The 57,671-nt window shown below is 71.2% G+C and carries 50 protein-coding genes (2 of these 50 cut by a window edge); 35 read left to right on the forward strand and 15 right to left on the reverse strand.

Annotated features, from left to right (window positions below):
* The 3 genes in view from HNR40_RS12235 to HNR40_RS12245 are tightly spaced (at most 57 nt apart) and all read left to right on the forward strand, a layout consistent with a single transcriptional unit that may run on beyond the window.
* A protein-coding gene (locus HNR40_RS12235) for a right-handed parallel beta-helix repeat-containing protein (protein ID WP_184960611.1) crosses the window boundary here: on the forward strand, positions 1–844 show its 3' portion. Its footprint begins 725 nt before the window's first position; 844 of the gene's 1,569 nt are visible here — the last part of the coding sequence; its start codon lies off the left edge, out of view; its stop codon occupies positions 842–844.
* A gap of 57 nt (positions 845–901) precedes the next feature.
* Positions 902–1,288: a VOC family protein gene (locus HNR40_RS12240; protein WP_184960612.1), complete on the forward strand. Its 387-nt coding sequence runs from the start codon at positions 902–904 to the stop codon at positions 1,286–1,288.
* Positions 1,288–1,659: a VOC family protein gene (locus HNR40_RS12245; RefSeq protein WP_184960613.1), complete on the forward strand. Its 372-nt coding sequence runs from the start codon at positions 1,288–1,290 to the stop codon at positions 1,657–1,659. The genes HNR40_RS12240 and HNR40_RS12245 overlap by 1 nt, the downstream gene beginning before the upstream one ends.
* Here HNR40_RS12245 and HNR40_RS12250 read toward each other — a convergent pair.
* Together HNR40_RS12250 and HNR40_RS12255 are read right to left on the reverse strand one after the other, a co-directional pair.
* A complete protein-coding gene (locus HNR40_RS12250) occupies positions 1,646–3,433 on the reverse strand; it encodes a glycoside hydrolase family 36 protein (RefSeq protein ID WP_312896304.1) in 1,788 nt (595 codons plus the stop codon). The genes HNR40_RS12245 and HNR40_RS12250 overlap by 14 nt on opposite strands.
* The gene (locus HNR40_RS12255) at positions 3,434–4,618 is read right to left on the reverse strand and encodes an ROK family protein (protein WP_184960614.1); all 1,185 of its coding nucleotides are present in this window, start codon (positions 4,616–4,618) and stop codon (positions 3,434–3,436) included.
* 71 nt (positions 4,619–4,689) lie between these two features.
* On the opposite strand from HNR40_RS12255, the gene HNR40_RS12260 reads away from it, so the two are divergent.
* From HNR40_RS12260 to HNR40_RS12270, 3 genes are read left to right on the forward strand one after another with little or no spacing between them, the layout of a single operon-like run.
* Entirely contained in the window at positions 4,690–6,735 is a 2,046-nt protein-coding gene (locus tag HNR40_RS12260; RefSeq protein WP_184960615.1) for an alpha-galactosidase, read from the forward strand.
* Positions 6,732–7,964, forward strand: coding sequence for a Gfo/Idh/MocA family oxidoreductase (locus tag HNR40_RS12265; RefSeq protein ID WP_184960616.1), 1,233 nt, complete (start codon positions 6,732–6,734; stop codon positions 7,962–7,964). Before HNR40_RS12260 ends, HNR40_RS12265 begins: the two co-directional genes overlap by 4 nt.
* Before the next feature lie 3 nt (positions 7,965–7,967).
* Positions 7,968–9,101, forward strand: a complete 1,134-nt coding sequence (locus HNR40_RS12270) for an ROK family protein (protein WP_184960617.1) — start codon at positions 7,968–7,970, stop codon at positions 9,099–9,101.
* Here HNR40_RS12270 and HNR40_RS12275 read toward each other — a convergent pair.
* Entirely contained in the window at positions 9,098–9,691 is a 594-nt protein-coding gene (locus HNR40_RS12275) for a TetR/AcrR family transcriptional regulator (RefSeq protein ID WP_184960618.1), read from the reverse strand. The genes HNR40_RS12270 and HNR40_RS12275 overlap by 4 nt on opposite strands.
* A gap of 70 nt (positions 9,692–9,761) precedes the next feature.
* Here HNR40_RS12275 and HNR40_RS12280 point away from each other — a divergent pair, with 70 nt between their 5' ends.
* Together HNR40_RS12280 and HNR40_RS12285 are read left to right on the forward strand one after the other, a co-directional pair.
* Complete coding sequence (locus tag HNR40_RS12280; protein ID WP_184960619.1) at positions 9,762–10,943, forward strand: cytochrome P450; 1,182 nt, start codon at positions 9,762–9,764, stop codon at positions 10,941–10,943.
* 10 nt (positions 10,944–10,953) lie between these two features.
* Positions 10,954–11,142: a ferredoxin gene (locus tag HNR40_RS12285; protein WP_184960620.1), complete on the forward strand. Its 189-nt coding sequence runs from the start codon at positions 10,954–10,956 to the stop codon at positions 11,140–11,142.
* 7 nt (positions 11,143–11,149) lie between these two features.
* Here the strand turns inward: HNR40_RS12285 and HNR40_RS12290 are convergent, their stop codons facing one another.
* A complete protein-coding gene (locus HNR40_RS12290; protein ID WP_184960621.1) occupies positions 11,150–12,925 on the reverse strand; it encodes a bifunctional metallophosphatase/5'-nucleotidase in 1,776 nt (591 codons plus the stop codon).
* A gap of 128 nt (positions 12,926–13,053) precedes the next feature.
* On the reverse strand, positions 13,054–13,779 hold the full coding sequence (locus HNR40_RS12295; protein ID WP_184960622.1) for a hypothetical protein: 726 nt from the start codon (positions 13,777–13,779) through the stop codon (positions 13,054–13,056).
* Positions 13,780–14,507: 728 nt separating this feature from the next.
* On the opposite strand from HNR40_RS12295, the gene HNR40_RS12300 reads away from it, so the two are divergent.
* Complete coding sequence (locus tag HNR40_RS12300) at positions 14,508–14,954, forward strand: SAV_6107 family HEPN domain-containing protein (RefSeq protein WP_184960623.1); 447 nt, start codon at positions 14,508–14,510, stop codon at positions 14,952–14,954.
* A gap of 657 nt (positions 14,955–15,611) precedes the next feature.
* A complete protein-coding gene (locus tag HNR40_RS12305) occupies positions 15,612–16,061 on the forward strand; it encodes a protein-tyrosine phosphatase family protein (RefSeq protein WP_184960624.1) in 450 nt (149 codons plus the stop codon).
* Between the two features lie 461 nt (positions 16,062–16,522).
* Here the strand turns inward: HNR40_RS12305 and bldD are convergent, their stop codons facing one another.
* From bldD to HNR40_RS12350, 9 genes are all read right to left on the reverse strand, one after another.
* Positions 16,523–17,017 carry a transcriptional regulator BldD gene (gene bldD, locus HNR40_RS12310; RefSeq protein ID WP_026214021.1) on the reverse strand — a complete coding sequence of 165 codons (495 nt, stop codon included), beginning with the start codon at positions 17,015–17,017 and terminating at the stop codon, positions 16,523–16,525.
* A gap of 300 nt (positions 17,018–17,317) precedes the next feature.
* Positions 17,318–18,184 (reverse strand): universal stress protein, encoded by an 867-nt coding sequence (locus tag HNR40_RS12315; RefSeq protein ID WP_184960625.1) that lies wholly within the window; start codon positions 18,182–18,184, stop codon positions 17,318–17,320.
* Positions 18,181–19,602, reverse strand: a complete 1,422-nt coding sequence (locus HNR40_RS12320; RefSeq protein ID WP_312896305.1) for an amino acid permease — start codon at positions 19,600–19,602, stop codon at positions 18,181–18,183. Before HNR40_RS12320 ends, HNR40_RS12315 begins: the two co-directional genes overlap by 4 nt.
* Before the next feature lie 39 nt (positions 19,603–19,641).
* Positions 19,642–20,577 carry a carbamate kinase gene (arcC, locus tag HNR40_RS12325; RefSeq protein ID WP_184960626.1) on the reverse strand — a complete coding sequence of 312 codons (936 nt, stop codon included), beginning with the start codon at positions 20,575–20,577 and terminating at the stop codon, positions 19,642–19,644.
* A gap of 5 nt (positions 20,578–20,582) precedes the next feature.
* Positions 20,583–21,587, reverse strand: a complete 1,005-nt coding sequence (gene argF, locus HNR40_RS12330) for an ornithine carbamoyltransferase (protein WP_184960627.1) — start codon at positions 21,585–21,587, stop codon at positions 20,583–20,585.
* 28 nt (positions 21,588–21,615) lie between these two features.
* Complete coding sequence (locus HNR40_RS12335) at positions 21,616–22,860, reverse strand: arginine deiminase (protein WP_184960628.1); 1,245 nt, start codon at positions 22,858–22,860, stop codon at positions 21,616–21,618.
* Positions 22,861–22,875: 15 nt separating this feature from the next.
* Entirely contained in the window at positions 22,876–24,273 is a 1,398-nt protein-coding gene (locus HNR40_RS12340; protein ID WP_184960629.1) for an amino acid permease, read from the reverse strand.
* Positions 24,274–24,381: 108 nt separating this feature from the next.
* Positions 24,382–24,624: a DUF3040 domain-containing protein gene (locus HNR40_RS12345; RefSeq protein WP_184960630.1), complete on the reverse strand. Its 243-nt coding sequence runs from the start codon at positions 24,622–24,624 to the stop codon at positions 24,382–24,384.
* 66 nt (positions 24,625–24,690) lie between these two features.
* On the reverse strand, positions 24,691–25,596 hold the full coding sequence (locus HNR40_RS12350; RefSeq protein WP_184960631.1) for a F0F1 ATP synthase subunit gamma: 906 nt from the start codon (positions 25,594–25,596) through the stop codon (positions 24,691–24,693).
* Between the two features lie 149 nt (positions 25,597–25,745).
* Here HNR40_RS12350 and pyrR point away from each other — a divergent pair, with 149 nt between their 5' ends.
* The 9 genes from pyrR to HNR40_RS12395 all read left to right on the forward strand — a co-directional run bounded on the left by pyrR (position 25,746) and on the right by HNR40_RS12395 (position 36,421).
* Positions 25,746–26,279: a bifunctional pyr operon transcriptional regulator/uracil phosphoribosyltransferase PyrR gene (pyrR, locus tag HNR40_RS12355; RefSeq protein WP_184960632.1), complete on the forward strand. Its 534-nt coding sequence runs from the start codon at positions 25,746–25,748 to the stop codon at positions 26,277–26,279.
* Complete coding sequence (locus HNR40_RS12360; protein ID WP_184960633.1) at positions 26,276–27,196, forward strand: aspartate carbamoyltransferase catalytic subunit; 921 nt, start codon at positions 26,276–26,278, stop codon at positions 27,194–27,196. Before pyrR ends, HNR40_RS12360 begins: the two co-directional genes overlap by 4 nt.
* Positions 27,197–27,263: 67 nt before the next feature.
* A complete protein-coding gene (locus HNR40_RS12365) occupies positions 27,264–28,553 on the forward strand; it encodes a dihydroorotase (protein WP_184960634.1) in 1,290 nt (429 codons plus the stop codon).
* Between the two features lie 130 nt (positions 28,554–28,683).
* Positions 28,684–29,781, forward strand: a complete 1,098-nt coding sequence (gene carA / locus HNR40_RS12370) for a glutamine-hydrolyzing carbamoyl-phosphate synthase small subunit (RefSeq protein ID WP_184960635.1) — start codon at positions 28,684–28,686, stop codon at positions 29,779–29,781.
* The gene (gene carB, locus HNR40_RS12375; RefSeq protein WP_184960636.1) at positions 29,774–33,061 is read left to right on the forward strand and encodes a carbamoyl-phosphate synthase large subunit; all 3,288 of its coding nucleotides are present in this window, start codon (positions 29,774–29,776) and stop codon (positions 33,059–33,061) included. The genes carA and carB overlap by 8 nt, the downstream gene beginning before the upstream one ends.
* A gap of 23 nt (positions 33,062–33,084) precedes the next feature.
* Positions 33,085–33,957, forward strand: coding sequence for a dihydroorotate dehydrogenase electron transfer subunit (locus HNR40_RS12380; RefSeq protein ID WP_221340338.1), 873 nt, complete (start codon positions 33,085–33,087; stop codon positions 33,955–33,957).
* Positions 33,947–34,915, forward strand: a complete 969-nt coding sequence (locus HNR40_RS12385; RefSeq protein ID WP_184960638.1) for a dihydroorotate dehydrogenase — start codon at positions 33,947–33,949, stop codon at positions 34,913–34,915. The genes HNR40_RS12380 and HNR40_RS12385 overlap by 11 nt, the downstream gene beginning before the upstream one ends.
* Before the next feature lie 29 nt (positions 34,916–34,944).
* Positions 34,945–35,634, forward strand: a complete 690-nt coding sequence (pyrF, locus tag HNR40_RS12390; RefSeq protein WP_184960639.1) for an orotidine-5'-phosphate decarboxylase — start codon at positions 34,945–34,947, stop codon at positions 35,632–35,634.
* A 232-nt stretch (positions 35,635–35,866) separates the two neighbouring features.
* Positions 35,867–36,421, forward strand: a complete 555-nt coding sequence (locus HNR40_RS12395; protein ID WP_184960640.1) for a DoxX family protein — start codon at positions 35,867–35,869, stop codon at positions 36,419–36,421.
* A gap of 473 nt (positions 36,422–36,894) precedes the next feature.
* On the opposite strand, the gene HNR40_RS12400 is transcribed toward HNR40_RS12395, so the two are convergent.
* The gene (locus HNR40_RS12400) at positions 36,895–37,278 is read right to left on the reverse strand and encodes a VOC family protein (RefSeq protein WP_184960641.1); all 384 of its coding nucleotides are present in this window, start codon (positions 37,276–37,278) and stop codon (positions 36,895–36,897) included.
* Positions 37,279–38,196: 918 nt separating this feature from the next.
* Here HNR40_RS12400 and mihF point away from each other — a divergent pair.
* From mihF to HNR40_RS12485, 16 genes are all read left to right on the forward strand, one after another.
* Positions 38,197–38,520: an integration host factor, actinobacterial type gene (mihF, locus tag HNR40_RS12405; RefSeq protein WP_157244637.1), complete on the forward strand. Its 324-nt coding sequence runs from the start codon at positions 38,197–38,199 to the stop codon at positions 38,518–38,520.
* A 52-nt stretch (positions 38,521–38,572) separates the two neighbouring features.
* Positions 38,573–39,208 carry a guanylate kinase gene (gene gmk, locus HNR40_RS12410; RefSeq protein ID WP_184960642.1) on the forward strand — a complete coding sequence of 212 codons (636 nt, stop codon included), beginning with the start codon at positions 38,573–38,575 and terminating at the stop codon, positions 39,206–39,208.
* Between the two features lie 5 nt (positions 39,209–39,213).
* On the forward strand, positions 39,214–39,483 hold the full coding sequence (rpoZ, locus tag HNR40_RS12415; RefSeq protein WP_184960643.1) for a DNA-directed RNA polymerase subunit omega: 270 nt from the start codon (positions 39,214–39,216) through the stop codon (positions 39,481–39,483).
* Positions 39,484–39,623: 140 nt separating this feature from the next.
* The gene (gene coaBC / locus HNR40_RS12420) at positions 39,624–40,970 is read left to right on the forward strand and encodes a bifunctional phosphopantothenoylcysteine decarboxylase/phosphopantothenate--cysteine ligase CoaBC (protein ID WP_221340290.1); all 1,347 of its coding nucleotides are present in this window, start codon (positions 39,624–39,626) and stop codon (positions 40,968–40,970) included.
* Between the two features lie 125 nt (positions 40,971–41,095).
* Entirely contained in the window at positions 41,096–43,054 is a 1,959-nt protein-coding gene (locus tag HNR40_RS12430; protein WP_184960644.1) for a TPM domain-containing protein, read from the forward strand.
* A gap of 33 nt (positions 43,055–43,087) precedes the next feature.
* Entirely contained in the window at positions 43,088–43,825 is a 738-nt protein-coding gene (locus HNR40_RS12435) for a PspA/IM30 family protein (protein ID WP_184960645.1), read from the forward strand.
* A 398-nt stretch (positions 43,826–44,223) separates the two neighbouring features.
* Positions 44,224–44,586: a hypothetical protein gene (locus HNR40_RS12440; protein WP_184960646.1), complete on the forward strand. Its 363-nt coding sequence runs from the start codon at positions 44,224–44,226 to the stop codon at positions 44,584–44,586.
* Between the two features lie 120 nt (positions 44,587–44,706).
* Complete coding sequence (gene metK, locus HNR40_RS12445) at positions 44,707–45,894, forward strand: methionine adenosyltransferase (RefSeq protein WP_184960647.1); 1,188 nt, start codon at positions 44,707–44,709, stop codon at positions 45,892–45,894.
* A gap of 453 nt (positions 45,895–46,347) precedes the next feature.
* Positions 46,348–48,624 (forward strand): ATP-binding protein, encoded by a 2,277-nt coding sequence (locus tag HNR40_RS12450; RefSeq protein ID WP_184960648.1) that lies wholly within the window; start codon positions 46,348–46,350, stop codon positions 48,622–48,624.
* A gap of 157 nt (positions 48,625–48,781) precedes the next feature.
* Positions 48,782–50,044 (forward strand): LuxR C-terminal-related transcriptional regulator, encoded by a 1,263-nt coding sequence (locus HNR40_RS12455; protein WP_184960649.1) that lies wholly within the window; start codon positions 48,782–48,784, stop codon positions 50,042–50,044.
* A gap of 249 nt (positions 50,045–50,293) precedes the next feature.
* Complete coding sequence (locus HNR40_RS12460; RefSeq protein ID WP_184960650.1) at positions 50,294–52,381, forward strand: primosomal protein N'; 2,088 nt, start codon at positions 50,294–50,296, stop codon at positions 52,379–52,381.
* Between the two features lie 49 nt (positions 52,382–52,430).
* Positions 52,431–54,020: a hypothetical protein gene (locus tag HNR40_RS12465; protein ID WP_184960651.1), complete on the forward strand. Its 1,590-nt coding sequence runs from the start codon at positions 52,431–52,433 to the stop codon at positions 54,018–54,020.
* A gap of 38 nt (positions 54,021–54,058) precedes the next feature.
* Entirely contained in the window at positions 54,059–55,390 is a 1,332-nt protein-coding gene (locus tag HNR40_RS12470; protein ID WP_184960652.1) for a hypothetical protein, read from the forward strand.
* Positions 55,391–55,424: 34 nt separating this feature from the next.
* Complete coding sequence (gene def, locus HNR40_RS12475; protein ID WP_184960653.1) at positions 55,425–55,973, forward strand: peptide deformylase; 549 nt, start codon at positions 55,425–55,427, stop codon at positions 55,971–55,973.
* 2 nt (positions 55,974–55,975) lie between these two features.
* On the forward strand, positions 55,976–56,905 hold the full coding sequence (gene fmt, locus HNR40_RS12480; RefSeq protein WP_184960654.1) for a methionyl-tRNA formyltransferase: 930 nt from the start codon (positions 55,976–55,978) through the stop codon (positions 56,903–56,905).
* Between the two features lie 98 nt (positions 56,906–57,003).
* Positions 57,004–57,671, forward strand: partial view of an RsmB/NOP family class I SAM-dependent RNA methyltransferase gene (locus HNR40_RS12485; protein WP_312896306.1) — the beginning only. It continues 670 nt past the right edge of the window; the window shows 668 of its 1,338 coding nt (coding positions 1–668); its start codon is at positions 57,004–57,006; its stop codon lies beyond the right edge, outside the window.

Here is a 57,671-nt window from a genome sequence, read left to right on the forward strand (position 1 = left end):
CTACATCACCGACGTCTCCGGGAACGTCGTGACGGTCGACGTGCCGCTCTACAACCACCTCAACCGCGCCCACAGCACGTCCTTCCTCTACACCTGGGACCGGGCCGGGCTGGTCACCGAGGTCGGCGTGGAGCGCCTGCGCGTCGACATCGAGTACACGGGCGACCCCGAGCAGGACGAGAACCACGCCTACAACGCGATCTACCTGCTGCGCTGCGAGGACGCGTGGGTACGCGACTGCACCGCCCTGCACTTCACCCAGGCCGGCTTCGCCACCCAGGAGACCACCCGCGCCACCATCCAGAACTGCCGCGCCGTCGACCCGGTCAGCATCGTCACCGGCAGCCGCCGCTACAACTTCAACACCTACACCTACTCGCAGCAGATCCTGTTCAAGGACTGCTACGCCTACAAGGCCAGGCACGCCTTCGTCTCCAACGGCCACAGCACGGTCTCCGGCATCGTGTTCCTGCGCGGCGTCGCGGAACACGCGCTCAACTCCAGCGAGGGCCACCGCCGCTGGTCGCAGGGCCTGCTCTTCGACGGCCACCGCGACCTCGACCCGCACTACGACTACACGCTCGGCCTGTACAACCGCGGCCGCTACGGCACCTCGCACGGCTGGTCGGCGGCCCACTCCGTCGCCTGGAACTGCGACGTGTCCACCAGCAAGCTGATCGTCCAGAAGCCGCCCACGGCCCAGAACTACGCGATCGGCTGCCGCGGGACGATCACCGGCGACGGCCCGTTCGCCCAGCCCGCAGGCCACATCGAGGGCGCCAACCGGCCCGGCCTGCTGCCGCCCTCGCTCTACCAGGCACAGTTCTTCGACCGCCACCGATGAGTTCCGGCTTCCTCCGGGGTCTGTACAGGAAAGCGATCCACGACCTCGGAGGAAGACATGACCAGCCCCGTCCTGGACAGCATGCTGTTGGCCAGCACCGACCCGGTCCGGCTGAGCGAATGGTACGCGGCGGCGCTGGAGCCGGCCGAGACGGCCGACCTCGGCGACTACCGCTACCTGCGCTTCGGCACGTTCGGCGTGCTCTTCGACCGGCGTGCCGACGTGAGCGGCAAGAACCCCGAACCCGCCAGGATGATTCTCAACTTCCAGGTGGACGACGCGAGGGAGGTCACCGCCCGCATGGAAGGGCTCGGGGTGACCTGGCTGGCCCCGCTGGAGGACCGCGACGGCAGCCTGTTCGCCACCGCGATCGACCCCGACGGCAACTACGTCCAGGTCATCCAGCTCAGCCCCGAGCACCGCGCGGAAATGGGGGCGAAGTGATGTTCGGCCAGACCAAGGCGTTCAGCGGGTTCTCCGTCGACGACGTGCCCAAGGCCAAGGCGTTCTACGAGGGCGTGCTCGGCCTGCGGGTGTCGGAGGAGAACGGGATGCTCACCCTGCACATCGCCGGTGAGCGCGACATCCTCGTCTACCCCAAGGGCGAGGCCCACGAGCCCGCCGGCTACACCATTCTCAACTTCCCGGTCGACGACGTCGACAAGGCCGTCGGGCAGCTCGCCGGGCGCGGCGTGGAGTTCGCCCGCTACCCGGGCTTCGAGCAGGAGGCCAACGGTGTTATGCGGGCCGGCGGGCCGCCGATCGCGTGGTTCACCGACCCGGCCGGCAACGTGCTGTCGGTCATCCAGATCTGACCAGCTCGAGCAGGCCGCCGGTGGGCACCGTGATCTGGTGCGTGCCGGCGGCCTCGAACGCGTGCGCGCCCCGGCCCACGACCTCGCCGCGGCAGTCGTAGACGGTGGCGCGGGCCGTACCGGCGAGGGCGGAGGTGAGCAGGACGGCGGGGTCGTCGTCGGCGTTGGCCAGCCACAGCGTGCCCGACGAGGGCACCGCGACCGGCACCGGCGCGTAGCGCGCGGCGATCACCACGCCGTCTCCCCGCGCGGTGACCAGCGGATACTGCAGGTCGGGCCGTGACGGCCGCAGCTCCCCGCGCTGCAGCACCTCGGCGTGCTCCTTCACGAACCCCAGCCAGAAGCGCAGCGCCGCCGTCTGCGCCGCGCTCTGCGCGGTGAGGTCCACGGAGATCTGCGGCACCGCGAACAACACGTTGATCAGCTGCACGGCGACGCGCTCGGCGCTCTCCGACGGGTGCCACATCATCATGTCCGCGTGTACGGCCAGCGGCCCCGCGACCAGGCGCAGGTCGATCGTGCGCTGGCGGTTGTGCAGCGCGCTGAGCGGGCAGTCGGAGGCGCGCACCATCGCGGCCCGCCCCCAGAGCCCCGGGCTGATGTACGGCTGCCGCAGTTCGATCGGCGCGTCCGCGGGCAGGCGCGCGGCCAGCTCGGCCAGCAGGAGGCGCACGCCCTCGTTGACTGTCGCGCAGTCGGCCTCGGGGCCGGGCTCCGGCGGGTCCTCGACGGCGAACTGGTCGATGAAGTCGATCTTGAGCCCGTCCACGCCCCAGTCCTCGACGGCGCGGGCGAGGTTGTCGGTGAGCAGGTCGCGGATGTGGGGGTAGCGGGGGTCGACGACGACGGCGTTCATGTGGGGCTTGTAGGTGAGGCTGTAGTCCTGGACCTGGTCCCAGAGCGGGGTGTGGCGGCCGACGAAGGGGAGGGCGTACCAGAGCAGGTAGGCGAGGCCGTGGGCGCGGACCTTGGCCACGTGTCCGGAAATGTCGGGGAACGCGGTGGGGGAGGGCAGCCACTCGCCCACGTAGCCGTAGCCGCGGCCCCGGTCGTCGCTGTGCCAGCCGTCGTCCACGATGATCGCCTCGCAGCCCAGCTCGGCGGCGGCGGCCGCCTGGCGTTCCACGCTTTCCGCGCTCACGTGCTGCTGCATGGCGTACCAGGTGGAGTAGGCGGGCATCCGCGCGGCGCGCGGCGCCTCCCGCGCGCCGCGCCCGGCCGACCACCAAGTCGTGACGCCGACCAGCGTGTCGGCGAAGTGCCGGCCGCTGAGGTCGAGCCGCAGCACGAGGCCGGCCCCCGGGGCGGCCCTGTGCTCGGCCCAGAAGCCGAAGTCACCCGTCTCCTCGACCACGCCGGTGCGGATCAGCACCGGCCGCACGACCTCGGCCACCGCGTACGTGCACACCGACACGTCGCCCGCGCCGATCAGCGCGCCCACCGGCGCGCCCTTCTCCAGCGAGGTCCGGCGCGGGCGGCGCCAGAACGGCGGCAGGCCCCGGTGCTCGCCGCTGTCGGGCACCCAGAAGGCGGTCACGTCCACGCACGGCACCCGCCACGCCACGCGCACTGTCGCCGGCGCGCCCGGCGTCACCCGCACCTCCACCACGCCGTCGCCGGTGTGGACGACCTCCCACGCCAGCTCGACGGGCGCGTCGGCGGCGGCCGCCGCCACCGCGCTCGCCTGGGCCACCAGGTCGCCGATGCCCACGGGGATCTCCACCACGCCCGAGGTCGCGGCGGTGTCGTGGGGCTGCCAGATGGTCGCGGTCACTCATCTCTCCTGGAGGGTGAAGAGGGTCTGGATGGCCACCGCGGCGGCGCCGCGGGCCCACTGCTCGAACGGCGATGGCCGCAGGATCAGGCGGCAGTCGGCGGCCGCGCCGAAGGCCTGCTGGGTGAAGGCGGCGCGGAGCTGGTCCTCGAACAGCTCGTAGGCCGCCAGCCCCGGCATGTCGCCGCTGACGATGATGCGTTCGGGGCCGATGAGGTTGGCCATGGCCGCCATCGCCCGCCCGATCGCCTCGCCGGCGCGGGCGAAGACCGCCATGGCGGCCGGCGAGCCCGAGCGGGCCGCGGCCATGGCGCCGTCGAGTGTCAGCGTCTCGTCGCCCAGCGCCGCGCGGGCCGCCGCGACGACGGCCGGGGTGCCCGCGATGGCCTCCACGCAGCCGTGGCCGCCGCAGTGGCAGGGCGGGCTGTCGCCGCCGACGGGCACGTGACCGATCTCGCCGGCCACGCCGCGCGCCCCGGCCACCAGGCGATCGTCCACCACGACCGCGCAGCCGATGCCGAGCCCGACCGTGACCAGCGCGAACGACGAGGCGCCCACGCCCTCGCCGAACCAGTGCTCGGCCACGGTGAGCGCCTTGACGTCGTTCTCCACGGTGACGGTCAGGCCGGTCGCGGCCCTGGCCAGCTCGCCGAGCGGCACCTCGTGCCAGCGCAGGAAGGGGGAGTAGCGCACCAGCCCGGTGCTCTTGTCGACGTCGCCGGAGATGGCCAGGCCGAGGGAGTGGCAGCGCTCGCGGTAGCCGGGCGCGCGGCCGAGCAGCTCGTCGGCGAGCGCCTTCAGCTCCGCCACCACGTGCTCGGGGGTGCGCGCGCTCAGCGACCGGTGGGCCTCCTCGACGACCTGGGCGCGCAGGTCGGTGACGACGCCGATGAGGTCGTCGTCGGTGATCTTCACGCCGACGAAGAACTCCCGGTCGGGGTGGATGGCCAGCGGGCTGGCCGGGCGACCGGCGCCGGGGCCGGTACGCTCGGTGGCCGCCATCTCGAAGAGGTATCCCGCGTCGATGAACGGCCTGGCCGCCTTGGTGACGGCCGCCGACGACAGGCCGGTGCGCCTGGCGATCTCCACCCGGGAGACCGGACCCTGCGTCAGGACCATGGTGAAGACGGTGGCGGAGGCCGGGCTCGTGATCGTGGCCGCCCGCCCGCGCGAGGGATCCAGCATGGCCGCATAGTAGCAGTAATTAACTTCGTCAAGAATTGAATTCGTGTTAGGCCGTGCCTAGGCTCCAGCTCATGAGCCTCATCGCTTTCGATCCCTCGCGACGCCGCTGGTCGCTCACCACTCCACGCACCAGCTACGTCATCGGGCTCACCGACGACGACGTGCCCGCCTGCCTGCACTGGGGGCCGAGGCTCACACCTGAGCAGGCCGCCGCGCTGCCGGGCGCCGTGCCGTTCAGGGCCAGCAGTTTCGACGAGTCCGGCGTGGCCGAGGAGCTCCTCACCGAGGCCGGCGCCCGCTTCGGCGCCGCCTCCCTGCAGATCCGCTTCGCCAACGGCGACACCGGCGTGGAATGGCAGCACACCGGGCACGAGATCGAGGACGGCCACCTGACGATCCTGATGCGCGACCGCGCCCACCCGCTGGAGGTGGCGCTGCACTACCGCGTGCGCGCGGACAGCGACGTCGTCGAGCGCTGGACGGAGATCCGCTCAGAGGAGCCCGTCACGCTGCTGCGCTGCGACTCGGCCGCCTGGAACCTGCCCCCGCTGCCCGGCTACCGGCTCAGCCACGCCAGCGGCGGATGGGCCGCCGAGAACTCCGTGCGCCGCGTGGAACTGCCCGTCGGCGAGACCGTCCTGACCAGCCGGCGCGGCATCACCAGCCACCAGGCCAACCCCTGGGTCATGGTCGACTCCGGCGAGGCGGGCGAGGAGCACGGCGAGGTCTGGAGCGCCGCCCTGGCCTGGAGCGGAAGCTGGCGCCTCACGCTCGGCCGCACCCCTTCCGGGCGCACCGGCTGGACCGGCGGGTTCGGCCACGAAGGGGTGTCCTGGCAGGGGACTGAGTGGAGCACGCCGGTCTTCGCCGGGCTCTACTCCGACGGCGGGTTCGGGGGCGCCAGCCGTACGTGGCATCGCTATGTCAACGAGCACGTCCGGCCGGCCGCCGGCGAGCTGCGGCCGCTGCTCTACAACTCGTGGGAGGCCGTCGGCTTCGACGTCGGCGAGGAGAGCCAGAAGCGCATGGCGGCGCTGGCCGCGCGGGTCGGGGCGGAGGTGTTCGTCATGGACGACGCCTGGTTCGGCGGGCGTACCAGCGACCGGGCCGGGCTCGGCGACTGGTGGCCCAACCCCGTGCGATTCCCGGACGGGCTGACGCCGCTCATCGAGGAGGTGCACCGGCTCGGCATGAAGTTCGGGCTGTGGGTGGAGCCCGAGATGGTCAACCCCGACAGCGACCTCTACCGCGAGCACCCCGACTGGGTCGTGCACATGCCGGGACGGCCGCGCACCGAGCTGCGCCACCAGCTGCTGCTCGACTTCTCCCGCCCCGAGGTGGCCGACTGGGCGCACAAGTGGCTGCACCGGCTGGTCAGCGAGCACGCCATCGACTTCCTCAAGTGGGACTGCAACCGCACCTTCACCCAGGCCGACCCGGGCGACCTGCTGGTCGGGCACGTGCGGGCCGTCTACTCCATCCTCGACCGGCTGCGCGCCGACCACCCGCACCTGCGCGTGGAGGCCTGCTCGGGCGGCGGCGGGCGGACCGACCTCGGCATGATGGCCCGCACCGACCAGGTCTGGACCTCCGACAACACCGACGCCGCCGACCGCCTGTCCATCCAGCACGGCTTCACCCAGATCTACCCGGCCGGCGCCATGGCCGCCTGGGTCACCGACAGTCCCAACCCGATCACCGGCCGGCGCGTCCCGCTCGCCTTCCGCTTCCACGTGGCCATGGCCGGCGTGCTCGGCCTCGGCGGCGACCTGCCGAACTGGAGCGAGCGGGAGCTCGACGAAGCCGCCGGGCTGGTCGCCCTCTACAAGGACATCCGCCCCGTCGTCCAGTACGGCGAGCTGCACCGGCTGCGCGAGGCCGTGCAGTACACGCTGGGCGAGCGGGTCGTCGTGCTCGCCTTCAGGCGCCGCGCCGCGTTCGGCGCGCCCGGCGTGCCCCTGCGCCTGTCCGGACTCGACCCCGACGCCCGCTACCGCGACGAGGACACCGGCGCCGTCCACCACGGCGTGCTGCTGACCTCCCGCGGCCTGCTGCCCCCCTTCCCCAACGACGACTACGCCAGCGCCCTCATCCGCCTGCGCAAGGAGCAGCCTTGACCCGCCGCTACGCCATCGTCGGACTCGGACACCGCGCCGGGATGTACGTCAACGCCCTGAGAGGTGACTGGAGCCACGCCGGGGAGCTGGTCGCCTTCTGCGACACCAACGCCTCCCGCATGGCCTCCTACGGCGCCGATGTGCCCGCCTACCAGGACTTCGGCCAGATGCTCGACGCGGCGCGCCCCGACGTCGTCATCGTCACCAGCCCCGACCGCACCCACCACGTCTACGCCGTCTCCGCCCTGGAGCGCGGCTGCGCCGTCATCGTCGAGAAGCCCCTCGCCACCACGGCCGAAGGCTGCCGGGCCATCGCCAAGGCCGCCGGCGACGTGACGATCACCTTCAACTACCGCTACTCGCCGCGCAACTCAGCGGTGAAGCGCCTGGTCGCCGAGGGCGCCATCGGCGAGGTCACCTCCGTGCACTTCGAATGGCTGCTCGACACCATGCACGGCGCCGACTACTTCCGCCGCTGGCACCGCGACAAGGCCAACTCCGGCGGCCTGCTCGTGCACAAGTCCGGCCACCACTTCGACCTGGTCAACTGGTGGCTGGCCGCCGCCCCCCAGACCGTCTACGCCGAAGGCGACCTGCGCTTCTACGGCCACGCCAACGCCCCGGGCCCGCGCCCGCCCCGCAGCCGGGACTCCGGCCTCATCGGCGCCGACCGCTTCTCCATCGACCTGGCCGCCGACCCCCGGCTCGACACCCTCTACCTCCAGGCCGAGCACGAGGACGGCTACCACCGCGACCAGGACGTCTTCGCCCCCGGCGTGAACATCGAGGACAACATGGCGGTGCTGGTCCGCTACGACTCCCGCGCGCTGCTGACCTACTCGCTGCACGCGCACGCGCCCTGGGAGGGCTACCGGGTCGCGCTCAACGGCACCCTCGGCCGGATCGAGCTCGACGTCGTCGAACGCGAGTGGGCCGACCCCGACTCCGCCGCCAAGCTCGGCAAGGGCGCCAGACGGCTCACCGAGGGGCGGGTACGCGGCGAGCGCCTCGTCCTGCAGCGCCACTGGGAACCCGCCGAGGAGATCGAGATCCCGACCGGCTCCGGCGGGCACGGCGGCGGCGACCGGCTCCTGCTCGACGACCTGTTCGGCACGCCGGCCCCCGACCCGCTGGGCCGCCGCGCCGACTACACCGACGGCATCCGCGCCGCCGGGATCGGCATCGCGGCCAACACGTCCATCGAGACGGGCCTGCCGGTGCGGGTCTGAGGCATGGACCGCGTCACGCTGACGCCCGCGGCCACCGCCGTGTTCGCCACCGTTCTCACCCGCGGGCCCATCTCCAGGACCGAGGTGTCCCGGGTGACGGGGCTGTCGACGGCCGCCGTCACCAAGGTGGTCAGGCCCATCCTGGCCGCCGGGTACCTGGACGAACTGCCCGTCGGGCGGGCCTCGGCCGGGTCGGGGCGGCCGGCGGCGCCGCTGGCCGTACGGGCTGATCGGGAGTTCTTCGCCGGGGTGTGGCTGCGGGCGGGGGAACTGGTCGTGGTGCTGGCGGACCTGCGGGCGGGGGTGCGTGCGGCGCACCGGATCCCGCTGCCCGGCACGTCCGTCGCCGCCGTGGTCGCCGCCGTCGCCCGTGCCGTCGCCGTCCTGGGCGCGCCCGGCGCCCTGGTGCGGCGGGTGGGGGTGGCGGTGCCGGGGGAGGTGGACCGGGGTTCCGGCATCGTGCGGCGCGGGCCGTACCCGGGCTGGCGGGACGTGCCGCTTGCGGCGCTCGTGCGCGAGGCGACCGGCCTGCCGGCCACCGTCGAGAACGACGTCAGGGCGCTGACCGTCGCCGAGCAGTGGTTCGGGGAGGGCGCGGGCACCCGCTCGTTCGCGCTGGTGACGGTGGGCGAGGGGGTCGGCTGCGGGCTCGTGGTCAACGGCGCGCTGGTCGAGGGAGGGTACGGCGTGGCCGGCGAGATCGGCCACGTCCCGGTGGACGACACCGGCCCGCGTTGCCACTGCGGCGGCCGGGGCTGCGTCGAGGCGATCGCCGCCGAGCCCGCCGTCGTGGCCCGGATCCGCGCCGCGACCGGCCGGGCCGCCCTGGACCTGCCCGGCGCCGTGGCCCTGGCCCGGACCGGCGACCGCGCGGCGCTGGAGTCGTTCGCGGCGGCCGGCCGGGCGGTGGGGCGGGGGATCGCGGCCATGGTCAACATGTTCGGGCCCGAGAAGGTCGTGGTCACCGGGGACGGCGTGGCCGTATTGGAGAAGGATCTGCGCGCCGCCTACGGTCCGCAGGCGTTCGGCGCTGCGGGTGGCTGCCCGCTGATCGTCGAACCCCTGCCGCCCGAGTCGTGGGCGCGCGCCGCGGCGGCGGTCACGATCATGGCCCTCATCGGACTGGGCCCCGGCTAGGTCAACCGGCTGATGGTCGAGGTGGCGGCGGTGCGGGCGGCCTTCCAGACCTCCTCCAGCGAGTCGCCCCGGTCCATGGCGGCCATCACGGTCAGCTTGGCCGCCCCCACCAGGGAGCCGACGATCGTGGCCGCCTCCAGGAGGTCGATCTCGTCCTGGTACGCCTCGTGCAGCGCCTTGGCCAGCCGCAACTGGCTGTCGAACAGCAGGTGCAGCGCCTTGGCCTGCAGGGCGGGCACGCTCATGATCAGGTCGACACGCTCGAGGCTCAGGTCGAGCGCGAGGTCTTCCTCGGTCGTCCAGTTCAGGCTGGCCTCGCTCACCCGCAGCAGAAGGTCGCCGATGGACTCGCCGGGCCGGCGCCGGCCGACCATGCCGAGGATGGCCTCCAGCCGGATGCCGCCGTCATGGAAGATCACATCTTCCTTGCTGCCGAAGTAGCTGAAGAACGTGCGGGTCGACACGTCGGCCGCCGCGGCGATCTCGGCCAGCGTGGTCTCCTCGTAGCCCTTCTCGGTGAAGAGCCGGAGCGCGGCCTCGATCAGCGCGCGCCTGGTGCGCACCTTCTTGCGCTCGCGTAGCCCTGTCATGGCGAAACTCTACACCGCTTTATGATTTGCATCCGTTGCAAAATTGCATCTGGAGAGGTTTTCTGGAGTCATGACAACCTTTCCCATGCGGCGGCAGCGGCCGCTCGACCCGCCCGACGAGTTCGGCGTCCTGCGCGAGCAGGGTTCCATGCACCGCATGACCTACCCGGACGGCCACGAGGGCTGGCTCGTCACCGGATACGGCGCCGCCCGCGCCATCCTCGCCGACAACCGCTTCAGCAACCGGACGGAGCTCCAGCACCAGGCCATCCCGGCGCGAGCGGCGATCGCGGAACAGTTCAAGGCGCAGATGCCGGACACCAATCGGCAGCCGGGGATGTTCCTGCGGATGGACCCGCCCGAGCACACCCGCTTCCGCAAGCTGCTGACCGGCCAGTTCACGGTCCGGCGGATGAAGGGGCTGGAGCCGCGGATCGCCGAGATCACCGAGGAGCGGCTCGACACCATGACCGCGCCGGCCGACCTGGTCGAGGACTTCGCGCTGCCGATCCCGTCGCTGGTCATCTGCGAGCTGCTCGGCGTGCCGTACGAGGACAGGGAGACCTTCCAGCGCGACTCGGCCACGCTGCTCTCACTCGACGGCGACGTGGGCTCGCTGATCGCCGCCTACCAGGATCTGGCCGGATACCTCTACGGGCTCATCGCGAAGAAGCGCGCCCAGCCGGACGAGGCGCTGCTCAGCGGGCTGCTCGACCTGGAGGACGACGAGCTGCTCGGCGTGGCGTTCCTGCTGCTCATCGCCGGCCACGAGACCACCGCGAACATGCTCGGCCTCGGCACCTTCGCCCTGCTCACCAACCCCGCCCAGCTCGCGCTCATGCGCGACGACCCCTCGGCGGTCGACAACGGGGTCGAGGAACTGCTCCGCTACCTCACGATCATCCACGCCGGACCGGGCCGGGCGGCGCTGGAGGACGTCGAGATCGACGGCCACCAGATCAAGGCGGGGGAGACGGTCACGATCTCGCTGCCCTCGGCCAACCGCGACCCCGCCCACTTCGAGGCGCCCGACCGGCTCGACCTCACCCGCTCGGCCACCGGCCACCTGACCTTCGGGCACGGCATCCACCAGTGCCTCGGCCAGCAACTGGCCAGGATCGAGATGCGCATCGCCTTCCCCGCGCTGCTGCGGCGCTTCCCCGGGCTACGGCTGGCGTGCGCGCCCTCGGAGGTGCCGATGCGCTCGGACATGGCCATCTATGGTGTGCACCGCCTCCCCGTTACCTGGTAGAGAGGTAGGCATGGAGATCAAAGCAGACACGGACGTCTGCATCGGAGCTGGGATGTGCGCGCTGACCGCGCCCGAGGTGTTCGACCAGAGCGAGGAGGAGGGCACCGTCGTGGTGCTCGTCTCACCCGTCCCGGAAGGCCAGGAGGCTCTGGTACGGCGGGCCGTACAGCAGTGCCCTTCGGGCGCGATCAGCGTCTGAGCACGGCTCAGGAGGCGGCGGTCACGGCGACGGCGCGGTCCAGGGCGGGCGGGGAGACGGGGCCCTTCGCGAGGAAGGCGCGGAAGGCCTCGTAGTCCCGGCTGCCGCGGACCGCGTCGGTGTACCCGGCGAAGGCGCTGTAGCCGTCGGCGCCGATCAGCGTGTAGGCCAGGGCGGCCAGCCGGTAGCCGCGGGCCGGGTCGAGCGGCTTGCCGTCGATGAGCACGCTGGTGACGCGCTCGCCGACCGGCTTGCTCACGTCATACGAGAAGCGGACATTTCCTGAAACGGCCAGCGGGGCGAACCGGACCGTCCCGTCGGGCTGCGTCTGCCACTGCTGCTCCAGCGCCTGGTCGATCTGGCTGCCCTTCACGGTCGCGGTGACCACCGGGTTGGCGTAGCCCCAGGTGTTCCACGCCTCGCCGAACAGCACCTTGCCGTCGCCGTCGGCCGGATCGGCGCCCTTGGCGAAGCGCAGGTCGCCGCGCAACGAGTTCGAGCCCTTCACCGGCGCCACCGCCACCACGGCCAGGTCGGCGCCGGCGCTGTCGGCGCGCTCGGCGTCGGCCAGCACGTTGCCGAGCGTGCTCTCGCCGTCGGCGTCGCGGGTCCTGGTCAGGTCGCCGGTGATCGTGCCGACCTGGCGGGCCGAAACGCCCTTCTCGGCGGCCACCCAGTGGTCGACCAGCTTGACCATCGCCGGGTCGGCCGGAACGTCCCTGGTGACCGGGTGGTTCGTGGAGACCGTGGCCGAGCGGATCACCTCGCGGCTGCGGCGGTCGATCTTCAGGTTGATCTCGTTGATCAGCTTGCCGTGGAAGGCGGCCTCGACGACCGGGCGCGGGTTGCCCTCGGGGTCGGGGATCGAGCAGTTGAACGGCGCGTGCCAGTGGCCCGTCACGATCGCGTCGATCTCGGCCGAGGCCTGGCGGGCGAAGTCGATGACCGGGCCCGTGGGGTTGGCGTTGCACCGGTCGTAGACGTCGCCGGCCGTACCGCCCTCGTGGACGTTGGCCACGATCGCCTCGACGCCGCGGCGCTTGAGCTCGGCCGCGTACGTGTTGGCCGTCTCCACCAGCGGCAGGTTGTCCAGCGACGGCTGGAACGAGGTCGAGCCCTCCACCGTCGTCGTGGTCGTCAGATTGATGAACCCGACCGGCACACCCTGGAAGTACTTGATCACGTAAGGCTTGAGCACCGGCCGCGTGCTGCCCTCGCGCGTCACGTTGGCCGCGGAGAAGTCGAAACGCGCGCCGCGGAAGCGACGCCCGTCGGAGTCGGTGAAGCAGCTGTCAACGCCGCGCTGCCCGAAGCACTTGCCGCGGCCCATGTGGTCGCGCAGGAACTCCAGCGAGATGTCCAGCTCATGGTTGCCCACCGCCGAGAAGTCCACGCCGATCTTGTTCAGGAACTCGATCGTCGGCTCGTCGGCCAGCCTGGCCACCTCCGGCGGCCAGCCGCTGAAGCTGTCTCCGGTGGTGAAGGTGACGGTGTTGCGCTTGCCCTGGCGCAGGTTCTTCAGATGCGTCGCGATGTACGGCGCGCCGCCCACCACGATGCTCTTGCCCTGGGCGTCCTTGATGGTGCCGTTGCCGGCGTCGGTGTGGGGACGGACGTAGCCGTGGAAGTCCGTGAGGGACAGCAACTGCACGTCGACGGACCGGTGGCCGGAGGCCGTGTCCGCCGTTGGGGGTTCGGCGGCCCGCGTGTCGGCGAAGGCCTGGGTTCCGCTGAGAACGGCTATAGCCGCGGCGATGACCGCGCCTCGAAGGGGGAATCGCACGCAATGCTCCTATTGTCGGTAATTGCGTGCCAGATCCTCCGCGTCCCACCCCTACGCCCGGTAAAGCACTCCCAAATCCCCGGCAAACGATCACCAACAGTCCCGGGCGTTTCACCGGCCGGACCGCGTCAGGGAGTCGCGGCGCGGCCCTTCTTCGCGGCGCGTACCTGGTGGAGCGTGATGTCGTAGTGCAGCTCCTCGACACTGTGGATGAAGCCCTGCAGGGCGGACCCCGCCGCCGAGTAGGCCTGCGAACTGCCCGAGGTGTCCCCGTTCTCCGGCAGCGCGGTCAGCTTGGCCTCAAACTCGGAGAACGCCGTGTCGAACTTCTTCCCCGCGATCCCGTACCGCTTGGCGAACGCGCGGGCCACCGGCAGGAACGCCAGCCCCTTGGCCCGGACCGCGGCGCTGTAGGCCTGCCACTCGGCCGGCTCCATCGACGGCTCTCCCCAGACGGACGCCGTCTTCCGCGCGTAGGAGTCGGTGACCTCCTCGGCCAGCGACCCGTCCGCCGCCACCGCCGACGCGTCCCGCGCCTCGTGCACGTCGTGCAGCTCCGCACTCGTGAGCAGCCCGAACGGCTCGCGCACCGCCCGGGTGACCACCTTCCAGTCCTCCGCCATCGGCTCGTGCCGGGTCCTGGCCACGTCCCGGTCCTTTATCCGGTTGATGAACAACGCCACCACCAGGCCGCCCGAGGCGAAGCCGATGACGCTGGACAGCAGGTTGACCGTGATCGGGTGCTGCTGGAGCCAGGCGAGCTGGAACTGCTCCATGTACATGCTGAGGCCGAACGAGACGACCGCGATGACGGCCAGGATCCGCAGCAGAGCGCGCGGGGCATTCTGATCCACGAGTGGTTCCTTCCGGGGACCAGGAGATCGTAGCCCTTCCACCCCAGAGCGAACGCACCGGGAGCACTCGCCCCCGCCCGCCACCCTGCCCACCCCCGCCCACCCCGCCCTTCCTGGCGCTTCTGCCCTGCCCCTTCTTTCACCTTTGCTCCCGCCTGTTCCTTCACCTCTGACGCCAGCGCCCCACCTGCCACCCGCCGTCCACGCACCCTGCCGACCCCTGCCGCGCAGCCATGGCCCTCCTCGGACCCGCCTCTCCGCCGGGCCGTGGTCGCCTCAGCCCCGCCCTTACCGTCACCTCCACCCCCGTGCTCCCTTGGTCCAGGTGTGCTCCGCAAGGGGGGTCTGGTCGGTCCGTGGCCAGGTCGGCGGGGTTGGGTCTGCCGGAGCCCGAACCCTGGCCGTTGATCGAACCCGTGTTCGCAGAATCGGTTGACATCCAACGTGATCGAAATTATGTTCGATGCTGGACGCGGGGCTCGCGGCTCGCGTCTGCAGGTCCTGATCGCGGGCGAACCGCCTCCCCCATGGCGGGGTCCGCGATCAGGGTCCACGGGCGAAGGGCGTGTCCTCGTCGTCGGCGGAGACGAGTGGGCGCGTCCCGGCCGGACGGGGTGAGGGGAAGCTCCTCGTCCGGCCGCCCGGCGGAAATGTCGGTGGGCTCTGAAATTGTTAGCACCACCGGTGGAAACGCCGGCAGCCCCCATAACCCCAAGGAGGCGCGCAAGATGTCTCGACGGCAGACAGACAACACCGGCCCCCGGCTGTCGCCCGCGGTGCGGGCACACCTGGCGGATTCACGTGCCTGCCTGGCAGAGGCGATGACGGCCCGCACCCCGGCGACACGATATGTGGCGGCTCACATGGCGGCGCTGAGAGCGTCCGCCGCGATCCTGGCCGCCCACCCGAGGCCGATGGAGGGCCGCAGACGCCGCCTGCGCAGCGCCTGGGAGCTCCTGCCCGAAGCCGAACCCGACCTTGCCCCGTGGGCCGCCTACTTCGCGCAGAGCGCCGCAAAGCGCGCCGCTGCCGAGGCGGGCGTGGTCCGCGGCATCACCTCGGCCGACGCGGACGAGCTCCTGGCCGACGCCGAGACGTTCGTCACCACGGCCGAGTCCCTGCTGGGCGTCCCCGCCCAGCCCCAACTCCCCATAGACATCCCCCTCGCCGGCTAGCACGAGCACCACGGCATGGCCTTCCCCCATGCCGGCTCCCGCCACCGGCGAGGGGGCTCCCCGCCCACCCATAACCACCAGCCCGGTCCGCCCCGGGCACCCGCTACCGGCGAGGGGCTCCTCGCCCACCTCGCAGCACGCCCCGGTCCGCCCCGGGGCGCCCGCCCTCAGCACCATGCCCAGGCACTCCACCGCCCACCGAACCGCAGCAGCAACCCAGGACAACAGCGCCGCCCGCCGGTCCACGGTTGCCGCTCGGGACCACGGCCGACGCGACGAGCCCGGCAGTCGCGGCGGACCCCAGGACCGCGGCAGCTGCCCGGCTGTGCGGAAGATGCCGGGGAGCTTGGGGGATCCCTGCGATCTGAGGCTCGGTTCAGGCCGAGAGGTTGATTGACGGGCTGAGACGGTGGTTGACGGGCTGAGAGGCTGGTGACGGTTGGCCTGCGCGGCGCAAGCTGGCCTGTGCGGGCAAGCGGGCACGTGCGTCGGTGGAGGCGGCCGACGGGCGGTGCGCTCGGTGGTTTCGCTATGGGCCGATCTGAGTCGGTGCGAGCGTCCCTATAGCAGGTCGGTGGGGTCACCGATGTCGTTGACCGCACCGGCCGTGGCGTCTGGGCCGGGCCGTAAAGGGCCGGGCCGGTCTATCGTCGCCGGATGAACGATCGACTCACCGGCGCGATCCAACTGCCGGACGGCGGCTGGGTGCGCGGACGCGGGCTGCGCAACGCCGTCCCGGAGGGGCCGGACCCCCAATACGGGCTGTACCTCGGCACCGCCAAGCTGCGCCGCAAGCACGATCACACCTGGCCGCACGACTGGATCGACTGGCCGGACTTCCTGCTGCCCCGCGACACGGGCGAGGCGGTCCGTCTGATCCGGGCCCTGCACGTACGGCTCCAGGCGGGTGAACCTGCCGAGGTCGCCTGCGGTGGCGGAGTGGGCCGCACCGGCACGGTCCTGTCGTGCCTCGCCGTGCTGTCAGGCCTCGCCCCCGCCGACGCGATCGCCTGGACCCGCGCCCACCACCACCCCCGCGCCGTCGAAACCCCCTGGCAGCGGCGGTGGGTGTCTCGGTTTCCATCCGTTACGGCACAGCCGTCCTAACGCCACCCGCCGTCGTGCGCCGGCCCCGATCGTGGGGATCGCTTCTCACGTCGGACGTGGTTCCCGCCGCAACGGCGCCTGTTGACCGGCCAAGCGCACACGACCAGCCCAATCGCCCGGCAACCTGACGACCCGAGAGCTCCTGGATGTCGGCAAGCCCGCATGTCTCCGAGCCTGCGTGCCCAGGCCCGCATGTTTCCGACCTGGGTGCCCAGGCCCGGACCTGCGTGCCCAGGCCCGCGTGTCACCAATGTCCGCGTGAGGGATCTGCGGCGCGACACTTGGGCAGGTTGCTAGACGCGCGTGGGGTTCCGTGGGATGGAGGGGTATCAAGATCCGGTGTGGCTCCAAGCCCCTGAGTGCCCCTATGGCCACACCCCCGGCCCACAGTCACCCCCGGGGGCCCGGGGAACGCGAAAGGCGCGCCTGAGGTGTTCAGGCGCGCCCTCTCACGAACTAGGTCAGAACGACTCGACCGCCCGCCGGGCCTCGGCGTCGAGCACGCCCCAGCTGATCAGTTCCTCGGTCAGCTCACTCGGCGACTTGTCATAGATCACGGCAAGGGAGCGCAGGTCCTCCTGCCGGATCGAGAGCACCTTGCCGTTGTAGTCACCGCGCTGCGACTGGATGGTCGCCGCGTACCGGGCGAGTGCCCCGGCCTTCTCCTTCGGCAGCGTGGCCAGACGCTCGAGGTCGATCACAAGCTTGGGTGTCGGGCCGAGCGGGCTGGGGGCGGCGCCGCCCGGCAGCAGTTCGGACACCGGTACCCCGTAGAAGTCGGCAAGCTCGGCAAGCTTCTGCACCGTGACGGCCCGGTCGCCGCGCTCATAGGAGCCCACGACCACGGCTTTCCAGCGTCCGCGCGACTTCTCCTCGACTCCGTGCAGGGACAGCCCCTGCTGGGTGCGGATCGCGCGGAGTCGTGCACCCAGCGATTTTGCGTACTCAGACGGCATCGTTGTGGCCCCCCGGCTCGTGTTATGTACTGCTCTCAGTAGATTGTGCGCCTTTGCGACGATTGCCCCGGCCACCGGGGGGTCTGGCGCCAAGCTCGGCACCATCGGTAGCCATGGCCCTGGGTTTAGCCCAGAACGCCGCGCAAAGTGGTTACGCACAGTGACGGTAAAGGGGGTTAAGCCGAAGGTCAAGCTGATTGGAAAAAAGATGCCGAATCCGGTCCGGTATGGATCGCCTCAAACGCCCCTCTTGTCCCGTTGGTAACAGTACTTCGTCATAGTTTGCCGAGGGATATCCAGCTATGGCTCTCGAGTCAGGATCATGACGGGGCAGGTTGCCGCCTTGACGATTTTGATGGAGGTGTCGCCCAGAAACACCCGGCGCAGCGGCCCGGAACTACTCGACGCGCAGATGATCAGCTCGCCGTCCAGCCACGTGGCCGCGCCCAGGGCCTGGGCCACGTTCCTGCCCTCCAGGATCTCCACGTCCACCTGCAGCCTGCGGCGCTGCCCGCGCGCCGCCGCCTTCAGGTCGGCCGCCGCCTGCTCGCGCAGCCGTTCGGACATCTCCTGCTCGATCTTGGCCTTCCTGGCGCTGCTGACGACCAGCGTGACCAGCCGCAGCGGCACGTCCAGGCTCACCGCCGCCCGCGCCGCCTCGGCGACCGCGTGGTCACAGCCGGGGCCGCGCCGGTAGGCGACCGTGAGGCGTTCGAACTCGGCCGGCGGCTCCTCCGACCAGCCCTTGGGCGCCAGCAGTACCGGAACGGAGGATGAGTGCAGCAGCTGGTCGGCGGTGCTGCCGAGCGAGATGCGGCCCTTGGCGCCCGAGGGCGCCGAGCCGATCACGACCACGTCCGCCTCGCGCTTGCGGGCCAGCTCCACCAGGCCGCGCCCGCTGCCCTTGTTGGTGTGGACGACGTAGTCGGCCTCGTCGCCGGCCAGTTCGCGGGCCTGCTCCAGCGTCCCGTCCGCCTGCTCGCGCAGGTAGGCGCGCCAGGCGCTCTCGTCGGCCTTGGCAGGCCCCGGCGTGTTCCAGGCGGGCGGCTGCACGGTCGCGACCGTCAGCTTCGCCCTGGCCTGCCTGGCCAGGAGTACGGCAAGCGCCAGGCCGTCACGTCCGCGAGGCTCGGCGATGAAGCCGGTCAGCACGTTCTCGATCTTCATCGGGGCACCTCCGTGCGGAGCCTGGAGTGGCGGTAGCCGTACAGGAAATAGCAGATGAAACCGACGGCCATCCACAGCGCGAACGCCAGCCACGTGACGCCCTGAAGGCCGGCCATCACGACCACGCACATGATCACGCCGAGGATCGGCGTGATCGGGAACAGCGGCGTCCTGAAGTTGCGCTGAAGGTCGGGCCGGGTACGGCGGAGCACGATCACGCCGACGTTGACGATCGCGAAGGCGAACAGGGTGCCGATGCTGGTGGCCTCGGCCAGTTGCCCGAGCGGGATGAGCCCGGCCAGGACGCTGATGAACAGCGCCACGATCAGCGTGTTGGCGACCGGGACCTGGCGGCGCGGGTTGACCTTCTGGAACACCTTCGGGATCAGCCCGTCGCGCGACATCGCGAACAGGATGCGGGTCTGGCCGTACATGACGGTGAGGACGACGCTGGCGATGGCGATGACGGCGCCGAAGGAGACGACCAGGCCGGGCCAGGTGGCGCCGGTGGCGAGGTCGACGATGACGGCGAGGCTGGCCTCGGTGTTCTCGGGGTCGAAGTCGGTCCACGGCATGGCGCCGATGGCGGCGACCGCGACCAGCACGTAGATCGCCGTCACGATCACCAGCGAGAAGATGATCGCCAGCGGCAGGTCGCGCTTGGGGTTCTTGGCCTCCTCACCGGCGGTGGAGGCGGCGTCGAAGCCGATATAGGAGAAGAAGACCTGCGAGGCGGCGGCGGTGATGCCGAGGGCGCCCAGCGGGGCGAACGGGGTGAAGTTCTTCGACTGGAAGGCGGTGAACGCCACCACGCAGAAGAACGCCAGCACCGCGACCTTGATGAGCACGAAGACCACGTTGGCGGTGGCCGACTCGGAGGAGCCGCCGAGCAGCAGCCAGGTGCACAGCAGCACGATGAGGATGGCGGTCACGTTGACGACGCCGCCCTTGTCGCCGGGGGAGTGGGTGATCGCCGCGGGCAGCTGCCAGCCGAACAGCCCCTGCAGGAACGTGTTGAGGTACTCGCCCCAGCCGACGGCCACGGCCGCGACCGACACGGCGTACTCCAGCATGAGACACCAGCCGCAGACCCAGGCCACGATCTCGCCGAGCGTGGCATAGGCGTAGGAGTAGGACGAGCCGGACACCGGGATGGTCCCGGCCAGCTCGGCGTAGCTCAGCGCGGAGAACAGGGCCGTGATGGCGGCCAGCACGAACGCCAGCACCACCGCCGGGCCCGCCTTCGGCACGGCCTGGCCGAGGATGACGAAGATGCCCGTGCCGAGCGTGGCGCCGACGCTGAAGAGGGTCAGCTGCCACAGGCCCATCGTGCGCCGTAGCTCGCCGCCCTCACCCCGGCCGGCCTCCGAGACGATCTCGTCCGTCGGCTTGATGCGGAACAACTGTGTCAGTGCCACCGGCACCTCCCCAAAGAAGGGGCCTCCGCCCCGATGCGACTAAAGCGTGCTGATCAGCGGCCAGGTGGCGCTCGGCGTGATGATCGTGCCCGCCTTCCCCTTGAGGATCTCCACGGCCTGGTCGAGCTTGCCGATCGCGGCCATGTCACCCGTGGTCTCGACGAACCTGCACACCGCTTCCACCTTCGGCCCCATCGAGCCGGCGGGGAAGTCGATGGAGCGCAGTTCGTACGGAGTGGTGTGCCCGATCTCGCTCTGCTGCGGCGTGCCGAAGTCCTTCATGACCCGCGGCACGTCGGTGAGGATCAGGAACGCGTCGCAGTCCAGCGCCTCGGCCAGCATCGACGCGGTCAGGTCCTTGTCGATGACGGCCTCGACCCCGGACAGCCGGCCCTGGGCGTCGCGGACGACCGGGATGCCCCCGCCGCCCGCGCAGACCACCACGACGCCGTCGCGTACGGCCTTGCGGATCAGCCGGGTCTCCACCACGCGCTGCGGCGCCGGAGAAGGCACCACGCGGCGCCAGTACTGGCCGTCCTGCCTGACCACCCAGTCGTTCTCCCTGGCCAGCTTCTCGGCCTCGGCCTGCTCGTAGACCTGGCCGACGAACTTGGTCGGGTTCTCGAAGGCCGGGTCGACCGCCGAGACGAGCGTCTGGGTGACCAGCGCCATGACCTGCCGGCCGGGCAGGGCGTTCTGCAGGGCCTGCAGCATCCAGTAGCCGATCATGCCCTGGGTCTCGGCGCCGAGCGTGTCGAAGGAGTAGGCCCTGGTCAGGTTGGTGTCGGCGGCGCTCTCCAGCGCCAGCATCCCGACCTGGGGACCGTTCCCGTGGGTGATGATCAGCTCGTGCTCTTCGGCCAGCTTGGCCAGCGTCTTCACCGCGATGTTGACGTTGGCGATCTGGGTGTCGGCGTCCGGCCGGTCCCCGCGCTTGAGCAGCGCGTTGCCCCCGAGGGCGACGATAACGCGCATCGCGCTCAGTCCCCGAGGGTGGCCACCATGATGGCCTTGATCGTGTGCAGGCGGTTCTCGGCCTCGTCGAAGACGATCGAGCGCGGCGACTCGAAGACGCTCTCGGTCACCTCCAGGGCGTCCAGGCCGGTCTTCTCGTAGATGTCCTCGCCGACCTTCGTCTCCCGGTTGTGGAAGGCCGGCAGGCAGTGCATGAACTTCACCTTGGCGTTGCCGGTGGCCTTCACCACCTTGTCGTTGATCTGGTACGGCTTCAGCAGCTTGATCCGCTCGTCCCAGACCTCCTTGGGCTCGCCCATCGACACCCACACGTCGGTGTAGAGGTAGTCGACGCCCTTGACGCCCTTGGCCACGTCGTCGGTGATAGTGATCGTGGCCCCGGTCTGCTTGGCGAGGTCCTTGGCCGGCTTGACGACCATCTGACTGTCGGGCTGCAGCGCCTTGGGGGCGACCAGCCGTACGTCCATGCCGAACATCGCGCCGGTGACCAGCAGCGAGTTGCCCATGTTGTTGCGGGCGTCGCCGAGGTAGGCGAAGGAGATGTCGTGCAGCGGCTTGTCGCTGTGCTCCTTCATGGTGAGCATGTCGGCGAGCATCTGCGTGGGGTGCCACTCGTCGGTGAGCCCGTTCCACACCGGCACGCCCGAGTAGAGGGCGAGCTCCTCCACGTTGGACTGGGCGCTGCCCCGGTACTCGATGCCGTCGAACATCCGGCCGAGCACCCGGGCGGTGTCCTTGACCGACTCCTTGTGCCCCATCTGCGAGCCGGACGGGTCCAGGTAGGTGACGTGCGCGCCCTGGTCGTGGGCGGCCACCTCGAACGCGCACCGGGTGCGGGTCGAGGACTTCTCGAAGATCAGGGCGATGTTCTTGCCCTTGAGCCGCTGCTGTTCGACGCCGGCGTACTTGGCCGCCTTCAGGTCGGCCGCCAGGCGCAGCAGGAACCCGAACTCCTCTGGCGTGAAGTCCAGTTCCTTGAGAAAGCTGCGCCCGCGCAGGTTGAATGCCATGAAGTTTCCCCCCGAGAACCCGAAAAGGTCAGATGCCGTCGCGTTCCAGCGGGCAGCTCATGCAGCGCGGGCCGCCGCGCCCCCTGCCCAGCTCACTGCCCCTGATGGTGATCACTTCGATGCCCTCCGAGCGGAGGAAGTTGTTGGTGGTGGTGTTGCGCTCGTAGGCGACCACCACGCCGGGCTCGATGGCCAGCACGTTGCAGCCGTCGTCCCACTGCTCGCGCTCGGCGGCGTAGACGTCCTGGTGGGCGGTCAGGATCTTGATGTCGTCCAGGTCCAGGGCGCGCGCGATCGCCTTGTGCATGTCCTCGGGGCGGTGGTCGGTGACCTTGAGCTCTTTGTCGTTGTCGCCGGGCTCGATCGTGTAGGAGGGCAGCATGCCGAGGCCGGCGTACTTGGTGAACACGCCCACGTCCACGTTGGTCATCACGGTGTCGAGGTGCATGAAGGCGCGGGCCTTCGGCATGTTGAGCGCCACGATCTTCTTGGCGCCGTTGTGCTTGAAGAGGTTGCGCGCGAGCATCTCGACCGCCTGCGGCTGGGTGCGCTCGCTCATGCCGATGAGTACGGCCCCGCGCCCGATGACCAGCACGTCCCCGCCCTCCATCGTGGCCGGGGCGACCGAGGTGCCGGGCATCCACACGTTGAAGCCGCCCGCCTCGGGCCGGCGGTACCCGGCGGCGAAGACCGGGTGGTAGCGGTAGACGGCCTCCAGGTTGATCGTCTCGGCCTGGCGGGCCTTCTTCTTCATGGCGTTGATCGAGACGCCGTTGTAGATCCAGCAGGAGGTGTCGCGGGTGAACAGGTGGTTGGGCAGCGGCGGGAGGACGAAGTCGGACTCGTCCAGCACGTGGTAGGCGACGCTCTTGGGGTCGACCCCGCGCTCCATCAGCTCGCCCTTGGTGATGCCGCCGGTGAGGAACTGCTGGAGCTCGGCCGAGGGCATGGCGTCCAGGACGTTGCGCACGGCGTCCACGGCCAGCGGGCCGATCCAGCGCTCGTCGACCACGTGCTCCAGCACGTGCTTGCGCGCCTCGGGGATGTCGAGGGTCTCGCGCAGGAGGTCGGCCAGCATGTAGACCGTGATGCCGCGGTCGCGCAGGACCTGCTGCCACTCCTCGTGCTCCTCAACGGCCCGCTGCACCCACAGGACGTCGTCGAAGAGGAACTCGTCCTTGTTGGTGGGTGTGAGGCGCTTCAGGGCCAGCTCGGGCTTGTGCAGCATCACCTGGTGGAGCTTGCCCACCTCGGAATCGACGTGAAAGGTCATTTCTTCTCTATCCCCTCAGGAAACGCGGACGTCACGCGGGCCGTACTCGCCCCTCTTGGACTTGACCCAGATGTAGACCGGAACACCCACGAGGAGCATGAGCGTCCCGCCGAGCACCGCCTCGGCGCCGGAGCCGAAGGCCATCCAGAACGCGAACAGCAGCGCGACCACCGCGATGATCATGTCCCTGGCCAGGCGGCGTTTGTCGACCAGGCGCCCTCCGGTGGCCAGCCAGAAGATCTGGGCGGCGGCTGAGAAGAAGTACGGGATGACCGTGGTGAAGGAGGCCAGCAGCACGATGGTGTTGAAGGCGTTCTCCGAGGCGTAGCCAACCAGCAGCATCACCGAGGTCAGGACGGTGCCGGCCAGGATGCCGGCGGCCGGGACGCCCCGGCGCGAGACCCGGCCGAAGACCGGCGGGAACATGCCGTCCTTGGCCGCGGCCAGCGGCATCTCGGCCACCAGCATGGTCCAGCCGTTCAGCGCCCCGATGCCGGAGATGATCGCGCAGGCGGCCATGAGGATGCCGCCGGCCGAGCCGCCGAACATGTTGTTGAGCGCGTCGGCGAACGGCGCCGTGGAGTTGACCAGGCGATCGTGCGGCACGGTGCCCATGACGGCGACGGTGCTCAGGATGTAGAGCACCGCGCAGGCGAGCACGCCGATGACGCTGGCCCGGCCGATGTTGCGCTCGGGGTTCCTGATCTTCTCGGCGGCGATGGACACGCTCTCGACGCCGGAGTAGATGAACAGGGCGACCGCGCCGGCCATCGAGATGGCGCCGACCCAGTTGCCGTCGGTGGCGTTGAACGCGCCGAAGTTGGCGCCCTGGATGAAGAAGAGCCCGATGATGCCGACGAACAGCAGCGGGGCGAACTTCAGGATCGTGGTGACGAGCTGGAAGGCGGCCATGTTCCTGGCGCCCATCAAGTTCACGACCGCGGGGATCCACAGGCCGACCAGCCCGATGACGATGGCGGCCGGCACGCTGTTCCAGTTGACGCCGAAGACCTGCTGGGCGAAGTACTGGACGTAGCCGACCCAGGCGACGGCGATCGCGGCGTTGCCGATCCACGCCGTCAGCCAGAACGACCAGGCGTTCCAGAACCCGGCGAACTCGCCGAAGGCGCTGCGCGCGTAGGCGTAGGGGCCGCCACCGGCGGGGATGCGCTCGCCGAGCTTGCCGAAGACCATGGCCATGGCGATGGCGCCGATCGTGACGACGACCATCGCAATGAGGCTGACGGTGCCGAAGGCGGCCAGGGAGGCCGGCAGCAGGAAGATCCCGGTGCCGACGACGTTGCCGATGATGAGCGCGATGGCCGAGCCGAGCCCGAGCCCTCCGGAGCTGGGAGTGGTCTCGGTGGGAGTCGCGGTCGTGACGCCGCCCTCGGGCGGTCGTGGTTCCCCCATACGGTGCCCCCGTGCACGTCGGTCCGCGGAAAGCCGCAGGCGGAACGCGTGCGACTCACGGTGACGTGCCCGGCACTCAGAGTGCTGACACGGGGCCTTGTCCGGAAATTACCTGATCACGGCGTGCGGTAGATCGGACGGTGAGCCGCTCAGCAGCAGCACGACCGTGAAGACCGCGAGGCAGAGCGCGATCAGCGCCACCGGCCAGGCGTCCCAGGCCTGCGGGATGCGCTCGGCGGTCACGACCCCGCTGCCGTGCTCGGAGAGGTCCTTGACCAGCGCCGGGTCCTCCACCGCGAGCTGGCGGGCGATCGCGTCCAGGACCGTTTGCTCCCGTGCGGACAGCGCCATGATGAAACCTCCCCCAAGTGACTTGAAGGAGGTTTTATACCGCTTTATCCGTTTTTGCCAAATCCGTCAGGAGTGCTTGAGCGCCTCCGCGCCGCCGACGATCTCGGTGATCTCCGTCGTGATCTCCGCCTGCCGCGCCTCGTTGGCCTCGCGCGTGAGCTTCTCGATGAGCTCGTGCGCGTTCTCGGTCGCCGCCATCATCGCGGTACGGCGGGCCGCGTGCTCGGCCGCCGCCGACGACAGCAGCATGTACCAGATCCGCGAGCGCACGTACTTCTGCAGCATCTCGTCCAGCACCGCCTCCGGCGAAGGATCGAACTCGTAGGGCGCCTTGGGCAGCCCCGGGGTCGTGCCCGCCTCCTCCTCGACCTCCTCCACCTGCAGCGGCAGGATCCTGGTGACACGCGGCGCCTGCGTCAGCATCGAGACGAACTCCGTGAAGACCACGTGCACCTCGCCCACGCCGCCGTCCCTGGTCGGCATGTCGAACGCCGCGATGAGCTCCTTGCCGATCTCGGCGGCGGTGTCGTAGCCGGGCCGGCCGCTCATCCCCGACCACTGCCCGGCCATCCCCAGGCCGCGAAAGCGGAACCAGTCGACCCCCTTGCGGCCCACCACGTAGTAGAGCGGCTCCTTGCCCTGCGCCTCGAACATCGCGTGCAGGGCCTGGCCGTTCTTGATGACGTTGTGGTTGTAGCCGCCGGCGAACCCCCGGTCGCTGGTCAGCACCAGCACCGCCACCCGCGAGGTGTCCGGCCGCTCGTTGAGCAGCGCGTGGTTCATCTTCATGTGGTGGCTGACGAGCGCCGAGACCGCCGCGGAGATCTCCCGCGCGTACGGCTGCGCCGCGTCGGCGCGCTCGCGGGCCTTGCCCACCCGCGACGAGGCGATCAGCTCCTGAGCTCGTGTGATCTTCGCGGTCGACTTCACGGACTTGATCCGCTGCCTGATCAGGCGTAGCTGAGCACCCATTGTGACCCCCCGACTACATGGTGTGCGTGATCAGGTTAACGCGCCGAGGGGGCTCCGTATCGTGGCTGGTGGCGCCTGGTACTGTGTGTCCCGACCGACACCCTTTTAAGTCCCGTCCCGTGAGGCGGGGAAGGTGGTGATGATTTCCCATGTCCGAATCAAGGGCCGTTCTCGAAGGCCCGGACATCCACCGGGCGCTGACCCGGATCGCGCACGAGATCCTCGAGCGCACCAAGGGCGCCGACGGCGTCGTCCTCCTCGGCATCCCGACCCGCGGCGTCACTCTGGCCCGCCGGCTCGGTGAGCGGATCGAGCAGTTCGAAGGCGTGAAGATCCCCGTCGGCTCGATCGACATCACGATGTACCGCGACGATCTGCGGCTCAAGCCCGCCCGCCCCCTCGGCCACACCGAGCTTCCGCCGGACGGCGTCGACGGCAGGACCGTCGTGCTCGTCGACGACGTGCTCTACTCCGGCCGCACCGTCCGCGCCGCGCTCGACGCGCTCAACGACCTGGGCCGCCCGACGGCCGTTCAGCTCGCCACGCTGGTCGACAGGGGTCACCGCGAGCTCCCCATCCGCGCCGACTACGTCGGGAAGAACCTGCCGACCGCCAAGAGCGAGAAGGTCAAGGTCTTCCTCGACGAAATCGACGGGCGCGACGCAGTGGAGTTGATCAAGTGAACAAGCATCTCATTTCCGCCGCCGACCTGTCCAAGGACGACGCGCTGCTCATCCTCGACACCGCCGAGGAACTGGCCGCCGTCTCGGAACGGTCCATCAAGAAGCTGCCGACGCTGCGCGGCCGTACCGTGGTCAACCTGTTCTTCGAGGACTCCACCCGCACCCGCATCAGCTTCGAGGCCGCCGCCAAGCGGCTGTCGGCCGACGTCATCAACTTCTCCGCCAAGGGCTCCAGCGTCTCCAAGGGCGAGTCGCTCAAGGACACCGCGCTGACCCTGGAGGCGATGGGCGCCGACGCGGTCGTCATCCGCCACGGCGCCTCCGGCGCGCCGCACCGCCTGGCCAACTGGGTGCGCGGCAGCGTCGTCAACGCCGGCGACGGCACCCACGAGCACCCCACGCAGGCCCTGCTCGACGCCTTCTCGATGCGCCGCCGCCTCGGCTCGCTGGAAGGCCGCAAGATCACCATCGTCGGCGACGTGCTCCACTCGCGCGTGGCCCGCTCGAACGTGCTGCTCCTGGCCACGCTCGGCGCCGACGTGACGCTGGTCGCCCCGCCCACGCTGCTGCCGGTCTCGGTCGGCACCTGGCCCTGCGAGGTCTCCTACGACCTCGACGCGGTGCTGCCCAAGTCGGACGTGGTCATGATGCTCCGCGTGCAGAAGGAGCGCATGAACGCCGCCTACTTCCCCAGCGAGCGCGAGTACTCGAGGCGCTACGGCCTGGACCGCGACCGCTTCGCCAAGATGCCGGACGACGCCATCGTGATGCACCCCGGCCCGATGAACCGGGGCATGGAGATCGCCGCCGACGTGGCCGACTCCCCGCGCTCGACCATCGTCGAGCAGGTCGCCAACGGCGTGACCACCCGCATGGCCGTCCTGTACCTGCTCCTCGGGGGAGAGTCCGCACAGTGAGAGAGCGCAGCGAACGAACCAATAGGCACTGCATCATGATGATCGTCGTGCCGCCGAAGGAGGCACGATGATCATTCGCAACGTACGCGTTCTCGGCGGCGAGCCCGTCGACATCCGCGTCGCCGACGGCACCATCACCGAGATCGGCACCGGCCTGCAGGGCGCCGAGGAGATCGTCGACGGCCGCGGCGCGATCGCGCTGCCCGGCCTCGTCGACCTGCACACCCACCTGCGCGAGCCCGGCCGCGAGGACGCCGAGACCGTCCTGACCGGCACCCAGTCGGCCGCCCGCGGCGGCTACACCGCCGTGCACGCCATGGCCAACACCTCGCCCGTCGCCGACACCGCCGGCGTCGTCGAGCAGGTCTACCGGCTCGGCCAGGAAGGCGGCTACTGCGACGTGCAGCCCGTCGGCGCCGTCACCGTCGGCCTGGAGGGCAGGCAACTGGCCGAGCTCGGCGCCATGGCCGACTCCGCCGCCCGCGTGCGCGTCTTCTCCGACGACGGCCACTGCGTCGACGACGCCGTGCTCATGCGCCGCGCGCTGGAGTACGTCAAGGCCTTCGACGGCGTCGTCGCCCAGCACGCCCAGGAGCCCCGCCTCACCTCCGGCGCCCAGATGAACGAAGGCGTCATCTCCGGCCGCCTCGGCCTGGCCGGCTGGCCCGCCGTGGCCGAGGAGGCGATCATCGCCCGCGACTGCCTGCTCGCCGCGCACGTCGGCTCCCGCCTGCACATCTGCCACGTCTCCACCGCCGGATCGGTGGAGATCCTGCGCTGGGCCAAGTCCAAGGGCTGGAACGTCACCGCCGAGGTCACCCCGCACCACCTGCTGCTGACCGACGCACTGGTCGAGGAGTCGCCCAACGGCTCCTACAACCCGATCTACAAGGTCAACCCGCCGCTGCGCACCCGCGCCGACGTCGAGGCGCTGCGCGCGGCCCTGGCCGACGGCACCATCGACGTCGTCGCCACCGACCACGCGCCGCACCCGGTCGAGGACAAGGAGACCGAGTGGGCGGCGGCGGCCATGGGCATGATCGGCCTGGAGACCGCGCTCAGCGTCGTCCAGGAGTCCATGGTCGACACCGGCCTGCTCGACTGGGCCGGCGTGGCCGAGCGCATGTCGCTCAAGCCCGCCGAGATCGGCCGCCTGTCCGGTCACGGCAACCCGCTCGAGGTCGGCGCCCCGGCCAACATCACCCTGTACGACCCGGGCGCCCGCACCGAGGTCGACCCGCGCGCCTTCGCCTCCAAGAGCCGCAACACCCCGTACGAGGGCATGACGCTCCCCGGCCGGATCGTCGCCACCTTCCTCCGCGGCAAGCCGACCGTTCTTGAGGGGAAGCTGGTTTGACACAGGTGAAAAACCGCAGCGTAGCGAGGACGTTTTCACCTGTGCGCGACCAGAGGGAGCCAGGGTGGGGCGCGGAAGACCGCAGTGAAACGAGGGCCTTTTCCCCTGTGCGTGACCAAAGGGAGCAAATGTGAACGCGGTGCTTGTCCTGGAGGACGGTCGTGTCTTCCATGGAACCCCCTACGGCGCCGAGGGTGAGACGTTCGGCGAGATGGTCTTCAACACCGGCATGACCGGCTACCAGGAGACCCTGACCGACCCCTCCTACCACCGGCAGATCGTCGCGATGACCGCCCCGCACGTCGGCAACACCGGCGTCAACGACGAGGACCCCGAGTCCTCGAAGGTGTGGGTCGCCGGTTATGTCGTGCGGGAGCCGTCCCGCGTGGTCTCCAACTGGCGCGCCGACCGCTCCCTGGACGCCTACCTCAAGGAGCAGGGCGTCGTCGGCATCGCCCTGCGCGGCACCCGCGCGCTCACCCGCCACCTGCGCGAGCGCGGCGCGATGCGGGCGGGCGTCTTCAGCGCGCCCACCGTCCCAGTCGAGGAGCTCGTCGAGCGCGTACGGCAGGCCCCGCAGATGACCGGAGCCTCCCTGGCCGAGCAGGTCTCGACCGGCGAGGCCTACGTGATCCCCGCCCAGGGCGAGAAGCGGTTCACCGTGGCCGCCGTCGACCTGGGCATCAAGGGCATGACGCCGCACCGCATGGCGGAGCGCGGCTGCGAGGTGCACGTGCTGCCCGCGTCAGCCACCTTCGAGCAGATCATGGCCGTCGAGCCGGACGGCGTCTTCTTCTCCAACGGGCCGGGCGACCCGGCCACCGCCGACGTCGGCGCGCTGAAGCGGGTGCTGGAGGCTCGGGTGCCGTTCTTCGGCATCTGCTTCGGCAACCAGCTGTTCGGCCGCGCGCTCGGGCTCGGCACCTACAAGCTGGCCTACGGGCACCGCGGGGTGAATCAGCCGGTCCAGGACGTGCGTACCGGGAAGGTGGAGATCTCCGCGCACAACCACGGCTTCGCGGTGGAGGCGCCGCTCGACGGCGCCTTCGACACCCCGTACGGCCCGGCCGAGGTCAGTCACATCAATCTCAACGACCGTTGCGTGGAAGGACTGCGCCTGCTCGACGGGCGCGCCTTCAGCGTGCAGTACCACCCGGAAGCCGCGGCGGGCCCGCATGACGCCGCGTACCTCTTCGACGAGTTCTGCGAGGTCATGCAGCGTGCCTAAGAGAACAGACATCCAATCCGTCCTGGTCATCGGCTCCGGGCCGATCGTGATCGGGCAGGCGTGCGAGTTCGACTACTCCGGCACCCAGGCCTGCCGCGTGCTGCGGGCCGAGGGGTTCCGGGTGATCCTGGTCAACTCCAACCCCGCGACGATCATGACGGACCCGGAGTTCGCCGACGCCACCTACGTCGAGCCGATCACCCCCGAGTTCGTCGAGAAGATCATCGCCAAGGAGCGGCCCGACGCGCTGCTGCCGACGCTCGGCGGGCAGACCGCGCTCAACACCGCGGTCGCCCTGCACGAGGCGGGCGTGCTGGAGCGCTACGAGGTTGAGCTGATCGGCGCCGACTTCGACGCGATCCAGGCGGGGGAGAACCGCGAGCGGTTCAAGGAGATCGTCGCCAAGGTCGCCCGCGAGCAGGGGCTCAACGCCTCCAGCGCCGAGTCGGTGATCTGCCACACCATGGACGACTGCGTGGCCGCCGCCGGGACGCTCGGCTACCCGGTGGTCGTGCGGCCCTCCTTCACCATGGGCGGCGTCGGCTCCGGCTTCGCGTACGACGAGTCCGACCTGCGGCGCATCGCCGGAGCCGGGCTCGACGCGTCGCCGACCACCGAGGTGCTCCTGGAGGAGTCCATCATCGGCTGGAAGGAGTACGAGCTCGAAGTCATGCGCGACAAGCACGACAACGTGGTCATCGTCTGCTCCATCGAGAACATCGACCCGATGGGCGTCCACACCGGCGACAGCGTCACCGTCGCGCCCGCGCTGACCCTCACCGACCGCGAGTACCAGAACATGCGCGACGTGGCCATCGCGGTCATCCGCGAGGTCGGCGTCGACACCGGCGGCTGCAACATCCAGTTCGCGGTGGACCCGGCCACCGGCCGCATGATCGTCATCGAGATGAACCCGCGCGTGTCCCGGTCGAGCGCCCTGGCCTCCAAGGCCACCGGCTTCCCGATCGCGAAGATCGCCGCGAAGCTGGCCATCGGCTACACGCTCGACGAGATCCCCAACGACATCACCCGGGTCACCCCGGCCTCCTTCGAGCCGACGCTCGACTACATCGTGGTCAAGGTGCCGCGCTTCGCGTTCGAGAAGTTCCGCGGGGCCGACCAGACGCTCACCACGCACATGAAGTCCGTGGGCGAGGCCATGGCCATCGGCCGCTCCTTCACCGAGGCGCTGCAGAAGGCGCTGCGGTCGCTGGAGAAGAAGGACTCGTCGTTCACCTGGGCCGGGGCGGTCTCCGGCAAGGCTGAGCTGCTGGACGCGTGCCGTACCCCCCATGACGGACGGCTGCGCACGATGCAGCAGGCCATCAGGGCGGGCGCCACGGCGGAGGAGCTTTTCGAGGCCACCCGCGTGGACCCGTGGTTCGTCGACCAGCTCTTCCTGCTGCACGAGGAGGCGACCGTGCTGGCCGGCGCGCCCGAGCTCACCCGCGAGGGGCTGGAGCGGGCCAAGGGGCACGGCTTCTCCGACGTGCAGATCGGCGAGATCCGCGGCCTCGACGAGACGCGCGTGCGCGACCTGCGCCACGCGCTCGGCCTGCGCCCGGTCTACAACACCGTCGACACTTGCGCGGCCGAGTTCGCCGCGACCACGCCGTATCTCTACTCGACCTACGACGAGGAGAACGAGGTACCCTCCGGCGACCGGCCCAAGGTCCTCATCCTCGGCTCCGGGCCCAACCGCATCGGCCAGGGCATCGAGTTCGACTACGCCTGCGTGCACGCCAGCTTCGAGCTGTCCAGGGCCGGGTTCGAGACCGTCATGGTCAACTGCAACCCGGAGACCGTCTCGACCGACTACGACACCTCCGACCGGCTCTACTTCGAGCCGCTGACGCTGGAGGACGTCCTGGAGGTCGTCCACGCCGAGCAGCAGACCGGCCCGGTCGCGGGCGTCATCGTGCAGCTCGGCGGGCAGACGCCACTCGGCCTCGCGCAGGCGCTCAAGGACGCGGGCGTGCCCGTCGTCGGCACCTCTCCGGAGTCGATCCACCTCGCGGAGGAACGCGGCGCGTTCGGGCGCGTGCTGGCCGAGGCGAACCTGCCCGCGCCCAAGCACGGCACCGCCACCACCGTGGCCGAGGCGCTGGCCGTGGCCGAGGAGATCGGCTACCCGGTGCTGGTGCGGCCCTCGTACGTGCTGGGCGGGGCCGGCATGGCGATCGTCTACGACGACGAGACCCTCACCACCTACATGTCCGCCCAGGAGGGCGGGCACCCGGTGCTGGTCGACAAGTTCCTGGACGAGGCCATCGAGATCGACGTGGACGCGCTCTTCGACGGCCACGAGCTCTACCTCGGCGGCGTCATGGAGCACATCGAGGAGGCCGGCATCCACTCCGGCGACTCGGCGTGCGCGCTGCCGCCGATCACGCTCGGCGGGGCCGACATCAAGCGCATCCGCGCCGCCACCGAGGGCATCGCCCGCGGCGTCGGGGTGCGCGGGCTGCTCAACGTCCAGTACGCGATGTCGGCCGGCGTGCTCTACGTCCTGGAGGCCAACCCGCGCGCCAGCCGTACCGTGCCCTTCGTCTCCAAGGCGACGGCGGTGCCGCTGGCGAAGGCGGCGGCCCGCGTCATGCTCGGCGCCACGCTGAAGGAGCTGCGCGACGAGGGCATGCTGCCGGCCGAGGGCGACGGCGGCACGCTGCCGCTGGACGCCTCGATCGCGGTCAAGGAGGCGGTGCTGCCGTTCAACCGGTTCCGGGGCGTCGACACCGTGCTCGGCCCGGAGATGCGCTCGACCGGCGAGGTCATGGGCATCGACGAGTTCTTCGGCATCGCCTACGCCAAGTCGCAGGCCGCCGCCTACGGCGAGCTGCCCGTCAAGGGCCGCGCGTTCGTCTCGGTGGCCAACCGCGACAAGCGGGCGATGATCTTCCCGGTGCGCGCGCTGGCCGACCTCGGATTCGAGATCCTCGCCACGGAGGGCACCGCCGAGGTGCTGCGCCGCAACGGTGTCCATGCCAAGATCGTGCGCAAGCAGAGCGACGGCACCGGACCCGGAGGTGAGCCCACGATCGTCCAGCGCATCCTGGACGGTGAGGTGGACCTGATCGTCAACACCCCGTTCGGCAGCCCAGGCCAGTCCGGGCCGCGCCTGGACGGCTACGACATCCGCACCGCCGCGGTGCTGCGCGGCATCCCGTGCATCACCACGGTCCAGGGACTCGCCGCGGCCGCCGCGGGCATCCAGGCCAAGGTGCGGGGCGATGTTGGCGTACGGTCCCTCCAGGAGCACGCACGAGCGCTTCGGGGGTGAGCCCCCGCGGGAGGTGAGCGACACTGGCCGGCACTCCGGTGCAGGTGACGGGCACGGTGCTGACGACGCGCCGGGTCGACGCCTACCATGCGCTGACCGTGGTGGCGCCCGGCATCGCCGAGCGCTTCCGCCCCGGCCACTTCGTGTCCGTGTCGGTCGGCGGCGCGAACACCGCGATGGTGACGCGCCGCGCCTTCTACGTGCACGATGTCAAGCCGGAGTACGGCGGCACCGTCGAGCTGGTCTTCAGCGCCGGCGGGCCGGGCACCGCCTGGCTCGCCGAGCGCCGCGCCCGCGACACGATCGACCTCGTGGGACCGCTCGGGCGGCCGTTCCCGCTGCCGCGCGACCCCGTCCACTGCGTGCTCGTCGGTTCCGAGTACGGCTCCGCCGTGCTGTTCCCGCTCGCCGACGCGCTGGCCGAGCGGGGCTGCCGGGTCGACTTCGTGCTCGGGGCGGCCTCGGCCGACCGGGTGTTCGGCGCGATGCGGGCCAGGCGGATGGCCGAGCGGGCCACGGTCACGCTCACCACCGAGGACGGCTCGCTGGGCGTGCGCGGCACGGTCAGCGACGCGCTGCCGGCGGTCGTGGCGGGCACCCGCGCCGACGTCGTCTACGCCTGCGGGCCGATGCGGACGCTGCGCGCGGTCACCGCCGTCGCCATCGAGGCCGACATCCCGGTGCAGGTGGCGGTGGAGGAGTCGATGGCGTGCGGGATCGGCATCTGCATGACGTGCGTGCTGCCGGTCATCGGCGACGACGGTGTGACGAGGATGACGCGGGCGTGCGCGGAGGGCCCGGTGTTCAGGGGGGAGCGCGTGCGGTTCGAGGACGTGGGAACGATCCCGTTCGACGCGTTGGGCGCGCCCGGAGGTGGAGCCCGACATGTCAGTTGATATGCGGACTTTTCTGGGACATGTGGAGCTAGCGAACCCCATCACCACCGCGGCCGGCTGCGCCGCCTCCGGCCGCGAACTCGCCCAGTTCTTCGACCTCCACCGGCTCGGCGCGCTCGTCACCCGCTCCATCACCATGGCCCCACGGGCCGGCCGCCCCACGCCCCGCATGGCCGAGACCCCCGCCGGCCTCCTCAACGCCGTCGGCCTCCAGGGCCCCGGCGTCGACGCCTTCCTGGAGCGCGAACTGCCCTGGCTCGCCCAGCGCGGCATCAAGACCATCGTCTCCATCGGCGGCGGCACCGTCGCCGAGTACGCCGCCCTGGCCCGCAGGCTCGCCGACGCGCCCGGCGTCACCGCCGTCGAGGTCAACCTGTCCTGCCCCAACATCGAGGACCGCGGCCGCGTCTTCGCCCGCGAAGGCGGCGCCGCCGCCGAGGTCATCGCCTCCGTGCGCTCGGTGATGCGCTACGACGTGCCCGTCATCGCCAAACTGGCGCCCGACGTGGCCGACATCGCCGCCGTCGCCCGAGCCTGCGTGGACGCCGGGGCCGACGCGCTTTCCATGATCAACAACCCGCTCGGGATGAGCATCGACACCGTCACGCTCAAGCCCGCCCTGGCCGCGGTGACCGGCGGGCTGTCGGGACCCGCCATCCTGCCGCTCGCCGTACGGTGCGTGTGGCAGGTCCACTCCGCCCTGCCCGGCACCCCCATCATCGGCGTCGGCGGCGTCATGACCGGCGCCGACGCCTTCCAGCTCATCCTCGCCGGAGCCTGCGCCGTCGGCGTGGGCACCGCGCTCTTCCACGACCCCTACGCGTGCCTGCGCATCGAGCGCGAACTCGAGGACCTGCTGCGCGCACGCGGCTTCCAGCGCCTGGCGGACGCCGTCGGCCTCGCCCACCGCCCGCCGGGCAGCGCCGCCCGGCACCTGCACGAAGAGAGTTCCCTTTGACGTTCGCACCCGCACGAGGAGAGACCACCGTGACGCCCGCCCCGATCGCCGTCGCCCTGGACGCGCCGGACCTCGAGACCGCCGCCCGCTGGGCCGCGATGGTCACCCCTCACGTCAGCACGGTGAAGGTCGGGCTCGAACTCTACCTCCGCTACGGGCCCGACGTGATCGACTCCGTCCGCGGGGGCAGCGGGGTGCAGGTCTTCCTGGACCTCAAACTGCACGACATCCCCAATACCGTCGCGGGGGCCGCAAAGGCCGTTTCCCGGCTCCGGCCCGCCATCCTGACCGTCCATGCCGCCGGAGGGCCGGCGATGATCCAGGCGGCCGTACAGGCCGCTCCACACACCAAGATCGCCGCGGTGACCGTGCTGACGTCACTGTCGGAGGCCGACCTGGGCCGGATCGGGCTGTCGGGGCCTGCCGACGACGCGGTGCGGCGGCTGGCCGTACTGTCGGTGCGGGCGGGCGCGACAGCACTGGTCTGCTCCCCGCACGAGGTGGCGGCCGTGCGTTCGGAGGTAGGCCCGGAGATCACCCTGATCACTCCGGGTGTACGGCCGGCGGGCGCGGAAACCCAGGACCAGGCCCGAGTGGCCACCCCGGAACAGGCGATGGCAGACGGCGCGGACCTCCTGGTGATAGGCCGCCCGATCACAGGCTCGGCGGATCCCGGAGCCACAGCCGCAGCCCTGGCCGCCTCCCTCCGCCGCGCCTAAGGGCTCGGGCCTCCGTTTTTCCGAGGGAGGGCAAACCCCGGGGCGAGGGGCCTCCGGCCCCTCCCGCTCCCCGAGCGTCGGCCGGTCGGGTGCCGCGCTGGGCGTTGGCCGGGATGCCTGCCGGGAGTTGGTCCGCTCTAACGCCCGTGCATCGTGGGCGCATCGCGGATGTATCAACCCCGCCAGAGAACCTTCGGGTGTCAGCACAACGGCACCCCGAAGGAGCAGAGCGATGACCGTCACCAACACCCTCACCAGCCAGCCCAGCAAGCTCCGGACCACGATTCTGAGCCTGAACGGCGCCCTGTGGACCCTCCAAGTCCTCTGGGGCCTCTTCTTCGCCGGCAGCGGCTTCGGCAAGGTTCTCCTGTACGACGGCGCTCTCTACGAGGCCGCTCCTCGGGCCGTGGCCTGGTACGCGGCGGTGCCGCAGTCCCTGATCGTCTTCATCGGAGTCGTCGAGGTGCTCGGCGGTATCGGCCTCATCCTGCCTGCGATGACGGGCGTCAAGCGGAAGCTCACGCCGCTCGCCGCGGCCGGGCTGGCCCTGACCATGGTTCTCGCGGCGGGGTTCCATCTGCTGCGCGGCGAGTATGGCCTGATTCCCGCGAACCTCGTGCTGGGGGCCGTCGCGGCGTTCATCGCGATCGGACGATGGAACCTCAGGCCCACCGCGTCGGCGACCCTGACCACCCCGCGCCTGCTCAAGTCGCTCGCGGTCCTCGCGGTCATGGCCCTGCTGGTGTTCGCTCCGACCTGGTACACGATGACCCACGCTCAGTTCTGATCCGCTTGAACAGCTCGCCGGAGCCGTCTGGCTGCGGCTCCCATCGGGGCCCCTGCCGCCTCGTGCTGCACGATCTCGCGGTCGCTCGTGGTGATCAGGTTCGAAATGAACCGGATCACGAGCGGCCGCTTTCGCGTTCGCCGAGTCGCGCTCAACGACCACAGGGTGACGATCCATCGCCTATGGATGGACTTGATCAAGATTCGCGGTTTGGACAACGATCGGGGGGCTTGAGCGGCGCAGAAGACCAGCGCCCCGGCCGCCTGGCGGTCCGAGGAGAGACGATCACCCGGCGTGGCTGGTCCTGTGACACCGGGCCTGGAGTTCGGGTGGCGAGGTCAGAGCGGGTCGTGCTGCCACCGCTTCGAGGTCGGAGCGGGCGGTGCGTCCATCGCTCCGAGATCGGAACGGGTCGTACCGCCGACGCTTGGAGGCCACGGATACGTCTTGGAGGTCAGGGGACGTTTTGGAGGTCAGGGGGACTTTGCGGCGCGGTCGGATTCGCTGCGCAGGACGCAGAACTCGTTGCCTTCCGGGTCGGCGAGGATGACCCAGCCTGAGCCGTCGGGGTTCCGGTGGTCGGCGACCCAGGCGGCGCCGAGGTTCAGCAACCGCTCCATCTCCTCCTCGCGGGAGGTCTCGGGGCGCAGGCACAGGTGGATCCGGTTCTTGATCACCTTCTTCTCGGGCACCTGGTTGAAGTGCAGGATCGGGCCCACTGGCAGCATCACCTGGGTCTCGTGGTCGCCTGGCCGGTCCTCCGGATGCAGCGGCCTGCCGGTCACCTCGCTCCAGAAGCAGGCCAGCTTGTAGGCATCCGCACAATCGATCGCAACGTTCTGCACCACCGAAACCATGAGTGGGAGCCTGCCTGAGCCCTCCCTTCGTGCGCCACCGAATTCCGGCACCACATGGCGTCGCGGAAGCGGGGGAGTTGCGAAGGCGGGGGAATTGCGAAGGCGCGGAAGCGGGGGAGTTGCGAAGGCGGGGGAATTGCGAAGGCGGGGGAGTGGGGGAGTTGCGGAGGCGGAAGCCGCGGAGGCGGAACCGCGCGAGGTCTTCCGGGAGTTGCGCGAGGCAGCGCGAGGTAGTCCGGGAGTTGCGTGAGGTCACCGAGAGTCGCGTGGGGTCTTCCGTGAGTAGTGCGAAGTAGTCCGGAAGCTGCGTGAGGTCACCGGGGAGTCGCGCGAAGTCTTCCGGGAGTCGTGCGGCGGGTACGTGACCGCCCCGTGCCCGAGTACCGGAAGCGCCGGACGATCAAGATCGAAAGTGCCGCACGACCAAGAAGCGTGTTCCGGTCGTGCGGCACTTCCCCCTCGCCTGCCCTCGCCGTTCCCCACGTTGTTCGCGAGTGAGACTCGCGTGCCGTCAAGCTAACCCCGAGTCAGGGCGTGATCACCGCACTGGGAGTCGCCGGGTGGAAAAGCCTTCCACCGGGTAGAAGAAACCTCCACCCACAGGTGCGATCGAGGCGTCAGCGAAGAGGCTCGGGAGAAGAGAAGGTCTCGGTTCGGTAACGGCTTTTCGGGTCGCGGTAAGAGGGTTTTCGGGTGACGGTCAGTAGTCATGATCGTTATTGGCCCTGGCGGGTGACGATCTTCGAGAACCGGGAAGTGAGCGCGATTTGATCAGCTCATTGTAGTTTTACAAACACGGAGAGTTAAGAACTGGATTTTGTGGTGAGAGAAACCGCTCTTTGCGTTGCTTAGGTGGCGATGACCAGCTAGTTTCCCCTCTCGTCCGAGTACATCGACAGAAATTCGAGGTGACCCGGCGTGGCTCTTCCTCCGTTGACCCCCGAGCAGCGCGCCGCAGCCCTGGAGAAGGCTGCCAAGGCCCGTAAAGAGCGTGCCGAGGTCAAGAACCGGCTCAAGCATGGCGCGGTTTCTCTGGCTGAGGTGCTCAAGGATGGGCAGACCGACGACGTCATCGGCAAGATGAAGGTGTCGGCGCTTTTGGAGTCGCTCCCAGGCGTGGGCAAGGTCCGCGCCAAGCAGCTTATGGAGCGGCTCACCATCGCCGAGTCGCGCCGCGTGCGCGGCCTCGGCGCGAACCAGAGGGCCGCCCTTGAGCGCGAGTTCGGTGGCGGCGAGAGCTAATCTCGTCTTCACACGAAAGCGCAGCTTCAGCGGGGGGTAGGAAGTGACCGACATGTCTTGGTCCGACAGTTTGAGGGCCCACGACACACAGGTCGACCTCCTTCCCTCCAGACGCCTGACGGTCCTGTCGGGACCGTCGGGCGTGGGGAAGTCCACGGTCGTCGCCGAGATCCGGCGGTCCCACCCCGAGGTGTGGCTGTCGGTCTCGGTGACCACCAGAAAGCCCCGCCCCGGCGAGTCGCACGGCGTGCAGTACTTCTTCGCCGACGACGACGAGTTCGACCGGCTCATCGAGGCGGACGAACTGCTCGAATGGGCGGAGTTCGCCGGCAACCGCTACGGTACGCCGCGCCGCCCCGTGCTCGACCGGCTCACGAACGGCGTGCCCACCCTCCTGGAGATCGACCTCCAGGGCGCCAGGCAGGTACGCAAGACGATGCCGGAGGCGCTCCTGGTCTTCCTGGCCCCGCCCACGTGGGAGGAGCTGGAACGCCGGCTGCGCGGCCGGGGCACCGAACCCGAGGACGTCATCGAACGCCGCCTGGCCGCCGGACGCGTCGAATGCGCGGCGGAACCCGAGTTCGACATCACACTTGTGAACACGAGTGTCCAGGATGTATGTCATCGGCTGATAGCCTTGATGACGGACCCTCAGGGGGTCACGACATCCACCAACCGAGAGGTCTGACAATCGTGGCAGGCATTGCCCCGGTCGCTGAGGGAATCACCAACCCGTCGATCGACTCTCTGCTCGACATCGTCGACAGCAAGTACTCTTTGGTGATCATGGGCGCCAAGCGCGCCAGGCAGATCAACGCCTACTACTCGCAGCTCGGCGAGGGCCTGCTCGAGTACGTCGGCCCGCTGGTCGAGACCCACGCCCAGGAGAAGCCGCTCTCCATCGCGCTGCGCGAGGTCTCCGAGGGCCTGCTCAACGCCGAGCCCATCGAAGGCGCGGTCTGACCGTTCGACTCCAGCTCTCGACACCGCCCAGGGGCGGAGCCGGGAGCTGCGCCGTGTCCGGACCCCGGGCGGAGCCGCACCAGCGCTGAGCTCTAGGGTTGGGGCGATCCGTGCGGAGGAGAAGGGGTGGCGGCGCGCCGATGAAGGTCGTACTGGGCGTCAGCGGCGGCATCGCCGCCTACAAGGCGTGTGAGCTGCTCCGGCTGTTCACCGAGTCCGGGCACGAGGTGCGCGTGGTGCCCACCCGCGACGCGCTCCGGTTCGTCGGCGAACCGACCTGGGCGGCGCTGTCCGGCAACCCGGTGACCACCGAGGTGTGGGAGAACGTCCACGAGGTGCCGCACGTCCGCATCGGGCAGAACGCCGACCTCGTGATCGTCGCCCCGGCCACCGCGGACGTCCTCGCCAAAGCCGCCCAAGGGCTGACCGGCGACCTGCTCACCACCACGCTGCTGACGGCGCGCAGCCCGGTGGTGTTCGCGCCCGCGATGCACACCGAGATGTGGGACCACCCCGCCACCCGCGCCAACGTCGCCACCCTGCGCGAGCGCGGCGCCCTCGTCATCGACCCCGCCTCGGGCCGCCTGACCGGCGCCGACACCGGCCCAGGACGGCTGCCCGACCCCGAGGAGATCTTCGAGGTCTGCCGCCGCGTGCTGCGCGGGTCGCCGCGCGACCTGGCCGGCCGCCGGGTGGTCGTCTCCGCGGGTGGCACCCGCGAGGCGATCGATCCGGTCCGCTTCATCGGCAACCGCTCCTCCGGCCTTCAGGGGTACGCGCTGGCGCGCACGGCCGTGGCACGCGGCGCCGAGGTGACCCTGATCGCGGCCAACGTCACGCTGCCCGATCCGGCCGGGGTCAAGGTCGTGCGGGTGGAGTCGACGGCGCAGCTGCGTGAGGCCGTGCTGTCGGCCTCGGAGGGCGCCGACGCGGTGGTGATGGCCGCGGCCGTGGCCGACTTCCGGCCGGTGACGCGGGCCACGTCCAAGATCAAGAAGACGTCCGACGATCCTGAGGCCATCCGGCTCACGAAAAATCCCGACATTCTCGCCGAGCTTGGCGTGCGCCGTACCCAGGCAAGAAACAGCGCCACCCCGGCGGACGGAACCCCCGCGGACGGAACCCCCGCGGACGGAACCCCCGCGGACGGAACCGCTGCGGGCGGAACCCTTGCGGACGGGACTGCGGCGGAAGGGGTCGCGGCGAGCGGGACCGCTGCGGGCGGTGGCGTGGGCGGGCCGGCGGTGATCGTGGGGTTCGCGGCGGAGACCGATGACGTGCTGGCCAACGGCCAGGCCAAGCTGGCCCGCAAGGGGTGTGACCTTCTGGTGGTCAACCAGGTCGGCGAGCACCTCGCCTTCGGCACCCCCGACAACGCGGCCACGATCCTGGTCGCCGGGGGAGACCCGGTCGAGGTCCCGAGGGGCCCGAAGGAAGATCTGGCCGACACCCTCTGGTCCCTGGTCGCCGCACGCCTGGCCGAATAGCCCCCCTGCCCTCTTAGCCCATGTGACCTGGCTTCCTCACTAATGGGACAAATGTGTACACGCTCCGTAATGTGGGGATGAGACGCCTCAGGGGTCAGTGAAGCTACGACTGGGGGCGGTCGGGGTTGTCAGCATTCAGGCACGTCATACGCGCACTGCTCATCACCGGCGCCCTCCTGGCCATCCCGGCGGCGGCGTCCGCCGAGGCGCCCGAGGCCATCACCCAGACCGTCACCGACCAGGCCGGCGCGCTCGGGAACCGGGCGGGCGAGGTTCAGGCCGCCATCAACCAGCTCGAAGCCGAGCACGGCATCCGCCTCTACGTCGTCTACGTCAACGGCTTCTCCGGCTGGAACGCCACCACCTGGGCCGACCAGACCGCCGGACTGAGCCGCCTGGGCCGTGACGACCTGCTGATGGCCGTCGCCACGCAGGAACGCCGTTACGCCGTGTCCGCCGACACGAACTTCCCGCTGTCCACCGAGCAGCTGAACAAGGTCGCGCAGGAGACGATCGTCCCCGCGCTGCGGAACGACGACTGGGCGGGCGCGGCGGTGGGAGCCGCCAAGGGGTACGGCACCGCCATGGCGAACCCGGCCAACCCCGAAGGCCGCAGCGCCTGGTGGCTGGCGGGTGCGGGGGTGCTGGCCGCGGCCGGCGGGGGCGTCTACCTGTACTCGCGCCGCCGCAAGACCTCACGCCACGCCGCCGCGGCCAAGGACCTGGAGACCCGGGCGGGACAGGCGCTTGTCCACACCGACGACGCGGTCAAGACCTCCGAGCAGGAGGTGGGGTTCGCGACGGCGCAGTTCGGCGAGGAGGCGGCGCAGCCGTTCGCCGAAGCGCTCGAGTACGCCAAAGGCGAGCTCGACCAGGCTTTCCGGCTCCGCCAGCAGCTTGACGACGAGGTCCCCGAGGACGACGTGACCCGCCACGCGATGCTGCAGGAGATCGTCAAGCGGTGTGCGGACGCCAACGCCCGGCTCGACGCCGAGTCCGAGGCCTTCGACCGGCTGCGCGACATGGAGAAGCAGGCCCCGCGCGTGCTCGCCGAGGTCCAGCAGGCGCACGCCGAGCTCACCCCCAAGCTCGCCGAGGTACGGCGGGCCATGGCGGCCACCAACGAGCGCTTCGCCCACAGCGCCCTGACCCCCGTCGAGGACAACCCGGACGACGCGGCCAACCGCCTGGAGTTCGCCGGCCAGACGCTCGCCGCCGCGCAGGCGTCGCTGGAGCAGGGGGAGTCGGGCAAGGCGGTCGCCCAGGTGCTGGCCGCGCAGTCGGCCGTGGACCAGGCCAGGCAGCTCATGGAGGCGGTGACCAGGCGGGCCGACGACATCCACCAGGCGGCGGCCGGGCTCAAGCCCGCCCTGGAGACCGTCGCGGCCAACCTGTCGGCGGCGAAGGCGCTGGCCGCCGATGAGGCGTATGCGGCGGACCTGGCGCCCCAGATCGCGTACGCGGAGAGCACCGCGACCCAGGTGGCCGAGGACGTCGTCGCGACGCGCGTGGACCCGATCGCGTTGCTGCGCCGGGTGGAGGAGGCGCAGACGACGCTGGACGAGGCGCTGAAGGGCGTACGCGACAAGAAGGCCCGTCAGGAGCAGGCGCGCAGCATGCTCGACCAGGCGATGCTGACGGCCCGCAGCGAGATCGCGGCCACCAGGGACTTCATCACCACCAACCGCGGCGCGGTCGGCAGCACGGCGCGCACCCGGATCGCCGAGGCCGAACGCCTGCTGGCCGAGGCGCGGGCGCGGGCGGGGGAGGACCCGTCGGCGGCGCTCGCCGCCGCACAGCGCGCCGACCAGCTCGCCCAGGAGGCCGGGCAGGCGGCGCGGGGCGAGGTGTCGGCGTTCGGCTACGGACGGACCGGCAACGGCAGGGGCGGCGCCGACGCCATGATGGGCGCGGTCCTGGGCGGCATCCTCATCGACGGGATGATGGGCGGCATGATGTCCGGCCGCGGCGCGGGCCGCGGCGGCGGCCGCCAGCCCGCGGGGACGAGCAGGCGCGGCCAGGCGCCGGGCAGCTTCGGCGGCTCGGGTACACGAGGGCGGAGGGGCTCAGGGGGAGCCTTCTGACCCGGAAACGATCACATATCGGGGGAATGAGCAATGTCCAAACAGTCCATCTTCGGCCGTGTCGCCCAGCTGGCCAGGGCCAACATCAACGCGCTGCTGGACTCGGCCGAGGATCCGCAGCTGATGCTCGACCAGATGGTGCGCGACTACACCGACAACATCGCCGAGGCGGAGAAGGCCATCGCGCAGACCATCGGGTCGCTGCGGATGGTCGAGGCCGACTACCGCGAGGACGTGGAGGCGGCCGGGGAGTGGGGCAAGAAGGCCATGGCCGCCAGCCAGCGCGCCGACCAGCTGCGGGCGGCGGGGCAGCGCATGGAGGCGGACAAGTTCGACGAACTCGCCAAGGTCGCCCTCGGTCGTCAGATGTCCGCCGAGCAGGAGGCGAAGGCCGCGGAACCCGGCATCACCGCGCAACGTGAGGTCGTCGAAAAGCTCAAGTCGGGCCTCCAGCAGATGAGGAACAAGCTCGGCGAACTCCGCAGCAAGCGCGACGAACTCGTCTCCCGCGCCAAGACCGCCCAGGCCCAGTCGCAGGTCCAGGACGCGATCAAGAGCATCGACATCCTCGACCCGACCAGCGAGGTCAGCCGCTTCGAAGAGAAGATCAAGCGGGAGGAGGCGAAGGTCATCGGACAGCAGGAACTGGCCGCCTCGTCGCTCGACGCCCAGTTCGAGAGCCTGGAGGACGTCAGCGCCCAGGCCGAGATCGAGGCCCGCCTGGCCGCCCTCAAAATGGGCAAGCCCCTCCAAATCCCATCCCCCAACTGACCTGCTTCCCGGCCGCGCCCGCACTTCCGGCGCGGCCGGGAGTTTTCCCCGCCTTCCGTCTCTTGCGGTGGCCGTCTGTCGGGGCTCGCGTCCGTCACGCCCGCTATCCGTTACGGCTCCCGCCGGCTTGCCCGCCCCGCCGTCGTGGGCGCGCGCCCGTCGAGCGCCGGTCGTGAAGGCCAACAACATCCCGCCGTGACGACTCCGCTCCTGGCCCACCGCCGTGGCTCACCCTGGACCCGCTGCCCGTTGCTTGGTCCGGGTCTGCGGCTGTGGCTTGCCCCTTGGCCGCTTCTGTGGTTGTTTCCCCGGGCTTGTTGTCCTGGGTCTCTTGTGGAGTTGGATGTTGCCGCGTTGCCGTACCCCTGCGGATAATTACACAAAGGGGGAGAACACAGATGCCGGTAGGAACCGCGGTGAGGGACCGCTGCAGGACGCTGCTCGGACCCGACGAACAGATCAGATACGTGTTTCCCGCCCTGTCGGTGGGGCCGCCGGGGATGGCCAACTTCCTCATCGTGGTCACCGACGGGGCGATCTCGGTGCTCGCCACCAGGATGCTCAGGAGCGACCGGCCGGTGTCGGTTTATGCCACGTTCCCGAGGGCGACACGCCTGGGCCCCATCATGACTGGATCGATCATCGAGTTGGGCTCGATGGCCTTCGAGTTCGATGAGGAGTACGTCGCCGTGGTGAGAGCGGCGGACGCGGAGATCTTCGCGCCCGAGACGCTCCCGCCCGACCCACTGCCGGATCTCTGAATCGGCCCGTGGTTTCGCTACCTGGCCTCCCGTGGGGCTAGACTTCGGCGAGGCCCAGGCTGGTGTCCACCTGTCCGAGCCGCATTTACGTCAGCAGCCGCTGCATGAGGAGCCACTGAGTTGTCACGTCGCCTGTTCACCTCCGAGTCGGTCACCGAGGGCCACCCGGACAAGATCGCCGACCAGATCAGTGACGCGATTCTCGACGCCATGCTCAAGGACGACCACAAGAGCAGGGTCGCCGTCGAGACGATGATCACTACCGGCCAGGTCCACGTCGCGGGCGAGGTGACGACCGAGACCTATGTCGACATCCCCGGCGTCATCCGCGAGAAGATCCTTGAGATCGGCTACGACGCCTCGCACAAGGGCTTCGACGGCGCGTCCTGCGGCGTCTCCGTCTCGATCGGCGCGCAGTCGCCCGACATCGCCCAGGGCGTCGACGACGCCTACGAGCACCGCGAGGAGGGCGTCGGCGACGAGCTCGACCGCCAGGGCGCCGGTGACCAGGGTCTGATGTTCGGCTACGCCTGCCGCGAGACCCCCGAGCTGATGCCGCTGCCGATCATGCTCGCGCACCGGCTCGCCCAGCGCCTGTCGGAGGTCCGCAAGTCGGGCACCGTGCCGTACCTGCGCCCCGACGGCAAGACCCAGGTCACCATCGAGTACGACGGCGACACCCCGGTCCGCCTCGACACCGTGGTCGTCTCCACGCAGCACGCGGCCGAGATCGACCTCAAGGAGATGCTCGCCCCAGACATCAAGGAGCACGTGGTCGACCCCGTGCTCGCCGGGCTCGAGATCGACATCGAGGGCTACCGCCTGCTGGTCAACCCGACCGGCCGCTTCGAGATCGGCGGCCCCATGGGCGACGCCGGCCTCACCGGCCGCAAGATCATCATTGACACGTACGGCGGCATGGCCCGCCACGGCGGCGGCGCCTTCTCCGGCAAGGACCCGTCCAAGGTGGACCGCTCGGCCGCCTACGCCATGCGCTGGGTCGCCAAGAACGTCGTCGCGGCCGGCCTGGCCGACCGCTGCGAGGTCCAGGTCGCCTACGCCATCGGCAAGGCCCAGCCGGTCGGTCTGTTCGTGGAGTGCTTCGGCACCGAGAAGGTCGAGGTCGACAAGATCCAGGCCGCCGTCCTGCAGGTGTTCGACCTCCGTCCCGCGGCCATCATCCGCGACCTTGACCTGCTGCGCCCGATCTACTCCGAGACCGCCGCCTACGGCCACTTCGGCCGCGAGGGATTCTCCTGGGAGTCGACCGACCGCGCCGAGTCCCTCCGCACCGCCGCCGGCCTCTGACCGGCACCCCGTCTCCACCGCCTGAGCCCTGAGCCCCGCCACCCGGCGCCTCAGGGCTCAGGCATGCCCGGCCCCGACGCTGCCCGAGGGCTACACCGACCTCCGGCCGCCTGCGCGGTCGCGGCCGGCCGGGGTTCTGGACACCCAGGATCGGGGGTCCTGCGTGCTCCGGGGCAGAGGCAGCTCGGGGGCGCGGTGTGTCTTGCGTGCTCCGGGTAAGAGGGCTGGCCGGGGAAGCTCGCCGAGCCTCAGCCGGTCGCCCTGCGGCCCAGGCTGTCAGGGGCGATGGCCTCCGGGGCGGGGCTTCGGTGGGAGATGTGGTCCTGTGGCCTGGAATGTGATGGGTGGTTGGGTGTGTCTGGTCCAAGATCCATATAACGTGTTCGCAGGGATCTTCCGGAAACCGGGCCTGCCACATGGGCTGCGGGTGCGGCTTGTTGGGGGTGCGGGACCATGCCGTGGCGGGCAGCCCTCCCCACCGCCGTCACCAGCTTCGTAGGACGCCGTCAGGAGGTCGCCGGGGTCCGCAGGATGCTGCAGCGCAGCCGCCTGGTGACGGTGACCGGGATCGCGGGCGTGGGCAAGACGCGCGTGGCCGTACGGGCGGCTCAGCTCATGCGGCGGGCGTTCACCGACGGCGTCACCTACGTCGAGCTGTCCGGCGCCACCACGGCCGAAGCGGTGGACGAGGCGATCGCGCAGGCCCTGGGTGTCAGCGCGCCCGCCGAGTCGGCCGCTCATGTGGCAGATCGTCGCATGCTCCTGGTGCTCGACACGTGCGAGCACGTCGCCGAGGCCTGTTCGAGGCTGGCCCAGGCCCTGCTGCCCGCCGCGCCCGGCCTGCACATCCTGGTCACCAGCCGCCAGGCCTTACGCGCCCCCGGCGAGCACATCGTGATCGTCCGGCCGCTGGCCGTGCCGGGGCCGGAGACCGAACCGGCGGCTGTGGCGCACGTCGAGTCGGTGGCGTTGTTCCTGGACCGGGTGGCCGCCGTGGACCCGGCGTTCGAGCTGGGGCCGGACAACGCCGCGGTCGTGGCCGAGCTGTGCCGGCGCATCCAGGGCATCCCGCTGGCCATCGAGCTGACCGCAGTGCGCGCCCGGCTGCTGCCCGTCGCCCGGCTCCTGCAGCTCATGGACGCCTACGGCTCGCTGGGCCACGCGGGTTCGCGCACCCGCGGCGGACGCCACTCCACGATGCAGGCGGCCATCGCCTGGAGCCACGACCTGTGCGCCAAGGAGGAACGGCTGCTGTGGGAGCGGTTGACCGTCTTCTCCGGCCCGTTCGACCTGGACGCCGCCGAGCACGTCTGCTCCGACGCCGACCTGCCCGACACCCTGGTCTATCCGACGCTGGCCGCGCTGGTCGAGAAGTCGATCGTGGTCCGCGAGCACGACGGGCGGCGCACCGAGTACCGGATGCTGGACGGTCTGCGCGAGTACGCCATGGGACGCATGACGGAGCCGGAGACCGAGCGGTTGCGGGCGCGCCACCGCGAGCACTACTTCGCCGTCGCCCGCCGCTTCGGCGTGGAGCGCGCCGGCCGCGACCGCGTGGAGGAGGTGCTGCGCGCGCGTTCCGACTGGCCGAACCTGCGCGCCGCCCTGGAGTCCTACGCCGCCGACCCCGCCGCGCGCGCCGCCGGTCTGGAGATGGGGTTGCGTCTCGGCTATCTGTGGGTGTTCGGCGGCATGGCCAGGTACGGCCGGCAGTACCTCGACCGCCTGCTCCCCACCACCGAGGCCCCCGACTGGATCCGCCTGGGCGCCCACCTGGAGCTCGCCCACATCGCCATCGGCCAGGGCGACCTGCCCGCCGCCCGGCGCGCGCTGGCCGGGGCGGAGGAGCCGGCGGCCCGGCTGGGCACGCTCGGTGGCCTGCACCTCACGAAGATGCGCGGCACGCTGCGGTTCTGCGAAGGCGACCTGGAGGCTGCCGAACTGCTGCTGCGCCAGAGCGTGGACGGGCTATCGGCACACGGCGGCATCCACCTGCTCAACGGCCTGATCGAGCTGGGACTGACGTTGCTGACGGCGGGCCGTACCGAAGAGGCGGAACGGGCGCTGACCCGGGCGGCGCGGCTGTGCGCTCAGGCGGGTGACGGGTGCGGCGCGGCGTGGGCGGACCTGGCGCTGGCGCTGCTGCTGCGGCAGCGCGGACGGACCGGCGAGGCCGAGGAGCACGCGCGCGCGGCGCTGCGCACGCACGCGCGGGTGGAGACGACGTTCGGGCGGGCGTTCTGCGTGGAGGTGCTGGCGTGGCTGGCGGCCGACCGCGGCGCGCACGCGCGGGCGGCGCGGCTGCTGAGCGCCGCGCACCGGCTGTGGGGCGCCGAGGTGCGGCCGCTGCTGGGTTCGCCGCATCTGGCGGCCGAGCGCAAGCGCTACCAGGACGAGCTGGCCGAGGCGCTGGGGTCCCAGCTGGAACGCGTCAAGGCCGCGGGACGGGCGCTGTCGGCGGAGGAGGCGATCGCCGAGGCGCTGTCCGGCGAGCCGGAGGAGAGGGAACCGCCGGCGGTCCCGGCGTGGGCGCCGCTGACGCCGCGCGAGGCCGACGTCGCCGGCCTGGTCGCCGCCGGGCTCACCAACCGGCTGATCGCCCACCGGCTCGTCGTGGCCCCGCGCACGGTCGACACGCACGTCGAGAACATCCTCGCCAAACTCGGCTTTTCCGGACGCAGCCAGATCGCGGCATGGGTGATCCGACGCCGGCAGCGGGAGGAAAGCTGAGCAGGATAGGCACAATCCCCGATGTCGCCCTGGGTGATGGGCTGAATACTCGTCGTGTCCGCAGTCCGGGGACGCGGGGGCGGTTCGCGCGCTGACGCGAGCCTGGTCCGCGGCACGGACGGCCCGCCGGGCCGCCCGTCGCCAGGAGGGAGTGTCCATGGTCGAGCGAGGCAGGGGGAACCTCCCCGCCGAGTTCACCAGCATGATCGGCCGCGCGGCCGAGGTGGCCGAGGGCCTGCGCGCGCTGACGCGCACGCGCCTTCTCACGGTCACCGGGCCCGGAGGGGTGGGCAAGAGCCGCGTGGGGGTCAGGATCGCCCGCCACGCCCGGCGGCGATTCCCGGGCGGGATCTGGTACGCCGAGCTGTCGGCGGTGACCGGCGAACCTGCGCTGACCGCCCGCGTGGCCGCCGCGATCGGCCGGCCGCAGGCGCGTACCGCCGAAGGGATCGCCGCGGCGCTGCGCGAACGGCGGGCGCTGGTCGTGCTCGACACCTGCGAGCACCTGGCCGGTCCCGTCGCGCGGCTGGTCGCGGTGATGCTGCGCCGGGCGCCCGAGGTCAAGATCGTGGTGACGGGACGGCAGCCGCTCGATCTGGCTGGGCAGCGCCTGCTGTATGTGCGGCCGCTGGCGGAGGCCGACGCCGTCACGCTGTTCGCCGAACGGGCCGCCGCCGTCGACCCGGACTTCTCCCTGTCTGTCGGTACGCGCGCCGCGGTCGCCGAGATCTGCCGGCGGCTGGACGGCCTGCCGCTGGCCATCGAACTGGCCGCGGCCTGCCTGCGCTCGCTGACCGCGCCCGAGCTGCGTGAACGGCTGCGTGACCGCTGGCCGCTGCTGGCGGCGGGTACCACCAGCGCGCTGCCGCGCCAGCGCGACCTGCGCGCCATGGTCGAGTGGAGTCACGCGCTGTGCGGGGCGGAGCAGCGTGTGCTGTGGGCGGCGTTGTCGGTGGTGGATGGCGGCTTCGAACGTCAGACGGCCGAGGCGATCGGCGTCGAGGCGGGCCTGCCCCGGGTGCGGGTGGGCGCGGTGCTCGGCGATCTCGTCGCCAGTTCGGTGGTGCTGCGTGAGCCGATGCCGGGCGGCGCCGGTTACCGGCTGCTGCAGCCGTACCGGCAGGTCGGGCTGGAGCTTCTCGAGGCGCGGGCGCGCACGCGCCTGACGGCCCGCTACGGCGCCGCCACGGCCACTCCCGTGCCCAGGCCCGACGGCGGCCGCGAGACCGGTGACGTGGTCCTGAGCCCCCGCGAGCTGCAGGTCGCCGAGCTCATCACCGAGGGCCTGACGAACCTGGAGATCGCCGGGCGGCTGGTGATCTCGAAGCGCACGGTCGACGCGCATGTCCGGAACATCCTCGCGAAGGGGCATCTCACCTCGCGCACTCATGTCGCCGCGTGGATGGTTTCTCACGATTAATCGGCACTTTTCCGGATGTGGGAGGCCGGGTGCGCGACGAACTGTTGTCTTGCCGGCGGATGACCACCGGCGCCGTCCAGGGGAGGGGTCCCAGGGTCCGGCGCCTCAGGTTCATCCGCCGGCACCACAGCGGGCGAGTCCATCGCGGTGCCGACTCTCCTGCCGGCGGTACGCGTGCCGGGCGGGCATCCTCCACGACCTGGCCGGCGACCGGCCTTACCGGAGGCCACGGTCTGGTAGACGTAGTGCGTGACCGAGACCGACCACGCCCTGCTGCCGCTGGATGCGGTACGCCCGGCCGCGCAGAAGGCCAAGGGCTCGGTCGTTCCCGCCCCCGAGGCGCCCGTGGCCAGGGTGGCGGTCGACAACCCGCTGCCGCACCTCGACCGGCCCTTCGACTACCTCGTGCCGGCCCCCCTGCACGACAGCGCCCAGCCGGGGGTGCGGGTCCGGGTGCGGTTCGCCGGCAAGCTGGTGGACGGGTTCCTGCTGGAGCGGACGGAGGAGAGCGAGCACCGGGGGAAGCTGGCCGCGATCGAGCGTGTGGTGTCGGCCGAGCCGGTTCTCACGGGCGAGGTGGCCGCCCTGGCCAGGGCCGTGGCCGACCGCTACGCCGGAACGCTGGCCGACGTGCTGCGGCTGGCCGTACCCCCGAGGCACGCCAAGGTCGAGGCAGAGCCCCAGGAGCCCCAGGAGCCCCGGAAAACGGACGGCTCGCCGGAGCCCGGGGGCCATCAGGCCTGGGCCGACTACCCGATGGGGCCGTCGTTCCTGGACGCGCTGGAGCACGGGCGGGCGCCCAGGGCCGTGTGGTCGGCGCTGCCCGGAGCCGCAGGATGGGCCGAGGCGATCGGCGAGGCGGTGCGTGCCACGCTGGCCGGCGGCCGGGGCGCGCTGGTCGTCGTGCCGGACGGCAAGGACGTGGCGCTCGCCGACGAGGTGTTCGAGCGGCTGCTCGGCGACGGCGCGCACGTGGCGCTCACCGCGGGCCTGGGGCCTGCCGAGCGGTACCGGCGCTGGCTCAGGGTGCTGCGCGGGCAGGCGCGCGCGGTGGTCGGCACCCGTGCGGCCATGTTCGCGCCCGTCGCCGGCCTGGGGTTCGTCGCCCTCTGGGACGACGGCGACGACCTCCATGCCGAACGGCTGGCGCCCTACCCGCACGCCCGCGAGGTGCTCGCGCTGCGCGCCCACCGCGGCGGCGCGGCCATGCTCATCGGCGGCTACGCCCGCACCGCCGAGGCCACCCAGCTCATCGCCACCGGCTGGGCCAGGCCGATCGTGGCCGCCCGCGAGACCGTGCGCGCCAAGGCCCCCAAGGTGCGCCCGGCGGGCGAGGACGCCGAACTGGCCAAGGACCAGGCCGCCCGCGCCGCCCGCCTGCCCAGCGTCGCCTGGCGGGCGCTGCGCGAGGGGCTGGAGTCCGGGCCGGTGCTGGTCCAGGTCCCGAGGCGCGGCTACCTGCCCTCGATCGCCTGCCGCCAGTGCCGCCGCCCGGCCCGCTGCGCCCTGCCGCCCACCCGCACCGCTCCCGGTCACGACAACAGGATCGAGGACGCCGTGCCGGGCAAGGTCGCCTGCCACGGGCCGCTGGCGCTGCGCAGCGGGCACAGCGCGCCCTACTGCCGCTGGTGCGGCCGGGTGGACGCCGCCTGGCGGTGCGAGCACTGCGGCGGAGCGGGCGTGCGCGCGGTCGTCGTCGGCGCCCGGCGTACCGCCGAGGAGCTGGGGCGGGCCTTTCCGTCGGTGCCGGTCAAGACGTCCGGAAGGGACGGGGTGCTGGCGCGCGTCGGTTCCGGCAAGGCGCTGGTGGTGGCCACGCCGGGCGCGGAACCGGTCGCCGACGGCGGATACTCGGCGGCCGTGCTCCTGGACGGCTGGGCCCTGCTGGGGCGGGCCGACCTGCGTGCGGCCGAGGAGGGCGTGCGCCGCTGGATGAACGCCGCCGCCCTGCTGCGGCCCGGCGCCGAGCTGGTGGTGCTCGCCGACATGGCGCTGCCGGCCGTACAGGCGCTGCTGCGCTGGGATCCCGTCACCCACGCCGAGCGCGAGCTCGCCGACCGCGCCGAGCTCGGCTTCCCGCCGGCGGTGCGGATGGCCACGCTCACGGGTACGGCCGCCGCCGTACGCCAGATGCTCGACGAGGTCCGCCTGCCGGACGAAGCCCAGGTCCTCGGCCCGGTCCAGGTCGACGACGAGCGGGAACGCGCCATGATCCGGGTCCCGAGAGCCTCGGGCGGCGTGCTGGCCGCGGCGCTCAAAGGGGCCACCGGGGTGCGCGCGGCGCGCAAGGCGGCTGATGTCGTCCGGGTGAGTGTCGACCCTCTCGACCTGATTTAGCCGCTTTCCCCGATTCGCTCATCTGTTGGCCAGCCGTTAGCGTCTCCCTGTGTCGATCGAATGGGTGAACCGAGCCATCGACGACCTGCGCGCATGGGGCCGGGCGCGGGGCGTCGAGGTGGACGCCGACGAGGTGCGGCTGCTCTGCGACTACGCCAGCGACTATCTGGGCGTCAACGAGCTGGCCGACTTCGCTCCATCGACCTTCGACGACCTGCTGCTGTCCATCTACCCGCGCAAGGTGATCGCGCCGCCGGAGAGCGCGCCCGAGTCGGTCGCCGCGGCCCGCACGCTCGTCGACTACCTCGAGTCCTCCGGCGCCGCGGGCGCCGACGGGGCGCGGGCCATGCGGGCGCGGCTGAGCGAGATCGCCGAGGAGATGCCGGCCGCGCTCGCCGACCCGGCCAACTTCGGCATGGCCAAGAGCCTGTTCAGCTCGATCGGCCCGGAGTCGCTGGAGCAGGACATCGCGATCCCTTCCGCCGACGCGCCCGGGAGCGCGCTTCCCGAGATCGAGGAGGCGCCCTGCGACTGCCCGGCGTGCACGCCGTTGCCCGCCGTACGCCTGGCTTCCCCGCAGGACCTGGAGGCCGCGCTCGGCGGGGTGGCCCTGCTGGCCGACCGCGACCGGCTGCTGGCCTGGCTGGGCGACCGGGGCAGCACCCCCACGGCCAAGGGCGCGCTGCGCGCCAAGGACGCCGCCGCCGCACCGGTGCCGGAGCCGAGGCTGCTGTGGGCGCTGGCCGGGCACACCGGCCTCGGCGGGTGGGCGAGCACCGTCGCCCACCTGGTCGAACACGACACCGCTGGCGCGGTCACCGGCCTGCCCGAGCTCGACGACGCCCTCTACGACCTGCTCGACCGCCTCTACCGCCTGCAGGCGCGGGTGCCCGACGAGGTGGTCGCCGACCACGTGTTCGAGCTGGCCGACGCGGACGTGGACGTGGACGCGGTGCTCGACCGGCTGGCCTGGTGCGGGCTGGTCGAGCGCCGCCACGACGGCGCCGGGCTGAGCCCGCTGGCCGTATGGGGGCTGCGCGAGCTCTACCTCGCCCACGGCCGCGACGCCCCCGAGGCGCCCGACCTCGCCGTCGCCGACGCGGTCGGCCTCATCGAAGGACTGCTCGACGGCATGCCGACCGAGGCGGCCGAGCACGACATCGAACGCTGGCTGGCCGGGCGCACGCCGGAGCAGGCCGCCGCCGAGCTGCTGGCCGCCGCCACCGGCGCCCCGGCCGTGGCCCGCGGCATCGCGGTCACCATCGTCGACCACCTCGGCGCCGCCGCCGAGCCTGCGCTGCGCGCGGTGCTCGACGACGAGGAACTGCGCCCGCACGCCATCCACTGGCTCACCTCCAGAGGGCTGCCCGCGCCGCCGCTCACCCAGGACGAGCTCCTGTGGGTCAGCGTGGACATGCTCGCGCTGGCGATGCCGGCGGCACAGGAGGACCCCGAGATCTTCGCCGAGAACATGGCCGCCTCGGGCCCGCCGGCCCACCTCATCGAGGAGATGTGGCGGGTCGACCACCCCGACGTGGTCGAGGTGCTCGAACTGCTCGGCCGGTCCCTGCCCGGCAGCGGAGAGGCCAAGGCGGCGCGCAAGGCGGCGTTCAAAGCACGCTCACGAGCGATCCGATGAAGTACATCCCTGTGACTCGTGTGCAGTAAGTTTCGTGGGTGGCAAACAACGTCTTCGACCTCGCCGAGCTCCGCAAGCTGATCGAGGAGCCCGCTCCAGTGGAGACGCCCGCGCCCCAGGTCAGGGAGGCGTTGACGTTCCCGCCTGTCGCGCTGGCCGCCGACGCGGAGCTGGCCGTCGCGGTGCCCGGGGTGCCGCTGGTCGCCGACGCCATCAAGCTCACCGCCTGGACCGGCGAGCGCCCGGTCACCGATGAGGGACTGCTGTCCGAGACCGACGCCGCCGCCGCGGCCAAGGAGCTCGGCGTCTCCCGTGCCCGGCTGCGGCTGGCCTGGATCGTGGCGGTCAACACCCGCCTGCTCCAGATCGTGCGCGGCACCGCCTCGCGCGGCGCGCTGCCCCTGCGCCTGCCCGCCGAGGCCACGCTGGAGTTCTGGGACGGCGTCGTCATGGACGTCCTCGACCAGGCCGACACCTCCCGCCTGACCGGCTCGCGGGTCATCGACGGCCACCTGGCCGAGACCCTCGCCACCATCTACTCCGTGCGCTCCGGCGTCGCCATCGCCAACCTCGCCAAGGGCCTGCTGCAGTCGCACGAGGTGGCCTGCGAGCCGAGCCAGGCCGAGCTGCGCGAGCTCAGCGGCAGCCTGCCGGGCGAACTGCTGGAGGCGCTGTCCCTGCTCACCTACTGCGGCCTGGTGCAGCAGACCGGCACCGGCCGGATCGCGCTGACCCCGCTCGGCGTCTGGGCCGTCCGCCACGACCTGCTGCGCGAGGGCCACGAGGCGCCCACGCTGGCCGAGGTCGAGGTCTTCGCCGGGCTCGACGCGGAAGCGCTGGTGGAGTCCCTGGTCAGCGGCGCGGTCACGCAGAGCGCCGTGACGACCTGGCTGGAGCGCCGCCCGCCCGAGCAGGCCGCCCGCGACCTCCTGGCCGTCGCCACGGCCGGCGGCGCCGGCCACCGGGGCGCCGTGGGCGCCATTCTCGAAGAGCTCGGCCCCGAGGCCCAGTCGCCGGTACGCGACTCGCTGGCCGACCCCACCATGTGGCGCTACGCGGCCTCCTGGCTGCACATCCGCGACCTCGACGCGCCCCCGCTCAGCTCCGACGACCACACCTGGATCGCCGTCGACTCCGTCGCCGCCCTGCTCCACATCTCCGGCAGCCCGGAGTCCGTCGGCGAGTTCGGCGCGCTGGAGTCCGGCGAGGACCTGGTCAGGAGCGTGGGGGAGATGGCCGGCTCCAGCCACCCCGACACCGTGGCCGTCCTCGAACTCCTGGCCTCCACTCACGGCGACGCCGCCGTCGCCAAGGCGGCGCGCAAGGCCGCGATGAAAGCCAGGTCGCTCCAGACCACTAAACTGGGCTGATCCCACCCTGCCTTCGCGGAACGGAGTTGGCCACTTGGCGATCCAGTCGATCCGGCTGTTCGGAGACCCGGTGCTGCGCACCCCGGCGGCCCCGGTCGTCGACTTCGACAAGGAACTGCGCAAACTGGTCAAAGACCTGACCGACACGATGATGGACGCGCCGGGCGCCGGCCTGGCCGCCCCGCAGATCGGCGTCGGCCTGCGGGTCTTCACCTACTACGTCGACGACCAGCTCGGCCACCTGATCAACCCCGACCTCGACCTGTCGGCCGACCTCGACGAGGAGGGCGAGGAAGGCTGCCTGTCCTTCCCCGGCCTGTCCTTCCCGACGCCGCGCGCCATCCGCGCCGTCGCCAAGGGGCTCGACATGCACGGCGAGCCGGTCACCCTCGAAGGCACCGACCTGATGGCCCGCTGCTTCCAGCACGAGACCGACCACCTCGACGGCATCCTGTTCATCGACCGGATGGACTCCGCGCAGCGCAAGCTCGCGATGAAGGCCATCCGCGAGGCGGAGTGGAGCGGACTGACCCCGCCGGCGGTCAAGTTCTCCCCGCACGCCACCGGCGGGAAGGCTCTCTGACGATGCGCCTGGTCTTCGCCGGCACGCCCGAGACGGCTCTGCCCTCGCTGCGCGCCCTCATCGACTCGCCACGTCACGACGTCGTGGCCGTGGTCACCCGCCCCGACGCCCAGACCGGCCGCGGCCGCAAGGTGCACCTGTCGCCCGTCGCCGAGCTGGCCGAGGAGGCCGGCATCGAGGTGCTGCGCCCGGCCAAGGCCGGCGACCCGGAGTTCCTCGACCGGCTGCGCGCGCTGGAGCCCGACTGCTGCCCGGTCGTCGCCTACGGGGCGCTGCTGCCGCAGTCCGCGCTCGACGTGCCCCGCCAGGGCTGGATCAACCTGCACTTCTCGCTGCTGCCCGCCTGGCGCGGCGCCGCCCCCGTGCAGCACTCCGTGCTCCACGGTGACGAGATCACCGGCGCGGCCACGTTCCAGATCGTCAAGGAGCTCGACGCCGGGCCCGTCTACGGCGTCGTCACCGAGGAGATCCGCACCGACGACACCAGCGGCGCGCTGCTGGAGCGCCTGTCGATCTCCGGCGCCGGGCTGCTGGCCGCGACCCTCGACGGGGTCGAGGACGGCACCCTGGAGCCCCGGCCCCAGCCCGCCGACGGCATCAGCTACGCACCGAAGATCAACGTGGACGACGCCAGGGCCGACTGGCAGGCGCCCGCCATGCGGGTCGACCGGCTCGTGCGCGCCTGCACGCCCAACCCCGGCGCGTGGAGCGAGTTCCGCGGCCAGCGGGTCAAGCTCGGCCCGGTCCGGCCGCGGCCCGACGCCGCCCGGCTGGAGCCCGGAGTGATCGCGGCCACCAAGCACGAGGTGCTGGTCGGCACCGCCACCCATCCGGTCGAGCTGACCGAGGTGCAGGCGCAGGGCAAGCGGGTGATGAGCGCGGCCGAGTGGGCCCGCGGCTCGCGCCTGGGCGAAGGGGACAAGTTCGCGTGACGGCTTCACGGGGGAACGGCGGCGCACGGGGCCGTGGTCGTGGTGACGGCGGCTACGGCCGGGGTCAGGGCGGCGGGAGCCGTACCAGGAAAGGGCCGGTGCGGGACGAGGCGCGCAACGCGGCCTTCGACGTGCTGCGTGCCGTCGACGAGCGGGACGCCTACGCCAACCTGCTGATGCCGCGCCTGCTGCGCGAGCGGCGGCTGGGCGGGCGCGACGCGGCGCTCGCCACCGAACTGGCCTACGGGACGCTGCGCGGGCTCGGCACCTACGACGCGATCATCGAATACTGCACCGATCGCGCGCCCGACCCCGACGTGCGCGACGCGCTGCGGCTCGGCGCCCACCAGCTGCTCAAGATGCGCGTCCCGCCGCACGCCGCGGTGGGCACGACCGTCGATCTGGTACGGCTGCGCGTCGGCGTCGGCGCCTCCAAGTTCGCCAACGCCGTCCTGCGCAAGGTGGCCGCCAGGCCGCTCGACGACTGGATCCCGATCGTGGCTCCCGAGGACCCGGTCGGCCACATGTCGGTCGCCCACAGCCATCCGCGCTGGATCGTGTCCGCCTTCCGCGACGCGCTCGGCGGCGACGACGCGGAGACGGCCGATCTGCTGGCCGCCGACAACGTACGCCCGCTGGTCACGCTCGTGGCCCGTCCCGGCCGCAGCTCGGTGGCCGAGCTGCAGGACTCCGGCGCCGAGGCCGGCCGCTACTCGCCCTATGCCGCCTACCTGCCCGAGGGCGACCCCGGCCAGGTGCTGGCGGT

This window comes from Nonomuraea endophytica, assembly GCF_014203235.1.
GTDB classification, from domain to species: Bacteria; Actinomycetota; Actinomycetes; order Streptosporangiales; family Streptosporangiaceae; genus Nonomuraea; species Nonomuraea endophytica.

Excerpts from the sequence above, each read along its gene's own strand:
- gmk (WP_184960642.1), top strand. The coding sequence starts at position 38,573 with ATGTCTTGGTCCGACAGTTTGAGGGCCCACGACACACAGGTCGACCTC.
- HNR40_RS12255 (WP_184960614.1), bottom strand. The coding sequence starts at position 4,618 with ATGCTGGATCCCTCGCGCGGGCGGGCGGCCACGATCACGAGCCCGGCC.
- coaBC (WP_221340290.1), top strand. The coding sequence starts at position 39,624 with ATGAAGGTCGTACTGGGCGTCAGCGGCGGCATCGCCGCCTACAAGGCG.
- HNR40_RS12395 (WP_184960640.1), top strand. The coding sequence starts at position 35,867 with ATGACCGTCACCAACACCCTCACCAGCCAGCCCAGCAAGCTCCGGACC.
- HNR40_RS12400 (WP_184960641.1), bottom strand. The coding sequence starts at position 37,278 with ATGGTTTCGGTGGTGCAGAACGTTGCGATCGATTGTGCGGATGCCTAC.
- fmt (WP_184960654.1), top strand. The coding sequence starts at position 55,976 with ATGCGCCTGGTCTTCGCCGGCACGCCCGAGACGGCTCTGCCCTCGCTG.
- HNR40_RS12365 (WP_184960634.1), top strand. The coding sequence starts at position 27,264 with ATGATCATTCGCAACGTACGCGTTCTCGGCGGCGAGCCCGTCGACATC.
- HNR40_RS12305 (WP_184960624.1), top strand. The coding sequence starts at position 15,612 with ATGAACGATCGACTCACCGGCGCGATCCAACTGCCGGACGGCGGCTGG.
- HNR40_RS12450 (WP_184960648.1), top strand. The coding sequence starts at position 46,348 with ATGCCGTGGCGGGCAGCCCTCCCCACCGCCGTCACCAGCTTCGTAGGA.
- arcC (WP_184960626.1), bottom strand. The coding sequence starts at position 20,577 with ATGCGCGTTATCGTCGCCCTCGGGGGCAACGCGCTGCTCAAGCGCGGG.
- HNR40_RS12300 (WP_184960623.1), top strand. The coding sequence starts at position 14,508 with ATGTCTCGACGGCAGACAGACAACACCGGCCCCCGGCTGTCGCCCGCG.
- HNR40_RS12260 (WP_184960615.1), top strand. The coding sequence starts at position 4,690 with ATGAGCCTCATCGCTTTCGATCCCTCGCGACGCCGCTGGTCGCTCACC.
- HNR40_RS12245 (WP_184960613.1), top strand. The coding sequence starts at position 1,288 with ATGTTCGGCCAGACCAAGGCGTTCAGCGGGTTCTCCGTCGACGACGTG.
- HNR40_RS12270 (WP_184960617.1), top strand. The coding sequence starts at position 7,968 with ATGGACCGCGTCACGCTGACGCCCGCGGCCACCGCCGTGTTCGCCACC.
- HNR40_RS12315 (WP_184960625.1), bottom strand. The coding sequence starts at position 18,184 with ATGAAGATCGAGAACGTGCTGACCGGCTTCATCGCCGAGCCTCGCGGA.
- HNR40_RS12345 (WP_184960630.1), bottom strand. The coding sequence starts at position 24,624 with ATGGCGCTGTCCGCACGGGAGCAAACGGTCCTGGACGCGATCGCCCGC.
- HNR40_RS12455 (WP_184960649.1), top strand. The coding sequence starts at position 48,782 with ATGGTCGAGCGAGGCAGGGGGAACCTCCCCGCCGAGTTCACCAGCATG.
- bldD (WP_026214021.1), bottom strand. The coding sequence starts at position 17,017 with ATGCCGTCTGAGTACGCAAAATCGCTGGGTGCACGACTCCGCGCGATC.
- HNR40_RS12350 (WP_184960631.1), bottom strand. The coding sequence starts at position 25,596 with ATGGGTGCTCAGCTACGCCTGATCAGGCAGCGGATCAAGTCCGTGAAG.
- HNR40_RS12240 (WP_184960612.1), top strand. The coding sequence starts at position 902 with ATGACCAGCCCCGTCCTGGACAGCATGCTGTTGGCCAGCACCGACCCG.
- HNR40_RS12435 (WP_184960645.1), top strand. The coding sequence starts at position 43,088 with ATGTCCAAACAGTCCATCTTCGGCCGTGTCGCCCAGCTGGCCAGGGCC.
- HNR40_RS12275 (WP_184960618.1), bottom strand. The coding sequence starts at position 9,691 with ATGACAGGGCTACGCGAGCGCAAGAAGGTGCGCACCAGGCGCGCGCTG.
- pyrR (WP_184960632.1), top strand. The coding sequence starts at position 25,746 with ATGTCCGAATCAAGGGCCGTTCTCGAAGGCCCGGACATCCACCGGGCG.
- HNR40_RS12285 (WP_184960620.1), top strand. The coding sequence starts at position 10,954 with ATGGAGATCAAAGCAGACACGGACGTCTGCATCGGAGCTGGGATGTGC.
- HNR40_RS12335 (WP_184960628.1), bottom strand. The coding sequence starts at position 22,860 with ATGACCTTTCACGTCGATTCCGAGGTGGGCAAGCTCCACCAGGTGATG.
- HNR40_RS12440 (WP_184960646.1), top strand. The coding sequence starts at position 44,224 with ATGCCGGTAGGAACCGCGGTGAGGGACCGCTGCAGGACGCTGCTCGGA.
- HNR40_RS12340 (WP_184960629.1), bottom strand. The coding sequence starts at position 24,273 with ATGGGGGAACCACGACCGCCCGAGGGCGGCGTCACGACCGCGACTCCC.
- HNR40_RS12280 (WP_184960619.1), top strand. The coding sequence starts at position 9,762 with ATGACAACCTTTCCCATGCGGCGGCAGCGGCCGCTCGACCCGCCCGAC.
- argF (WP_184960627.1), bottom strand. The coding sequence starts at position 21,587 with ATGGCATTCAACCTGCGCGGGCGCAGCTTTCTCAAGGAACTGGACTTC.
- HNR40_RS12385 (WP_184960638.1), top strand. The coding sequence starts at position 33,947 with ATGTCAGTTGATATGCGGACTTTTCTGGGACATGTGGAGCTAGCGAAC.